We start from the raw sequence: 57,671 nt of genomic DNA, 5'->3' as shown, positions 1-57,671 counted from the left end.
TGACTTACAACTCGCTGGTGCTGGCGATGCATAAATATTTGCCGAAGCAGCAGCTGAAATATCTGTTTGCGTCACATCAGGATCCTGACATTATCGGTGCACTCGATAAATGGCTGTTCAGCACCGGGTGCAATTTATACGTTTCCAAATTATGGTCGCGCTTTGTGCCGCATTTCTGCAATCTGAACCGTGCTGATGGCCGGATTATCGGTATCCCCGATGAGGGAATGCCGGTGCATCTGCGAGACACCACGATCTATGCCGTGCCTGCCCATTTTTTACATGCGGAAGGTAATTTCCAGTTCTACGACAACAAATCTAAAATCCTGTTTTCAGGTGACGTCGGTGCATCCATGGTGGATCCGGATGATATTCAGCGTCCGATCCGGACGAAGGATGATTTTTACCAGGAGCTGCATACCATGAGTGGTTTTCATAAGCGCTACATGGTTTCCAATAAAGCCTGCCGGTTGTGGGCGAATATGGTCCGGAATATGGATGTCGGGATGATGGTTCCGCAACATGGGCGCTATTTTGTCGGTAAAGAAGCGATTCATGCTTTCCTGGACTGGATTGAAAATCTGCAATGCGGCATTGATCTGTTCACTCAGGAGCATTACCGCTTCCGGCTCTGATCGCTTGCACTTCACCAATGACGAAGCGGGACTATCAGTTTTTGCCGGACTTCAGAATGGCATAATCGAGCGGCAGTGCCGTGGTGCTTTTGATGACTTCCATGACAAAACTGGAACTGACGTCCTGCAGGTCGGCCACTTTCACCAGTTTCTTATAAACCAGATCAAAGCCAGCCATGTCCGGCACATGCACTTTGAGTAAGTAATCAATATCCCCGCTCATTCGCAGAATTTCTACAATTTCCGGAATATCTTTGACGCCGGTAATAAATTTTTGCATCCATTTTTCATTATGCTGTGCCGCTTTCAGCGTGACCATGACCGTCAGACCAAGATTGAGGCGGGCTGGATCGCACAGCACAACATGCTGGCGGATGACCCCCTCTTCCTGCAGTTTCTGCAAACGTCGCCAGCATGGTGTCGTAGATAAATGCACCGCCTGTGCCAGATCGCTGAGTGGAATAGACGCATCTTTTTGCAGAATTTTCAAAATTTCTAAATCTTTTTTATCCATTTTTAATTATTGGTAGAAAAATTTTCTAATTTATATATTTTACACTGAAAAAATTGGTAAAAAATTCTGATACAGGATTGTTAGGATAATACCTTCTTGGCCTGAGCCGGATTAAAGAATCCGGGGTCTGATATTGATGGAGTATTCATGCGCAAACATACCAGCGATCTGCAAACTGCCACCCGCCTGACCCATGCCGGGCGTAAGGGGAAATCACACCATGGGCCAGTCAATCCGCCGCTGGTGCGTGCTTCGACAATGCTGTTTCCCGATTGTGCCGCACTGAAAGAGGCCAACGGTACCCGTCGTTCTTATGGTCGTCACGCGACCGAGACTACGCTGGCATTGGAGGAAGCGCTATGCGCAGCCGAGGGTGCGGCAGCCTGCATGCTGACTTCTTCAGGATTATCTGCCATCACCACGACTTTGCTGGCCTTGCTGAACCCCGGAGATCATCTGCTGATGGTCGATACGGTATACGACCCGACGCGTCAGTTTTGTGATGGTCTGTTAAAGCAGCATGGAATTCGCACCACTTACTACGACCCGTTGATCGGTGCCGGTATTGCCGCGCTGATTGAACCGGAAACCCGTGTTGTATTTGTGGAATCTCCCGGTTCTCTGACATTTGAAGTTCAGGATATTCCCGCGATTGCTGCTGCTGCGCATGCAGCGGATGCTGTGGTCGTTTCTGACAGCACCTGGGCAACACCGATTGGCTGGGCTTCTTTTAAGCTGGGTGTGGATGTATCGATTCATGCGGCGACGAAATACATCGTCGGCCATTCCGATGCGCTGATGGGGGCAATTCTGACGAATGAGGCTTTGCATCAGCGTATTCGTGACACTTACCGGCAACTGGGAATGTCTGTTGGTGGTGATGATGCAGCGCTGGCCTTACGTGGTTTGCGGACGATGGCAGCACGGTTGGCTGTGCACCGTGACAGCGCGCAGCAGATTGCTCGCTGGCTGCAGCAACAACCGGAAGTGGCAGAAATTCTGTATCCGCCATTGGAGGGGACTGCAGGCCACGCATTATGGAAGCGTGATTTCCGACCTGAATATGCCTGCGGTCTGATGGGAGTGGTATTCCGGCAGGATATCGTGGAATCACAGGTTGCGGCATTGATTGACCGGACGCAGTTATTCGGTATCGGTTTCAGTTGGGGAGGATATGAAAGCCTGATACTGCCGACCCGGCCAGCGAATTACCGTACCGTTAAAGCAGAAAGCTGGCAGTCGCCGATGCTGCGCCTGCATGTCGGTCTGGAAGCAGTGCCGGATCTGATTGCCGATCTGCGGGCAGGTTTCAGTGCCATGCGCGAACTGCATTATGAGGAGCCGGTGTCAATCGCAGATTGAGTATACGCCGCGACGGTTAATGTTTACCTGAACTGTCTCGTTATTTTTGACGTCAGGGCAGGAAAATGCTGACGTCAATATATAGGCTGTTACGGTGTGACGCTGAGTCTGGATAACGTTGCACCGTCAATCGCCCTGTTTGAGACGGGGTTCGCTGATCACCGTGATTTTCAATGCAGACTTCACCGCTTTTCCATTGATTTCCCCCGGTATAAAGCGGGCATTCCGGAAATGTTGTGCGATCAATCTGGAAAAAGCCCATTCATCCTCGTTCTCACCAGATTCCAGAACGTTGACGACGGTGCCGTCGCTATCAATCAGCAGCGTCAGTTCTGTTTTTCCTGCCACAGCTACTTCATCGATAGCAGGGATATTCAAGTCGATATCGGTGACTGGTTCTGGCAAGCGGGTCAGACTGCCCGCCGGGAAATAATTTTCAGATAAAACGTTTTCAGTCTGCAGTTTTGCCTGCTCGTTTGAGTTTTTTATATTCACAGATGAATCGTGCGTCTCTGCCGGCACTTCCTCTTTGGAGGGCACAGGTATGGCTGGATTCTGGTTTTTGCTGCTTGCCACAATACGGATCGTCAACCCTGAAGGTGCCGTTACTTTACCGGGCAGAGTTTTGACGGTGCCATAGGGAGCGAAGTCTCCCCGCCAGAAAATCCACAAACATGTCAGATGTAAGGCCAGGGAGCACAATAAAAACTTCAGAAGACGCGCGTTCATGAGTCGGGCGGGAGGGTTCGGTTGAACGCTTATTTTTTCACAAAATGCTGTTCCGGTGCCTGCTCAAAACGGGTGTATAAAACGAATGCGAGGCTGCAACGCCCTGACAATGACGCCCTCAAAGCGATTGCTCATCACATGAGGGCGTTAGCCGGGGGAACCTTTTTCAAGGAGGATTAATCGATATTTCGCTGCCAGTATGTCCGGTAACGGCGACCGAGTGTTGGTGCCGGTGGTGTAATAACCTTGGTGCCGCTGATCACACCCTGATAGGTCTTACCGTTAATCTGCACAGAGATCGGAACCGGGGTCGGTGGGTATCCGCCGCCGGCACGGACGGAGTAGCGATCCGTAATGGTCAGCGTGTGGCTCTGATTGACATCAAAGGTCGACGCGCCGTTGAGGTAGTTCAGCATATAGATGCGTGCCTCACCGAGATTACCGGTACAGGTATTGGTTGCTGCTGTTGCAGGTAAATTGGTGGCGAAAACAACAGTTCCTGCCAGGGTCGTTGAGCCGCTCACCACTTTTTCACCAGGACTCAGGGCGACATACCATCCGCTTGCCGTGGTCAGTGCAGTATTGGTGGCGGCAACCTGGGCTGCAGTGCCCATTTGCACAGTATCGGCGGTCACATCATACAGTTGACCAGAGACGCCGGTTGTTGATCCGGCAGCACCTTCAATGATCGGGGTCGCTCTGACTGCATTGAGGCTGTGATCATCCTTGATCATGTAGTAGCGATTCTGGATGGTGGTATCAAAGGGGTGTTCACGATCCCCCGATCCGATCAGCAAAGAGTCGAAGTTGTTGCTGGTAGTGGCAGGGATAATATCGGGCGGATAGAGAAATTTCCGTGCATTGATGCCGGTGCCTCCCAGTGAGGCCAGTTTCGTCACTGTCCAGTTGGCAGGCATGGCGTCATCGACGTTGATGCGCCAGACGTTGGCACCAGTATCGGCGACATAAATCCGATCAATATTTCCATCACCATTGGAGTCATACAGGGCAACATTGGATGGAATGGCGTAGCTCATACCCGGTACGGTCAGGTTGTAAAGCGCTCCCGATACGGACGTGCCGGCCTGCCAGATCAGGGCGCCGGTTGTTGCATCGAGCACCATCACGCCACGCCCCATGGTTGCCGTGCCTTGTATGATAGGATCATTCGCTGTAGCGTCATACCCCATTCCGAAGATCAAAACCGGATTAGCCTGATAACGCAGTTTCGCGACTCTCATGTCCGACCAGGTTTGGCCGAGTTCGGTGAATCCCGTATCGGTATTGCTGTGTTTCCAAAGGAATTTTGGTGCTGCCGGATTGCTGACATCCAGCGCGTAGACAAAGCGACCACCCCGTCGCATGGTGACAAACAGGTAGGCCTTGTCACCGCGGGTGTAATCGATCTTGCCATCGCCAGCAGAAGAATAGGTATATACCGTTGCCGACCCATCCATAAAGTAAGGTTTGGGATTGGTTGTCGAAATCAGCGGAGCGTGGTCGCGCATCCGTTTGAATTGCGGAAAGTGCTCGGAAGCGATGAAGCCCCACAGTTCACTGCCGTCATTATTAGAGATATTCTGGCCCCCTTTTATAGCATGCAGGATGCCGTCATTGCCGCCGTAAAACAGCATGACGTCATCCGCAGTACGGTTGTAGTTTACAACTGCCGGGCGTGAATGTAATACGTCGCCGTGATTAAAGCCACGGATATAGGAAGTCGTTGCTACAGGCGATGGATTATCATCAAGTTGCGTATTGCCGCCACGAACCCAGTTGATGATGGAATCATGATCTGCAGTGCTTGTGGCACCCAGCATGGTATTGGTGATGGCGCTATTGCTGGTATCGAATGGTGTGGCGGATAATAATGATCCGCCGGTACAATTCCCTGTACAGGTATAGATGTTACGACTGGTCTGGCTGGTTGCGTAGGTCGTACGCACGTATTGTGCTGCGGCTCCTTTTTCAACCAGGTCACCATCCGGCGAGTCTGAATTACCGCCGACACCTTGCGAATTGACATAATAAGACGGATCCCAGAAGGTTGAAGACTGAGTCCAGAAGCTGACTGCGCTCGGATTGATAAAACCGGTGGTCTGGTTTTCTACCGGTGCGCCGAGACTATCTGCGAGGAACAGCGTTGGTGGCGTGGTTGCGGTATCGACGCCGAGCTGATACTGCTTCAGATTACCAACCCAGTTCGGAGCTGCCATCGGATCGGGACGGAAAACACCCAGATATACCTGATTCAGATAACTGCCGCGCACACTGACGGATACCGGCAGAGACGCAGATGCAAATACAGAGTTGACTGCCTGAATCTGGGCCAGAATATTTTGCAATGCGGCTGCCAGCGCCTGATCGCTGCCAGCCTGGAAGTATTGACCGCCACCATTTTTGGCCATGTTTTTCATCATGCTTGTAAATGCCACATTTTGCTGCGCATTGTAGGCATCAATTGTGTAAGTGGTGACGGAGCCGTTGGTGGCAGCGACACTGCCTGGCGTCAGATCCGGCCGCAGGTGCAGGAAACGCGCCCACGCAGACTGGACATCGGGTGTGGATGTGTAGTGATAGGCTGTAAGTGTTGTCGCTGCCGGATCGCTGGCACTGGGTGTGGGGGGGAGTTGTCCCTGCCGGTTGTTACCGATAAAAATAATGTAGGTTTTAGCGCAACCATTAGTATTGATTGGCGTGTTGTAGGCCGAACCGTTGGCGGAGCCTTTGTAGGCGAAGTTACTGCTCAACCCTTCTCCTGCCGGTGTGTGACTGACGGCGTTGCCCGAATAGTCAGCATTGGCTGCCATACCGGCCCAGCTATTGGCGCCAGTCAGGTAAAGCCAGGTTTCATATAGCGCATTGGCATAATCGCCAGAAGACTGATTGATCTTTTCGCTGGGTGAATTCACGTTTGCCGAGATATAAGAAACAATATCCTGCAATGCGGCATTGTTATTGCTGACGCTCATGCTGCGTACGCCATAACGTACATAACTGCCATCTTTGGTGCTGACGTCAAACATCATCAGGCCGACGTTGGCCGGCTGGGTTAAGCCGGCAACAAAATTTTTGATCGCAATCAGTTCCGCCTGGCCCTGGGTAGGCGAGCCGGACCATTTTTGAGATGCTTTCGACCAGTTTGCCGTATTGTCCAGAATGAAAATGATATTCGGCGCTGGTGGCGTTACTCCGGGCGGTTGGTTAAATATGTCTGTATCGGCAGCCTGGCTGGTAAAGGCACTCAACGCCAGTAGCGCAAGCAGTATCGTATGGAAAAATCTTGAAAATTTCATCGCAAACTCCTGATGATACGTTTCTGTAGCAGTTCAAAATACGGTTATCCGGCATTTGTTCCGACAGGCAGGTGAACCTGCCTGTCTGGCAGATCGTCCGTCAAATTTCTATGTGCAGGTTGCTGTTGCATCCATGCGTACTTTTGCACCCTGATGTAAGGTGACCGAGGCACCGGTCCGGTTATCGGTAACGACAGCTTTGATATCCCAGTAAGTGTCTTTCGGCGCCGACTGGGCAAACTCAACGCTGTAACCTTCGACCGGAACCATTTTCAGACATACCGCCGCAGAGGTATTAACCGTGTAATCAGGCACGCCATCGTTATTGATATCAACGCTGATTGTCTGGGCGACCGGCGTATAAAAATTATTCAGATTGCTCATGATGGTTTCAATTGCCTGTTGCGCTGCTGCTGCGGCTTCGTTTTTGGCCTGCATATTGCCAACAGTTTTCAGGTTGGCATTGCCCATCCGGATTGCTGAGACGACCAGTAGAGTCAGGACGATCAGCATCACCAGGCTGACCAGAAAAGTCGCTCCGCGCTGATGCTTCATTTTGTAGCGTGCTTGATACATCATTTATTCTCTCCGGCCACTGGGGTTGATGGCGCGTACTGCAGCGGTATAGATATGGCGCTTGTATGCGTCGGAGAATGGTCCTACCGTTCCGGCAAGTCCCATGTTATACGCTTTGCTGTCTACATAACCGGTCGTGGTTTCACTGTTTCGCGCCAGCAGATTAACCTGTATCTCCATCACGTTTGGCCAGTCAGCCACATTAGGTGCCGTGACAAACGGTAATGCCGGAACACCTGATCCTGTATTATCAATCCCATAATCAAGCTGCATATTCTGGATACCATCTACCAATGGAGTTACGACAAGCGTAGTCGTTCCCGATGTGACGGACATTTCCAGCCGTTTAAGCGTTGGTACCGGGTTGCCATCATCTGCTGTTCCTGTGCAGGTTGTGGCTCCGGGAGCATAGACATTGCATGGACTGATGAAATAAATATGTTCCACGTATTTACGCAATTCAGCCGGTGTTGTTCCATCTTTTTGCGTCAGGTTAAACACGCTGGTATCACTGCCGGAACCGGTCACTTTACCGTCCGGGGTCGCCTGCACGTAAATTTGACCGGGAACTGCGGTGGAAATTGTGGGAAGCGTATCATCTGCTTCCAGTCTGCGCACCACGAGAATATCTGTTCCACTGACGTGATTGGCATCTGGCAGGCAGGTGGACAGCGGGTCGGGAACTGTTGTTGGTGCATCGTAACCTTGCAGTGGCATGGCCAGAGACGCGTCAATGCTGGCGATATCGGTAGCGCAGGGGTTTGGTAATGCGGTCAGTGTGGTGAGCGCGCCAGAATATTGCCCGTAGTACCCGGCATGCTGGATATCATCCTGCAACAGTGTTAATGCGTAACGCCCATTCTCTATCTGTCGTCCTGATTTATCAATTTCTGTGCGGCTACTGCTTTGCTGAGTGATCAGCATGGCAATCCCCGTCAGCAGTAGCAGCCCGATAGTGATGGAAATCATTAATTCGACCAGAGACAGACCTGTCTGATAATCGCCGGTATAAGGTCGAGGGAGCGGAGAGACAGTCGTATTCATCATGATCAATTCAGGTTAGCGATCTGCAAAGGCATACTGACAACACGCCGCATGGTTTCATCGCCATACAGACCTTTACCGCAAGACAGTCCGGATCCGGGCGCGGCAGTTTTTCCATTTCCTTGCCAGGCGACGGTGACCAGATAAGTACCGCTTGCTGAGTCAAAACTGACGCAGCCGCGGGCGCCGATCATCGCTCCCAGATTCGTTGTGCCGCTTTGTTCTGCAGTACCGGTAAGTAAATTATTCCAGGCCGTCAAGTCATTATTGGCAAGGGTATAGGCTTCGACTGAGCCTGACGAACACGATGGTGTGACGCTGGAACTCACCCCGAGGTATGGGGTGCCATTGATGGCATCCGTTGTGATTGCATAGCATGGGGCTGCGGTACGATTTGCATTAATACGTCCAGCCATATCCTGCAGCAACACCAGCGCCTGAGCGCGTTGATAGGATTCCATTTCTGAGCGCTGGCTTAACAGCATCAGCCCTACCAGACCAAGCAGACCCAGCATCAGAATCACCAGCGTCACCAGCACTTCGATCATGCTGTAACCTGCTTGAATAGGGCGGATTTTCCGATGAAAGTTCATGAACAGGCCCCTTTCTTGGTGTTGGGTAACCCGCTCAGGTTAATCGTGATGCAGCGTGGTGACGAATTAGGGTTAGTTGTGCTGCTGATGGCGAATGTCTGATTAGCGGTTGCCTGAATGCGCCCGTTTGAGCTGTAAATAATGCTGGCACCCGGGCCGGTAATGGTCAGACCAGGAACAGATTCGTGCTGATTGATATTGATTGTGCCTGCATTGACTGCCCAGCCATTTTGCCAGCCACCGCTGGCTGCTGCGATGGTGACATTGCTATTGCGTTTGATCGCTTCGCTGCGTGCAAAAGTGAGTGTATAGGACAGATCATAGGTGGCCGTTTTAATTTTTTGGCCAGCGATAAAATCTCTGAACGCTGGGGCAGCGATGGCCGACAGAATGGCCATGATTGCTATGGCGGTCAACATTTCAACCAGTGTAAATCCAAAGCTGTCGTAGCGTTGAAGTGGTCTTGAAGGATCTGGATAACACATGATTGAACTTTTCAATAATTTTTACCAGCAACCGGACACAGTGCCTGTTCCGGAGATTCCCTTGTTTCCCACCTGATCGATCGTCAGGCTCCCGCACTGCGTATCCATGTTCAGCTGATTACCGATCGGCGTTGCCGTAATCGTATACGTCGGAGGTGTTGCCGAGTTATTGGCTGTTATCGTGACATTATAGTTTTTGGATACTTCAGTCGGGATGTTGGTTAAGCCAAGAAGTGCCATGGTGGTTGCATATTGCCGTGCATCGAGGTTGTATTGCTCCTGCTTATTGGCCGCACTCAGAATGAAACTTTGGGCAGCGGAGCGGTTCGTCTTGATGACGTGCTGAATATAAGACGGATAGGCAATGGCCGCGAGTATCCCCACAATTGCCATCACGGTTAAAAGTTCGATCAGGGTAAAGCCTCGTATTCTGCCTGCTGCAGAATGATCTCTGTTCATTGCCGTCATCTCCGGTTATTCCATCATCCGCGCTGTTGGCGCAGAATGTTCCTGTATCAATTATAGGTACAGATTGTAATGCTTTACAGCAATAATCTGACCAATGGCAGGTTTTGATGGATAAGTGGTTTGCTCAAGTAGACGTCTTTGTACAACAGCGGTATTCAGACATCCTGGCGACGATACCACTACTTGAAGCTGTGGCAATAGTGAAAATTTTGATTTAAAAAAAGCAGAATATTTTTTTGTAAAATTTTATACCGGCTAATACACGACAATACTCGGAAAGATATGCGCCGTTGATGCTGATCCGCAGTCAACTCTGGCGGTTTCTGAAAAATTCCAGGTTGCAGGAATCAGACGTTTGCGATGAAAGGACCGTCCGGTCCGTCATGCGGTAGAGTCAGGATCTGTGACGCATAGAAAAGTGGGATGTTCCAAACTGTCATTATCTTGTCATCGGGAATGTTTACAATTTCACCTATCCTACTGCTTCTCCTCCAAAGGTCAGGATGTTTGCCCGCAATGCGTATGTCATTGCGGGTATTTTTTTTGATGTTTCAGGGTGAAGTGACACTGGTTGTGTCTATGTCCAATGTTTTGATTCCTGCACCGTTCAGGAATTCGGTATACATCCAGTCACCTTCGGCGTTGCTGATGCCGTCAGGCACCGGACGCTGTATTTCCGGTTTACCGTTCAGGCTGACGCGCATACTGTCTATCCAGATTGGCAGCGCGAGCGTGGCACCGAATTCCCGGCTGCCCAGAGACTTCGGATCGTCGTAACCCATCCAGGCGACAGCAACAATATTCACCGCATAGCCGGCAAACCAGCCATCCACTGCTTCACTGGATGTACCGGTTTTACCTGCCAGATCATGGCGATTCAGACGCACGCTCGCTGCCGCGCCGGTACCGCTGCGGGTCACTTCGCGCAGCATGCTGTCGGTCACGAATGCATTGCGGGCATCAATGACTCGCGTTTCCTCGGTACCAGCGGAGGGAGTCGGGAACTCTTTCAGTACCTTACCCTTGGCATCTGTGATTTTACTGATCAGCCATGGTGTGACTTGATAACCACCGTTCGCAAATACCGCATAGGCAGACGCCAGTTGCAACGGTGTGACTGATCCGGTGCCCAGTGCCATGGTCAGATTATCCGGCTGTTTGTCTTTTGAGAATCCAAAGCGCGGTAACCACTGATATGCGGTATTAATGCCAATGCTCTTCAGAATGCGGACAGACACCACGTTTTTCGATTGCGCCAAGGCTGTGCGCATCGTGATCGGGCCATCGTATTTGCCATCATCATTTCTCGGATCCCAGCGCAAGGCTTCTTCGCTGGTCGCCGAGAGCTGGACATCGTTAATCAGCGTTGCCGGGGTGAAGCCTTTTTCCAGTGCCGCAGAATAAATGAACGGCTTGATGCTGGAGCCCGGTTGACGCCAGCCGCTGGTCACATGATTGAATTTCTTACGATTAAAATCAAAACCACCGACCAGCGCCCGGTATGCGCCAGTGCTCGCGTCCAGCGCCACATAAGCGCCTTCTACTTCCGGTAACTGAGTAACGCCCCAATGTTTTTTGCTATCCTGAATTATACGGATCACGGCTCCCGGAACAATTTTCAGATCTGACTTGGCATTGCTTTGCAAAGCCCCGGCTGCAAAGCGCAGGCCGTCGCCACTGATCTCGATGCTCTCACCGGAAGCCAGCTCAGCTTTGATCAGTTTTGGACTGGATTCCGTGACGACTGCCGCCAGTAATTTGTCATTCGCGGGATGTTGCCGCAATACTTCATCAATCGCGTCATCTCTTTCATCCTCGTTTTGAGGGAGGCGGATAAAAACTTCCGGTCCGCGGTAGCCATGACGCTGATCGTAAATCAGGATGTTTTTGCGCACGGCTTCATAAGCCGCATCCTGGTCTGCTTTCAACAGCGTGGTATAGACCTTGATGCCCGAGGTGTAGGCGGCGTCCTTATATTCCGCAACGATCTGCTGACGTACCATCTCCGCAACATAATCCGCATGTGAGTCAAATTGTTGTCTGCCAGTGATCGTCAGATGTTCTTTGCTGGCCTGATCGTATTGCGCCTCCGTGATGACGCCTTTTTTCAGCATACTTTTTAACACTAAAATCTGTCGTTCTTTGGCGCGTTGCGGATTGACTGCCGGATTGTGCCGGACCGGGTTTTGCGGAATCCCCGCCAGCATGGCTGCCTCGGCAATCGTCAGCTGATCCAGTGATTTACCAAAGTAAGTACGGGCAGCGCTGGAAAATCCATGAGTGCGCTGACCCAGATAAATCTGGTTCATATACAGTTCCAGAATCTGATCTTTGGTCAGTGCAGATTCAATACGGAAAGTCAGCAGGATTTCCTTTGCCTTGCGGTTCAGGGTTTTTTCCTGCGTCAGAAAAAAATTCCTGGCGACCTGCATCGTGATCGTGGAGGCGCCCTGATGGAAGCCTCCACCCAGATCCGCCAGCAGTGCACGTGTTGCACCGATAAAATCGACACCGTGATGCTCATAAAAACGGGCATCTTCAATCGACAGCAAGGCGTTTTTCATGACAGCAGGGATGTCTTTGATAGGCACAAAATCCCGGTGTTCTTCACCAAATTCTCCGATCAGGGCATTATCCGCGGTATAAATCCGCAGCGGAATTTTGGGTTGGTAATCGGTCACGGCATCGAGTGCCGGCAAGCCGGGAGCCAGCACCAGAAACACATAAGCCAGTATGCCCGCGATCAGTACACCTGCGGCAGCAGTCAGCGCCAGTATCCATTTCATTTTTTTTCCTTAATCTTCCAGCGTCTGCAATAAATACAGTTTCTGATAAATTCCCTGTTCCAGCTGCATCAGTTCCTGATGAGCGCCCTGTTCAGCAAGCTTGCCGTGATTCAGGACAATGATGTTGTCTGCTTCACGAATCGTGGACAAACGGTGCGCAATGGCAATGATCGTGACCTTGCCCCGCAATTCGTTTAATGCCAGTTGCACGATCTGTTCGGTTTCGCTGTCAATATGCGATGTGGCTTCGTCCAGAAACAGGATGCGCGGCTTCCCTGCCAGCGCCCTGGCAATGGCAATCAACTGCTTTTGCCCGGTAGAGAGGCGGGCGCCGCCTTCGCCCAGCGATGTGTCATAACCATTTTCAAGCTGTAAGATAAAATCATGAACATGTGCTGCTTTTGCCGCCGCCGTGATGTCTGCATCGGACAGAGGCCTGCCCATTGCGATATTGTCCCGCGCATTGGCTGCCAGCAGGAACGGCTCTTGCGGTACCAGTCCCACATGACTGCGAAAATAGGCATCCGAAAAATCGGACAGACGATGACCGTCAATACGAATCTGACCAGACTGGGCTGCATAAAAGCGCAGTAACAGACTCATCAGTGTGGATTTACCGCTGCCGGTATGGCCGACGACACCAAAGAAGCTGCCGGATGGAATCCGCAGGTGAATATCCTGCAACACCGGATGCGCCGGATCATAGCCAAAACTCAGATGTTCAATCTCCACTTCGCCGCTGTGCATAGCGGCGTTCTGGCTGGTATCCGGGGTGCGTGTTTCATGCAGCAGGGTATTGACCCGCGCGGCAGAAACAACGGCCTGCTGTATCTGTCCAAATTGCAAAGTAATCTGAATCAGCGGATCGACCACGCGGGCAATGTAGCTGACAAAAGCGTACAGGATGCCGATTTCAACACCAGAAAAATTCTGTTGGCCAAAACAGAAAATCACCACGACCAGCAATACGGAATTCAAAAAATCCAGCGCAGGCCGCAGCAGCCAGGCATTGGCCCGCAGTTCATCAAGCCGTGCCTGGTAATGTTGTTGGTTGGTGCTGGCAAAGCGCTCCCCGAAACGCTGCGTTGCATTGCTGGCCTGGAGCGTGCTCATGCCGCTGATGCTTTCTGCCACCTGGGCATTGATCTCGCTGCGCAGCTGACGTGCTTTGCTGACGGCTGGTGCGCTCCAGCGCTGATAAAACCAGACAATCATCACCACCGCCGGAATCAGCATGGTGACAATCAGCATCAGCCGCCATTCCAGCCATGCCATGGCGGCCAAGGCGCCAAGAACGACAATCGAACTGTCGAGCATGACGAACAACACCTGGACATACAGGTTTTTGACGGCTTCCGTATCATTGGTGACGCGGCTCACTAGCTGTCCGGTAATGGCTTTGTCAAAGAAGGACATAGGCAAGCGCAGGACATGACCATAAACCTGTTCCCGCAGCCGCCGGACGGAACGCATCGCCACGCCGGCCAGTCGCGTGAGCTGCAGATAACGCAGCCACGTGGCGCCCCAGCCGGTGAATACATAGGCTGCCAGCAGCAATATCACGATTGGCCAGTCGATCTGATGAGGCAGCAGATAGCGGTCAATAAATGCCTTGCCCAGCAAAGGGCCGACGGCTTCCAGTCCGGCAGCGGTCAGCAGGAAGAAAATGCCTGCCAGCACGTGACTTTTTTCCGGTTGTGCCGCTTGCAACAGTAATTGCACCGCGAGTTTTTTTTCAGACGGGCGGGTATTCAATTCATGCTGCATCTAAACTTGCCTCCAGTTGCTGATAGCGCCACTGCGTGGCGTACCAGTGGCCTGCTTCCACCAATTCCTGATGTTTTCCCTGCTCGGTGATTTTTCCATCACGTAACACAAGAATATGATCGGTCTCTGCGACGGCGCTGAGGCGATGGCTGACAATGATGGCGCAACGCCGGGTCTGCTGATGCTGCAAATGATGCAGATGCTGGAGTATGCGGGTTTCAGTATCGGTATCCACCGCTGACAACGCATCATCCAGCAATAGCAGCGGACTGTCTGTCAGCAGCGCGCGTGCAATGGCGACCCGTTGTCGCTGTCCGCCGGATAAGGTAACGCCGCGTTCACCGACCGGCGTGTCATAGCCCTGTGGAAAGCGCATGATGTCGTCATGTATCGCAGCAAGGGTCGCGGCATGCATGATCTGCTCCCGGCTGGCGGCCGGATTGGCCAGTGCGATATTTTCTGCGATCGAGGCTGAAAACAGAAATGGTTCCTGGGGAACCCAGTTGATGGCTGACCGCAGACTGTGTAGCGAATAATCTGCAAGAGGATGCTGGCCCCAGAGAATGTCGCCCTGTCTGGTTTCAATCTGGCGCAGCAAGAGGCGGATGATGGTGGATTTGCCTGAACCGGTCGGACCAACAATGCCCAGGGTTTTGCCCGGTTCCAGTCGCAGGTCAATTTCTGCCAGCGCGGTGTGCGCCTGGCCGGCATAAAGATAGCTCACCTTGCGGAACAGGATGTCGCCTGTCGGCGGATCTCGCAATACCCCATTGTCCTGCACGGAGACTTCCATGTTGAGCACCGGTTCCAGCCTGGCCCAGGCCGCTTTTCCTCTTTCCATTAGCGACAGCACCCAGCCTGCAGCAAACATCGGCCAGATCAGCTGTCCCAGATACATGGAAAAGCTGGTCAGTGCGCCAATCGTCATTTCATTGTGCCAGACCAGATAGCCCCCAACACCCAGTGTCAATGCACCGGCACTGGTCAGGGTAATGCCGACGGCGGGTTCGTAGGCTGCCTCCCAGCGCTGCGCCGACAGGCTGGCATCCGAAGCATTTTCTGCCAGTTCAGCGAATTGCGCGGCACTTTGTTGTTCCAGACCCAGGGCGCGCAAAGTCCTCACGCCGGCCAGCGTTTCCTGTACCTGATCGTTCAGCTTGCTGAAACGTTCCAGAGAAAGGCGGGAAGCCTCATGCACATGATGCGTAATTTTTTTGAAAGCCCATGCCATGAAAGGGAAGGGCAGCAGCGCTGCAATTGCCAGCCGCCAGTCCACACCCAGCAGCATCATGCCGATCACCAGTGCGAATGTCAGGGAGCCGTCGAATCCGGCCAGCGCGGCCTCACCGGCTGCCAGCTCAATCGCATCGGCATCGTTGGTGCCCAGCGCCATCAGATCGCCGGTACGCTGTTTCTGGAAAAAATCCTGCCCTTGCACACTCAACCGCTGATACAAACGGGTACGCAATTCGACGCCGAGCTGATACGAGGCGGTAAATAACTGCATACGCCAGCCGACCCGCAGAAAATAGATCGCCACTCCCATCAGCAGCAGAATCGCCAGTTCCTTCAGCATACCTTGCTGATCCAGCTGATGTCTCACCATGCCGTCGATCACACTGCCGACTCTGCGTGGTATCAGGACCGTCAGCACTGCAACCGAAAACAGCATGGCAGCAGCGGCAACATATTGTTGCCAGTGACGGGAAATAAATTGCTTGAGTAATTGAGCCAGTGTCATGCCGATTCTGAAAATAAAAATCCGTTATCCGGAGGGGATAACGGATGGTAAATGGCATTGTAAACGGGTTTTAAAATCGTCATCCGGCGGAATCGATAAAATCCGCCCCAGTCCGGCCATTCATTGAATGGTACTGCCAGACGCTACCGGATTGCCCGTTTAATGCACCGCATAGGCACTGTTCGCCGGTTGCAGCATATTCCACAGGAAGGCATAGGTAATCGCACTCATGTCAGCGCGTTGCTCATTGTTTGCTGCGCCACCGTGCCCTCCCTCTGTATTTTCGTAGTACCACACATTTTTATGACCCTGATCCAGCATTTTTGCCGCCATTTTTCTGGCATGACCCGGATGAACGCGGTCGTCACGGGTAGAGGTGATGAACAGGACATTCGGGTACTGAACCCCGGCTTTCACGTTCTGATAAGGCGAATAGCGCTGGATATAAGCCCACTCCGCCGGAATATCCGGATTGCCGTATTCGCCCATCCACGATGCACCTGCCAGCAGCTGGTTAAAACGCTGCATATCGAGCAGGGGAACCTGGCTCACGACTGCATTAAACAGGTCAGGACGCTGAGTCAGCGCAACACCTGCCAGCAGGCCGCCGTTGCTGCCGCCCATGGCGCCAAGATGCCGCGGCGAGGTGACTTTGGTGCTGATCAGGTCTTCTGCAACTGCGGCAAAATCATCGTAGGCGCGCTGACGGTTTTCTTTGAGTGCCGCCTGGTGCCAGCGTGGGCCGAATTCACCGCCACCGCGAATATTTGCCACCACATAGACGCCGCCTTTTTCCAGCCAGGTTTTTCCCAGACCGCCGGAATAGGACGGTGTCAGGGAAATCTGGAATCCGCCATAGCCGTACAGCAGAGTCGGATTCTGACCGTCGTAAGGCATGTCTTTACGTTTGACGATGAAATAAGGCACCTTGGTACCGTCTTTTGAGGTGGCAAACTGTTGTGCGATTTCGTAAGGGGTGGCATCAAAAAAAGTCGGGGCAGATTTTAATGGTTCGCGCAGATCATTGCCGGCATGAGCCATCAGCAAGACATCGGGAGTCAGATAATCAGAATAACGCAGCAGGTAATCGTCGCTGTTGTTATCATCAACTGGTCTTACTGTGACTGTCCCCATTGTTGGCAGGCTGACCTGACGGGAAGTCCATTTTCCATCGGCGAATTTCCATTCCACGAGATGACTCTTTACATTGTCCAGTGACTGTAGCAGCAGATAACTCTGCGTTGCGGCTGAACCTGTATAAGATGTGCCAGGCTCCGGTTCAAATAAAATGGTGAATTCACGATTGCCTTTTTGGAATGCCGTGAAATCAATGGCAAGAACACTTCCTGACTTGTAAATTTTCCCGCCGGTATTCCAGTTTTCACGCGGTGTCACCAGCATCTGGGTGTTAAAGAAACCGACATCGGCTTTGGATGGGATGTCGAGTTTGCTTAATTTGCCATCTTCCAGCAAATACGTTTCCGAAGTGTAGAACGTGATCTGGCGGTGCACCAGATGATGCTCAATCCCATGATGCAGACTGTTCTGGGCGCTGACACTCATGTCTGTTTTTTCCCCTTCCAGCAGCGTATCAGCATTGTCCAGCGGGGTGCCGCGTTTCCAGGTTTTGACGATGCGTGCATATCCTGAATCGGTCAGTGAGCCGGAACCAAAATCCGTGGCCACATACAGGCTGTCTTTGTCACGCCAGTCAACGGTCATTTTGGCTTCCGGCAGTATGAAGCCATCTTTCACGAAGCTTTTGCTGTTCAGATCAAATTCCCGTAAAACCACGGCATCGGCGCCTCCGTGTGATAGCTGGATCAGGCACCGGTCAAAGACGGGTTCACGGCAGTTGCTGCCTTTGTAGACCCAGTTTTCTTTCTCTGTTTTCGCCAGGGCATCCACATCCAGCACGGTTTCCCAGACAGGCTGTTTTTTCCGGTATTCCTCCAGGGATGTTTTACGCCATACGCCGCGCGGATGGTCGGCATCAGTCCAGAAGTTATAAACCGCGTTTCCCATTTTATGGATGCCGGGAATCCGGTCTTTGGAATTCAGCACGACCAGTAAATCCTGACGCAGTTGCCGGTAGCCGGCATCCTGTTTTAATTTGTCCCGGGTAATCTGATTCTGTTCTCTGACCCAGTGCAAAGCCTTGTCGCCGGAGACATCCTCCAGCCATTGATAAGGATCATTGCTCTGTGCGGCAGCGATACCTGCCAGACCGAGCAAATAAATTGTCGAAATAATTTTGAGAGATGGGCGCATTTTTCAGTTTTTGGATGAGATTTTTTATAATGTCCGGATCAGTGCTGATCGCGGATAGTGTCTCCTCAATGGGAATCTGTATCGACCATTTTGTGGCCGATAAGTTCAGTAGCGATAAGATTCAATCGTGGATGGCGCTATCGGACTGAGGCGCCGAGATGTGCGTGAATGCAATAAATTTCTTAGCGATCAACACCGGAAGAAGCGTTTTTGGCTGTCCTGAGCGGTGCTGCGACATGCAGCCGTATCCATTTCTGCATATCGAGCCAGATGCGTTGAATTTCTGCTTCCGGGGGCATTTGCGTAGCGTTGGGTAATTCGATGGTCACGACGGGAATGTCTTTGTGAATACCACTGTAATTACCGAGGGATCCTGGATAGACGCCGACCCGGTTATATACCAGCCTGCCAAAACGGCTGGGCGGTGTTGTCGGGCCGTCGAAATCGAGTACCCCGAATGGGGCATGTACAGAAATAATCACATCGGGTTTGTATTTTTCGATCAGGTCATAGACCCAGCGGCTTTCCGGTTCTGAAATCGGTGCTTTGCCTGGATAGCGACGTGGGTCTTTGCGGGTCACGCGAGCCCAGTAGCCGGGGGCTTCCTTTTGCCAGTCCGGTGTCGGGAAATTACGGTTCAGATCGATGCCGCGGGCATTCACACGCACTGGTTTCGGCGCCAGCAGGCCATCAGGATTGACGACGGGAGCGATTTTCCATTGAAATTCCGGCGCACCGGATTGAAGATTGCCGAGCCACTTGAATACGATGGCGGAAGATGTTTGCTCATCGCCATGAATACCGCCCAGCAAGAGCACTCTGATTGCCGGAGTGTGCCTGGCATCCGCCGGCAGATCGCGTATCAGCAAGGGGAAACCATTGAGCGAGGAAGCGCCGGCGGGTGACAGTTTGCTGCCGAGACACTCATGCAGGCTGATTTTAGGCAGTCTGGCAACCAGCGGTGTGCACCAGTCGGTGATTTTTGATGGGCGCGGCGTATAAGCTGCCGCACTGGTTTCAGCGATAAGAAAAAAGGACAGTAGAACTGCCCGCGGCATTCGAAAAGCACACGATGCAATGAAATAACGGTACCACTGACTCCATTGCATCGTGCGACTGACCTTTCAAGCGTTACAGACCGGCAGCCGCCCGCAGCACGGCCGCTTTGTCGGTGCGCTCCCAGCTGAATTCCGGTTCTTCACGGCCAAAATGACCATAAGCCGCTGTTTTGGAGTAAATCGGGCGCAACAGATCCAGCATCTGGATGATGCCTTTCGGGCGCAGGTCAAAGTGGGCATTCACCAGCGCGGCGATCTGCTCATCCGGAATCACGCCAGTGCCCTCGGTATACACCGTGACGTTCATCGGGCGTGCTACGCCGATGGCGTAAGCAACCTGAATCTGGCACTGGCGCGCCAGACCGGCAGCGACGATGTTTTTGGCGACGTAGCGTGCTGCGTAGGCGGCAGAACGGTCCACCTTCGTCGGGTCTTTGCCGGAAAATGCGCCGCCGCCGTGCGGGCAGGCACCGCCGTAGGTATCGACGATGATTTTTCGGCCAGTCAGACCGCAATCGCCTTGCGGGCCGCCGATGACGAAGCGACCGGTCGGATTAATTAGATATTTGGTGTCTTGCAGCCATTCTTTCGGCAGTACCGGCTTGATGATTTCCTCAATCACGGCCTCGATGAAGGATTGCTTCATCTTGCTCGATGTTTCACTTTGATCCGGGCTGTGTTGCGTCGACAGCACAACGGTATCAATGCTGTGCGGCTTGCCATCGACATAGCGCATGGTGACCTGGGATTTGGCGTCCGGGCGCAGGAAGGGCAGGCGGCCGTCCTTGCGCAATTGCGCCTGACGCTCGACCAGACGGTGCGCGTAGTAAATCGGTGCTGGCATCAGTTCCGGCGTTTCGTCGCAGGCATAGCCAAACATCAGCCCCTGGTCGCCAGCGCCGATGTTCAGATAATCGTCGCTGGCGCGATCGACACCCTGGGCGATATCGTTGGATTGCTTGTCATACGCGACCAGCACGGCGCAACCTTTGTAATCGATGCCGTATTCAGTATTGTCGTAGCCGATGCGCTTGATGGTGTCGCGTGCGACCTGAATGTAATCGACATTGGCCTGGGTGGTGATTTCACCGGCCAGCACGACCAGACCGGTATTGGTCAGGGTTTCCGCTGCTACACGGGAATAAGGGTCTTGTTCGAGAATTGCGTCCAGAATCGCATCGGAAATCTGGTCCGCAACTTTATCCGGATGTCCTTCCGACACGGATTCTGAGGTGAAGAGAAAATCATTTGCCATCGCAGGCTCCTGTAAAAAATGACCGAAAAAAATGTGCCGCAGTCGAATAGAGATCCTGCGACGCTTTAGCGAGTTTTATAAACCGCCTCGCAAGTTGTCTGTTAACTCGGCGGTGGCAGGTTGTCGTTTGCTCAATGAGCGGCCAACGGTTTGCCAATGTGTGCTATTTTACGCCTTCTGCTTTAACTATGTCGAATACCCCTCCACATTTCATGAATTCTTGAGCAGCGTCATGCTTGTCACTTTATTCCGTTTTTTATCGCTGCTTCCGCTTTCAGTGCTGCATTTCACTGGGAGTGTGCTGGGCTGGCTGGTCTATCTGTTATCTGGTTCATATCGTCGTCGTCTGCAGGAAAATCTGGGAAGAGCCGGTTTTTCCCAGCATTTACGGGTCGCAGTGCAGGAGGCGGGTAAAAATGTACTGGAACTTCCGTTTATCTGGTGCGCCAGACCTGAGCGGGTGTTGAAAACTGCCGAAATGGAGAACTGGGAGCTCGTGCAGCAGGCGCTGGATCAGAAAAAAGGCGTCATCTTCCTGACGCCGCATCTCGGCTGTTTTGAAATTGTGGCGCAGAAAATTGCAGCCCGGACCCGGCTGACAGTGTTGTACCGGCCACCCCGCAAGGAAGCACTTAAGCCTCTGATCGAGGGCGCGCGCGCCAGAGATAATCTGCTGCTGGCACCGACCAATTTGTCCGGCGTCCGGATTATGGCGAAAGCGCTTAAAAAAGGAGAGGCAATCGGTTTATTGCCGGATCAGGTACCGCAACAGGGTGAAGGTGTCTGGGCCAGGTTTTTTGGCAAACCGGCATACACCATGACATTGTCCGCCAAATTGCACAGTATGACTGGTTCTCCCATCATTCTGACCTATGCAGAACGTTTGCCGGGCGGACGCGGATATGTAGTTCGCTTCGTCGCATTTGATGAGGAACTGGGTGAGGATGCCGTGACCCAGGCAGAGGCGATTAACCGGGCCATGGAAAAACTGATTGCACGTTCTCCGGCGCAGTATTTCTGGAGTTATAACCGTTATAAAACACCGCAAGGCGTTGCCGGACCGGATGCTGTGCAACCGGAGCAGTCATGAGACTGGTGCTGGTGCTGATGTGGTTGTTGCACTGGCTGCCTTTGCCGGTGCTTGGACGCATGGGCGAGGGCTTAGGTAATCTCCTGTTTTTTGTTATCAGGAAGCGACGCCATATTACCCTGACGAACCTTCGCCTGTGCCTGCCGGAGCGCAGTGAAGAAGAACGGCGACAGATTGCCCGGCGTCATTTTCAACTGTATGCGCGCAGTGTTCTGGAGCGGGGCGTTCTGTGGTGGGCATCTGAAACGCGTCTGAAAAAACTGATTCAGGTTGAGCCTGCTGTGCCGCTGGCGTTGATTCAGTCCGGCCCGACCATTTTGCTTTGTCCGCATTTTGTGTGTCTCGATGTCGCCGGGGTTGCGGTGATGCTGGAGTCATCGCTGTGCTCCATCTATACCGAGCAGCGCAATAAGGTTTTTGATCAGGCATTGCGGCAGGGGCGGTCGCGGTTTCGTCCGGTGAAGCTGTTTTCCCGTGCCGAAGGCGTGAAGCCGATTATCCGGGCGATGCAGGAAAAACTACCTTACTTCATGTTACCGGATATGGATTTTGGCGCCAAAAATGCAGAATTCATTCCTTTTTTCGGCGTTCCCGCTGCCACGCTGACAGCCATGCCACGCCTGGCTGCCAGCACGCAGGCGAAAGTCGTACCGGTGATTGCCACGATGCTGCCGGATTATCGCGGCTGGAAAGTCTGTTTTCATGCTCCCTGGGAGCATTATCCGGGTGACGATATCACGGCGGCGACCCGTCAGATGAATGCGTTTATTGAACAGGAAGTGCTGAAAGCACCTGCAGAATATTTCTGGGCTCACAAGCGGTTTAAAACACGGCCACCCGGTGAACCCGGCGTGTATTGACTTTAAGCGGCATAGGACAGGGATTGACGCCGTACAGACGGTGAATCGCTGTCTTGTGGCGTTTTCAGCAACCGGACTGGTCTGGATGTGATGGATTGCTCCATCCGGTGCAGCTTGAAAATACTGACCAGACCCGATAATTCAATGGCTTGCTCGCGCAGGCTTTCTGCCGCTGCCGCAGATTCTTCAACCAGCGCCGCATTTTGCTGGGTTACCTCATCCATGCTGGTAATCGCCTGATTCACTTGCTGGATACCGCTGCTCTGTTCATGGCTGGCATTGGAAATATGATGAATGATATCGTTCACACGCTGCACACTCGCCACTAATTCCTGGATAGTGCTGCCGGCTTCCTGTACCAGTGCGCTGCCATGCGATACCTCTTCCGCAGAAGCCTGAATCAGCGTTTTGATTTCACGCGCAGCATTGGCGCTGCGTTGCGCCAGATTACGCACTTCCGCTGCGACGACGGCGAATCCGCGACCCTGCTCACCGGCACGTGCCGCTTCTACTGCGGCATTCAGCGCCAGAATATTGGTTTGAAATGCAATACCGTCAATTACGCCGATAATGTCCACAATTTTTCCTGAGGACGAATGAATCGTGTGCATGGAATGCACCACTTCCTGCACAATCTGTCCGCCTTTAATCGCAACCGAGGATGCGTTGGCAGCCAGTTGGCTGGCCTGGGAGGCATGTGCGGCATTTTGCCCAACCGTGGCAGTCAGTTCTTCCATGGATGACGCAGTTTCTTCCAGTGACCCTGCCTGTTGCTCTGTACGGTCAGAGAGATCCTGATTGCCTGATGCAATCTGTGTCGAGGCCGTAACGATGGTATCCGTACCGGAGCGCACGCCGCCGACGATATCTGCCAGTCTATCCCGCATCATCCTGATGGTGTAGAGCATGCTGCCCTGATCCGACGGATGTAATTCAATCGGTGTTGTCAGATCGCCGTGAGCGATCAGACTGGCAATTTCAGCGGCATACGCAGGTTCTCCACCCAATTGCTTTACCAGGCTGCGTGTGAGTGTGTAAGCGATTCCGGCGGCCAGAATCAGCGCGATGCTGCCGATACTGAGCGTCAACCAGCGGGCGTTGGCATAATCATCTTTTGCAGCCTGATTACGGGTATCGGTTACATCCTTTTGAAAGACAATCATCTCTGCGAGCGATTGTTTATAGCGGGCGAGAACAGGGCGCAGTTCGTTGTTCAGACTGGCGCGTGCCTGTTCCGGCGTGCCTTCATTGATCAGTTTCAGCAATTTTTCCTGGCCTGCCAGATATTGCGTACCTGCTTCCTGCATCCGGTGCAAGATCGGCAGCGCAGCAGGCAGGATAATGATACGTTCGAACAATGCATCATTTTCACGGATTACCTTTCGTGCCTGTAATATCCGGTCCATCTGTTTCTGGCGGTCAGCCGGGTCTTCGTTGAGCATCATATTACGTAATGCAATTGCGATACTGTCGATTTCGCTTTGTGTTTCGTAGGTCTTGAGAATTTTGGGAAGCCGGTCACTGGCGATATCGTTGGTGCTTTCATTGACCCGGCCCAGCATGACAATCGCGATGATCATGATGACCACCATCAGAATGCAGACAGTTGCAAAGCTCAGGGCCAGTCTCTGCCCAAGGGTAAGAGTAGGAATTTTCATCTGTTTTCCGTCAAAATAAACTGAACCTGATCAATGGATAATTGGCTGACTTTCAATTGTTACATGGCGTTTTCCTTTCCGGTCTGCCGGACCGGAAAGGAAGAGATCAATGCGCCAGCGTGGAGTTGATGTGAGGCGCACTGAGATCAGTGAGATTCTTGCAGGGATGGCGTAGGAACATTGTTGAATAACGTTGAATCTTGCGCTTCATCAAGCAGCGTTACCTCGTGTGCATCAGCATGCTCTTGCTTGTACAGGATATGATCTAAATCAATACGGGCTGCACCGGTAGGACTGCTCTATGAAGAGACAATCCAGAGTTGCTCAAGATTGGAAAAATCAGATTAATCATCAGCCGACCTGAACCGTGAAAATAAAATAAAAAGCACATGGATATGATGTCCATGTGCCTGATTTGTGATGCGGCAGACGCAGATCAAGGAGGGGATCAGGGCAGTAGTTCTGTTTCCTGAGGCAGCAGCGCGTTGGCAGGAAATGGTTCTGCGGATTTGAGCCTTTCATAATACGGCGCGAAGTCTGGCGCTGTGCCGTCAAACAGTTCCTGAAAATTCTGAATGACGAAATAGGTTTCCTGATAAGTATCGATTTTGTACAAGGTGTTCAGGCAGCGCTCTATTTGTAAATGGATATGGCGTGAAGTGGTACCGGGAGTCAGACAATATTCGACTTCGCCGCCGGAAGACAAAATACCTGCGCCGTAAATACGCATTCCCTGCGGCGTATTGATGAGCCCGAATTCCACCGTGTACCAATAAAGACGGGCCAACTGATCCAGTCCACCCAGTTTCATGGCCTTGAGTCCGCCCTGACCATAACGCTGCATATAATCGGCAAAGACCGGATTAAACAGCATCGGGACGTGACCGAAGAAATCGTGGAACACGTCGGGTTCCACAATGTAGTTGAATTCTTCAGGTTTGCGCAGCCAGACCGTGACCGGGAAGCGACGGTTGGCGAGATGTTCGAAAAATGTCAGCTCCGGAATGAGTCCTGGCACCGCGACGATTTTCCATCCGGTTGTGGCAAATAATTCTGCCGAAGTTTTTTCAAATTCCGGAATGCCTGCGGCGGCATCCATCTTATGCAAGGCATCGATGAATTCATCACAGGCACGCCCCGGGAGCAGTGCCATTTGCCGCTGGTACAATCTGCGCCAGAGATCATGTTCGGCTTCGCTGTATTCTGCCCAGTTCTGCTGGACGACATATTGCGCATCCGCATGTTCATAGTCGCCACGCAAGGCGGCGCCGTGCGATTTCTCAGCGACGGTCGCCAGGAAATCTTCATTGCTGACTGAGGTATCCATTTTTTTCTTTGCTGTGATAAGAAAAGGCCGACATAGTCAGTCAGCCTTTTGGTTTGTCTCCGTTACCTGTCTGCTTTCCGTATCAGGCTGGTGTTTTGTCGTCTTTCAGCACGCCACGGCGAATCTGATCGAGTTCGATCGATTCAAACAGGGCGCGGAAATTACCTTCGCCAAAGCCCTGATCGCCTTTACGCTGAATGATTTCAAAGAAAATCGGACCGATGACGGTCGTAGTGAAAATCTGCAACAGCAATTCGCGCGAAGTTTCTGTGCTCTTACCATCGATCAGGATGCGCAATTTGCGCAGTTCCTCGAGGTTTTCACCATGCCCCGGCAGACGGCGGTCGACCAGATCGTAATAAGTTTCTATCGTGTCCTGGAATACCACGCCGGCGGCTTTCATGTCGCTGATCGTTTTGTAGACATTGTCCGTGCCCATCGCGATATGCTGCACGCCTTCACCGTGATACAGGTCGAGATATTCGGCGATCTGGGATTTATCATCGGATGATTCGTTGATCGGAATGCGGATTTTGCCGCAAGGCGAAGTCATTGCTTTCGACTTCAATCCAGTGTGTTTTCCAGCGATATCGAAGTAACGGATTTCTCGGAAATTGAACAGGGTTTCATAGAAATCTGCCCATTCTTTCATGCGGCCCCGATGCACGTTATGCGTCAGGTGATCGATGTAGGTCAGACCGTTGCCGACCGGGTTGGATGCGACGCCGGGAATCGCCACGAAATCGGCATCGTAGATGCTGATATTGCCGATCGCGCCGGCTTCTGCGCCGTCTTTACCATGCCAGCGGTCAACGAAATAAATCAGCGAATCACCGATGCCTTTGATGGCAGGAATATTCAGTTCCATCGGACCGGTTTTGTTATCGAAGCCCCAGGCGCCGAGTTCGAGCGCGCGTTTGTAGGCAGCATTGGCATCCTTGACGCGGAACGCAAATGCGCAGACGCAAGGACCGTGTTTGCGGGCGAATTTCTGGGCAAAAGAATCCGGCTCGGCGTTGATGATGAAGTTCACGCCACCTTGGCGGTACAGTGTCACATCCTTGGTACGGTGTCTGGCAATCGCCGTAAAACCCATGCTGATGAATAATTCGCCCATCGCTTTCGGATCAGGTGCAGCGTATTCGATAAACTCAAAACCATCAGTACCCATCGGGTTTTCCCAAGTCTGGAAAGTCATGCCTGTCTCCTGTGTGAAATCATGAAAAATCTGTTCAAACCAGCTCAATGTTGCCCGCGCATTTTTATCTGTGGTTGATTTGATGCAGATCAAACTCACAGTATAGTCCGCACCTTGCGCGATTAAATTCCAAAATAAGCCAATGATGATTTAATTTGCGCAATAATATTGCGTTTAATTTAAAATTTTAGGTTAATTATGGCTTCTGTTGTGTTGGATAAAATCGACCGGAAGATACTCTCGATCTTGCAGGCAGATGGGCGGCTGACGAATCAGGAAATTGCGGAACGGATCAGCCTCTCTCCCTCGCCCTGTCTGCGTCGCATTAAACGGCTGGAAGAAACTGGCGTGATCCGCCAGTATGTCGCCCTGCTGGAGCCGGCAAAAATCGGACTGGGATTGCTGGCTTACGTCAATGTTCGGCTGGAAAAGCACAGCGATCAGCCGGTGAAAGGGGTGTCGCGCTCTCCGCGGGAAGATTTTTCGGCGTCTGTCGGACAATGGCCGGAAGTCATGGCCTGTTATGCGATGACCGGGGAAATGGATTACCTGCTGCGGGTGCATGTGGAAGATATGGATCATTTCTCCCGATTCATGATGGAAACGCTGTTGCGTCACCCGGCGGTGCTGGATGTCAAATCCAGCTTTGCTTTACAGCAGATCAAGGACACCACGGCATTACCCGTGCTGGGTATGGCTTAGCGCTGGCACGGTCTATTTGTTTTTGCCGATATCACTCACGCCGGGCAAATGCCGTAGCCATTTGGCTGCCGCTCGTGCATTGGCTTTGATGGTGTAGTCGATTGCCGCGACCTGTTCCTGGACAGCTTCTTTCAGGACGCTGACTGCATCGGCAGGAAGCAGCTTCAGGTAAGCATCCGCTTCGCCGTATTCACGGTGAATTTCCATGCCTGCTTTTTTTGCGATGTGAATCATGGTCTGGTTGGAGGACAGACAGTGCATGTACAGGGTATCGACATCGGCATTGCGGCAATGGATCGCGCCGCGTTCAAACAGTTTGGCGCCCACACCTTTGCCGCGGGCATCTTTGGAAACTGAAACACCGAATTCGGCCACCGTATCCTTGTCGGTGGCTTCATCTTTTTCGCTGCGAGGCGCAAAGGCCAGATGCCCGACGCCGACCAGGCGGAAATGATGACTCATGACGCCGAACACCTTATCACGGGAGAAGTCGAGGCCTTCCACGTATTTTTCTATCATGGCATCCGGCAAATAGGTGCCGAAGCGTAATAAACGGTCACTTTCTTCCAGCGCAAGAAAGTGTCTTAATATCCTGTGCCGGTCTTTTTCTGACAATTCTTTGACGTAAACCGTCGGCTTCGCATGCGAATGGGAGTTGAAACTGGTCGGAAAGATATCGGCAGGATTCATGATGTGTCCTTGCTGCAAGTAAATTGGTGCAGTGCACAATCCCATTGTAGGCGATGTTGGCCGATTATTCCAGAAAACATTTCCTCTGTAATCAGATCAGTCCGCTTTCATTTGTTGCGCCGCAAGAATCCTGGCTTCCCTGATGGCTTCCGGAATGCGCTGCGGATGGTCCTGATAATGGCGGGCGATTGCTCCGGCATCAATATGTTGCATTGCAGCCAGGATTTGTTTCAGATACGCTGCTTGCGGGAAGCGGATATGATCCAGTCCGGTACGCCCAAAACAATCGCATTCTGTTGCTGTCAGCATATCCAGAAAGCGCTGGGGTTTGCGGAATGCGTCATTCCGACTCAGCAGATCGACCAACGTTGATGCCCGCATCTCGGGTGCCCTGCCGATATTGCCGTGATCACGTGCGGTCATGTAAGCCAGATCGCGGCATTCTGACGGCGCTTTCAGGCGCAGGCAGACCTGATTCACCAGTCTGGCGCTGTGTTCTTCATGTCCATGATGCGCCGGCCACAGGGCGGGTGGCGTTACGCCTTTACCGAGATCATGCAGCAGGGCGGCAAACCGGATTGGCAGGGAGTAACCTTGCGCAGCCGCGTAGTCGATGGCGAGCATCACATGCACACCGGTATCGATTTCCGGATGATATTTTGCTGGTTGAGGTACCCCCCACAGGGCATCCAGCTCGGGCAGGATGCGTCGCAGAGCGCCACATTCACGCAAGACTTCAAACATGCGTGACGGTTTGATTTCCATCAGGCCACGCGACAGTTCCTGCCAGATCCGTTCCGGCACCAGTGCATCCACTTCGCCGGCTTCGACCATTTCCCGCATCAGGCACACGGTTTCCGGTGCGACCGAAAATGCATATGGTTCAACGGAGAAGCGGGCAGCAAAGCGTGCCACGCGCAGTATCCGCACCGGGTCTTCGGCAAAGGCTGGAGAAACATGGCGAAACAGGCGTTGCTGCAAGTCGGCCTGACCGCCGAACGGATCAGTCAGGACACCATCCTGATCCTGGGCGATGGCGTTGACCGTCAGATCGCGCCGTATCAGGTCCTGCTCAAGCGTGACCTGTGGATCAGTGTGGAAAACAAAGCCTTTATAGCCTGCAGCTGTTTTTCTTTCGGTGCGGGCAAGAGCGTATTCTTCATGTGTTTTGGGGTGCAGAAATACCGGAAAATCTTTGCCGACCGGCAGGAAACCCTGTGCCAGCATCTGTTCCGGTGAGCTGCCGACGACGACATAATCCTTGTCCTGTACCGGTAATCCCAGCAGAGAGTCCCTGACCGCGCCGCCGACGACATAGGTGCGACTCATCGCTCAGCCTTCAGATCTTGCATCATGCCACGGCACACTCTCGGTTTCCGCCGTGGCCTCCTGCATCCATTGCGCGACTGCTGGGTGAGCGCAGACGCGATCTGCATAAGCCTGCAGCGCCGGTGCCAGTGATACGCCGTAGGTGCGGAAACGCATGACAACCGGGGCAAAGTAGGCATCGGCAATCGAAAAGTCACCAAACAGAAAGCCATTCGGTCCAAAACGGGTCAGGCAGTCTTCCCAGATTTCACTGATGCGGCCTATGTCTGCCTGGGCGCCCAGTGTCTTACCTTTTCCATGCAATTCAGCGCGGATATTCATTGGCATATCAAAGCGTAACGAGGAGAAGCCGGAGTGCATTTCCGCACAGATGCTGCGTGCATGGGCGCGGGCTGCGATGTCTTCCGGCCACAGATTCAGGATTGAGAACTGGTCTGCCAGAAATTCGCAGATAGCCATGGAATCCCAGACCGTAATGTCGTCAGCAACCAGAATCGGTACTTTGCCGGCTGCAGAGTACGCGGTAATCCGGGATGTGGTATCTGGCTGTCCTAAGGGAATGCGGACTTCTTCAAACGGAATACCAAATGCCTTCATGACAACCCACGGACGCATGGACCAGGAAGAGTAATTTTTATTTCCGATCACCAGCAGCAGATGCGAGCGATGCTCGCGTAACAATGCGGCGAGTGCCGGATGGATTTCAGTATCTTGCATTGGCGCTCGATTCGTCAGGTATTTCGGCATCACTGGCGGACATGCCTTTTGGTACGACCGTACCCAGACGGGCTTTCAGTGACTGTGGTTTTTTCTCAAACAACGCAGCGTAATAAGTCGCGTTCGACAGGACGTTCTTTACATAATTACGTGTCTCATTGAATGGAATGGTTTCTGTAAAAATGGCGCCTTCCACGGGATGCGTCAGTTTGGCGCGCCAGGCACGTGGCCGTCCCGGCCCGGCATTGTAAGCAGCGGATGCCAGTGCCTGCGAACCACCCAGGTCGGTCAGGACCATGTTCAGATAATTGGTGCCGAGCGCGATATTGGTCTCGACGTCATTAACCTGTTCCGGAACAAAATTTCCCAACCCCATTTTTTTTGCCACGTAACGCGCAGTCGCAGGCATGATCTGCATCAGCCCCGATGCGCCGACATGCGATCGTGCGGTCATGATAAAGCGGGATTCCTGGCGGATGAGGCCATATACCCATGCCATATCGAGCCCTAATGCCTGCGTGGTCTTGTACATGCTGTCATTAAACGGTGTCGGAAAACGCTGGCTGAAATCCATTTCTTCCCGGGTGCGGTCGGAGGTATTCACCATACGGTCGAGCAGATTGTTCTTGCGTGCCAGCTCTGCAGCGACGATATGCTGACGTTCGTTCATTTTGCGCAATTCCCAATTCCATTCGCGGGTGCCTTCCAGCCGCAGATTCATCGCGTAAAAACGCAGGGCGCGCTGCAGATTCTGGTTTTTTTCAATGGCAGACAGTTCTTCCGCCGTGACTGGCCTGACCGATACCGGCACACCGATCTTCTGGCCATTTTCTTCCAGCGCCAGTTGTCCGTAGAAATGTATCTGATCGGTGATGCTGCTGAAAATCTGTCGGGCTTCTTCGGTTTTTCCTTCGGCTTTTAATGCACGGCCATACCAGTATAGCCATGCAGGCTCATTACGCAATCTGGGCGGGAGCTGTGCAATCGCATTTTTTACCAGTTTCCAGTCGCCTTCACGCAAGGCGGTTCTGACCCGCCATTGCAGAGCTTCACTGGAGAGCGTGGCATTACCGGTGCGGGCCCAGTAACCGAGCGCATCAGGCTCCAGTTTGAGGGCGGACTGGAGCGCAATCAGCGCCCATGCATTGGCGCGCTCACTGTCATTCAAGCGTGCGCCGAAGCGGGACAGTTTTTCCGCGGCATCTTCTGTGTCGGTTCTGGCCATACGTCCCAATGCCAGCACATATAATTCCCTGGCCGTGCGCGTATTGTCCGGCGCTTTTTTCAGCAGGTGTGCAGGTTTGTCGAATGTTTCGGTCAGACGTTTTTCATTCAGCTCCAGTAATTTTCCTAAACGCAATGTCAGCGGCAGAGAATTATTTTCTGCCGCCATGCGCATTTGCACCCATAAATCGTCCTGGCTCAATTGCTTGTTGGCATACAAATAGCTAACCAGCGCATAGCATCCTTCGCCATAATCACGCGGAGTATTCAGCAGATTTTTGGCGTCACTGGCGACATTTTGCTGACGGCTTGCTTTAGATAGCAGGGCGTAGCAGCGTAACTGATTGTCGTCGGCCACCACAAACAATGGATATTGCTGATCGAACAGATCCCACTCGCCGCGTTTCGCTAACAGCAACAGCCAGTCGTTCCGCATTCGGTCGGCAATCGCGCTGCCGTCATAGCGGTTGATAAAGTCGCGGATTTCGGCATTGGAAGCCCGGTACAGATGTGAGCGGATACGATAATAATCGACGTAGGAGGGAATATCGTAATTCGCCAGCGCCGCCGCGTGTTGTTCTGCGTTCGCGGGATCATCGTGCAAACCAGCATCGCGCAAGGCCATGAAGTGGTCATCGTCCGTGATGAATCCCTTTTTAGGTGTTGCAGCGGCCGCGCCTGACAGTATGCCAAAACCTGCTAAGATCACCAGGCTAAGATTGATTAAGTTTTTTTTCAGAAACATCTTTGCATCGTTATCAGAAACTATAGCTGACAGTATGACACAGCCATCTCCTACCGAACACCTGCCAGTGATGAAAGCCTCTGGTGAACGCAACGCATTGCGCCGCCTGCTGCTGCAACAGCGGTGTCAGACTGCACCTTCGTTGCGGCAACAATGGGATGCTGTGCTGATGCAAAAACTGTTGGACTGGTGCCGTCAGCAGCAACCATCCAGCCTGGCGGTTTATTGGCCGATTCAGGCTGAGCCGGATTTACGGACCTGTTATCCGCAACTGGTGTCGATGGGGATATCGCTGGCACTTCCCTGGGTGGTGCAGACGGATGCACCATTGCAGTTTCTGGCCTGGCAGCCCGGTGATGCGATGGAACTCGACAGGTACGGCATTCCATTACCGGCGCAGCGCACGGATTTACTGATGCCAGAGATAGTGCTGGTGCCTTGCGTCGGTTTTAATGCAGATGCTTACCGACTCGGATATGGCGGTGGATTTTATGACCGTACGCTGGCAGCGTTTCCTTCGATCCGGGCACTGGGTGTAGCTTATCACTGTGCGCAGGCCGATTTTTTGCCGGGAGAGCATGATATTCCGATGCAATGGATACTGACGGAATATCAGGAGGATACTGGTACTGGCCATCAGTCCTGATCTGTCGGACTGCCAATGCTGCCGGATGCCGGCGTATCAGAAATTTTGTTTACTGCCACCGGTATCCTGCTGGCGATATCGATCGTTCCGTCTGCCTTGACCGTCTAAAGAATCTCAGTAACCGATTGCCTTGCCATCCGGATTTCTCGGGTCGGAAAAACCGTCAAAGCCCTCGGCTGAAATTTGTATGGTCTGGGTTTTTCCCATGACCGGGCTGGCAACCAGATGCTGCCCTTTTTGCTCCAGTATGCGCAGGGTGTCGATGCTGATCCCCTTTTCGTAACGCAGTTGATCTGGCATCCATTGCTGATGGACGCGTGGCGTCAGTGCGGCTTCAGCGACATTCATGCCATGGTCCACGACGTTCAGGATGGTCTGCAGGGTGGTGGTGATAATCCGGCTGCCGCCCGGACTGCCGGTCACCAGAAAAGGTTTGCCTTGTTTCAGCACGATGGTGGGCGACATCGAACTTAAAGGTCGTTTTCCGGCACGGACGGAGTTGGCTTCCCCGCCGACCAGGCCAAAGGCATTCGGGACACCTGACTTGACCGAAAAATCATCCATTTCATTATTCAGCAAAATGCCGGTACCGCTGGCGACAATCCCGCTGCCGAAATTCAGATTCAGGGTGTAAGTCGTTGCCACGACGTTGCCTTTCTGGTCAGCTACACTGTAGTGCGTGGTCTGATCGCTTTCGTATGGCTGCGGTTTGCCGGGACGGATTGCCGCCGATGGCATGGCATGTTCGGGATTGATTGTTTGAATCAGCTGGTCGGCATAGACTTTGGAGGTCAGCCCTCTGACCGGTACCTGATAAAAAGCCGGGTCTCCCAGATATTCGGAACGGTCCGCATAAGCGAGTTTCATCACTTCGCTCATCTGGTGCAGGGTTTGCGCACTGTTGACGCCCTGTTCGCGCAGCGGATAGTGTTCCAGCATATTGAGCATCTGAATGATATGCACACCTCCGGAACTGGGGGGCGGCATGGAGATGATTTCGTAGCCGCGGTAGCTTCCGCGAACGGGCTGGCGCTCAATAGCTTTGTAGTCTTTCAGATCCTGTAAAGAGATCATGCCGTGATGCTGCTGCATTTCTGCCGCGATTTTCTGTGCAATCTCGCCCTCGTAGAAGGCTTTACTCCCCTGTGTCGCGATCAGCCGCAGGGAATGTGCCAGATCTTTTTGTATCAGCCTGTCACCGCTGCGCAATGGTTGCCCGTTTTTAAAGAAAATCGCTTTGCTCGATGGCCACTGTCCCAGATGTTTTTGCTCCGTCTGCAGCATCGCCGCCAGATGCGGGCTTACCTCGAACCCCTGCTCGGCATAACGGATTGCCGGTGCCATCACGTCTTTCAACGGCAGTGTGCCGTATTTGCGCAGCGCCAGCTCCAAGCCTGCGACCGTGCCGGGAATGCCAATTGCCAGATGACTGAAGGTCGAGCTGTCCGGAATGACATTACCACCTGCATCCAGGTACATATCCCGGTGTGCCAGGGCGGGTGCGCTTTCGCGGAAATCGAGTGCAACATCCTGCCCTGATCCTGCATCGTGAATCAGCATAAAACCACCACCCCCGATATTGCCGGCATTGGGTAAGACTACGGCAAGCGCAAAGCCGGTGGCAACGGCCGCATCCACCGCATTGCCACCCCGTTGCAGCATCGCTAGTCCTGCTTCGCTTGCCAGCGCATGTTCGCTGGAAACCATACCGTGCTGACTGTGAACCGGACTGATGATGGGATAACTGGTGTCGTACTGGATATTTGGTGCAATCTGCGCCTGTACTGATGAGGCGCCGAATATCAGGACGCACAACACGGTCATCAGCAAGGGATGTTTGTTTTTCAGCAGCATGGTTTCTCCGATGTGGCATCAATTCCGCATTGTAAACAATCTCATCATGCACGGTGTTCTTTGAAAAAACAAAAAGCCACCCCGGAGGATGGCTTTTGATGACTGACCCGGGGAGCCTGAACGTGAGGCTCAGGCGCTCAGGCAGTACCGATGCAATTATTTTGCTTCAGCTTGCGCTTCGGCAGCGGTTGCACCTGCTGGAACAACGGCGATTGCCACTGTTGCGTCATCACCATGCACAACAGCTGTAACACCTTTTGGCAATGGTAACTGAGATACGTGGATAGACTGACCAGCTTCCAGTTTGGACAGGTCAACTTCAACGAACTCAGGCAGGTCTGCTGGCAGGCAGGATACGTCCAGTTCAACAGCAACGTGGCTGATGACAGCGGATGCCAGTTTGACTGCAGGAGAAGCATCAGCGTTCACGAAGTGCAGAGGCACTTTAACGTGAATCTTCTTGTTTGGGTCAACGCGCTGGAAATCAGCATGCAGAACCAGTTGCTTGTACGCGTGAACCTGGAAGTCGCGCAGCAGGACTTTCTCAGATTTGCCATCAACTTCCAGATCAAGAATGGAAGAGTGGAATGCTTCTTTTTTCAATGCGTGGTACAGCGCATTGTGATCCAGGCTGATTGCTACCGGGGCTTCTGTGCCGCCGTAGATGATGCCAGGTGTCTGGCCAGCATTGCGCAGGCGGCGGCTCGCTCCGGTCCCCTGTTCTTTGCGTGCAAATGCGATAACTTTCATGGTGTTACTCCAAAAAATGCAAGAATGAACCTGCGGTTTTGCACCCCCGCGACCAGGGGCACATCAAAAGTCTCCCGGTGATTCACCGGAAGACGGAAAACTTGCCGCTCAATCAGTCAGTGAACAAAGACATCACGGATTCACCCTTGGTGATCCGGCGGAAGGTCTCAGCCAGCAGGCTGTCACAGGACAGTTGACGGATTTTGCTGCATGCGTTGGCGGCATCAGACAGCGGGATGGTATCGGTCACGACCAGTTCATCCAGCGGCGACTGGGAAATGCGCTGAATTGCAGGGCCGGACAAAACCGGGTGCGTGCAATAAGCCAGCACTTTTTTTGCGCCACGCTCTTTCAGCACTTCAGCGGCTTTCGTCAGCGTACCCGCAGTATCAACCATGTCATCCATGATCACGCAGTTACGGCCATCGACTTCACCGATGATGTTCATGACTTCGGATACGTTGGCTTTCGGGCGGCGCTTATCAATGATGGCCAGATCGCAGCCAAGACGTTTGGCCAGTGCACGTGCGCGCACCACACCGCCGACGTCAGGAGAGACAACCAGCAGATCCTCGTAATTTTTAGAAACCAGATCACCCAGCAAAATCGGGGATGCGTAAATATTATCAACCGGAATATCAAAAAAACCCTGAATCTGATCGGCGTGCAGATCCATGATCAGCACACGATCAACGCCTGCTTCTTCCAGCATATTCGCGACGACTTTGGCCGAAATCGCAACGCGTGCTGAACGCGGACGGCGATCCTGGCGGGCATAACCAAAGTAGGGGATGGCAGCGGTAATGCGGCCGGCAGAGGCACGTTTCAGCGCATCGACCATCAGCATGATTTCCATCAGATTGTCATTGGTCGGAGCACAGGTGGATTGCAGCACGAAAATATCTTTGCCGCGGACGTTTTCATTGATCTCGACAGCGACTTCGCCGTCAGAAAATTTCGAGACGTCCGCTTTGCCTAGTGGTATCCCCAATTGTTTGACCACCCCGGCTGCCAATGCAGGATTTGCATTGCCAGTGAAGACCATCATGTTGTCATTGACGCGCGCGTTTGCCATGGCAGAACCTATCGGCTGAATTTTTTGGAAGATCTGATTATTTTGCATAGACTTTTTGCAAAAAAATCAAAGACAAAAACTGAAAAGCCGCCGCACTGTCATGCGGCGGCTTTAAATTTAATGGCAGGGGAAGAAGGATTCGAACCTTCGCATGCCGGAATCAAAATCCGGTGCCTTAACCAGCTTGGCGATTCCCCTACACAACCGTTTATCTGCTGCTCAGAATAGACCGCTATTTTAGCGCTAAATTGTCAGCAAACCAAATTTTCCTTCTGCAGTAATTCTGTCATCGGATGACGAATTAAACTTTTTGCCTTCCATGCAGTCCAGCGATCAGGTATCTGCATGATTACCCGTGAAGCGCTGGCTTCATCCGGGAATGCGCAGAATACGCAGGATCCTGAACCGGTCATCTTCGCGTTTCCAAACTGAGACAGCCATCGTACGGCGTTTTCAACTTCTGGAAAGAGTGCGCAGGCAACTGTTTGCAGATCATTTTTCCAGTGCATTTCTGCGTTGCTGGAAAAGTCCGCTATTCTGACTGGCTTGGTGTCTCTTGTCAACTCTTTTGCGGAAAATATTGCCGGTGTCGGGATGTGCACACCGGGTTCAATCACGACAAACCAGCATTCCGGCGTTTGAATGGACTGCAGTTTTTCGCCCACGCCTTCGGCAAAAGCATTTTCACCGAAGATGAAAAAAGGGACGTCAGCACCCAGCTGCAGGCCGAGTTCCATCAGCTGCTGGCGGCTCAGGCCGGTGCGCCAAAGATGATTCAGTGCCATGAGGGTCGTGGCCGCATCCGAGGAACCGCCGCCCAGACCGCCGCCCATCGGTAATATTTTGTGCAAGGTCAGATTAACACCGGACGGGCACCCTGTCGCTTGCTGCAGTAACTGCGCTGCGCGGACGATCAGATCGCTTGCGGCGGGAACATCAGGAATATCGTTGGAACGCACGATCTTTCCATCGGTGCGGCTTTCAAAATCCAGCATGTCCGACCGGTCAATCAGTTGAAACGCAGTCTGAAGCAGGTGATAGCCATCTGCACGTCTTCCTGTGACGTGTAAAAACAGATTCAGCTTGGCTGGCGCCGGGCAGTGCATCAAAGTGGAGCTCATGGGTTCTGAAGCGGGTCAAAATATGGTTCAAGGTAAATGCTCAGGCTGACTTCACCGGCGGTCTGACTGTAGCGGCTCAGATCCATGCGTCTGGGCTGAACGGGGCTCTGGTGCCAGCTGGCGTAGCGAATTTTCCAGCCATCGGCTTCCATTGTCTGGTCTGTCGGCAGCAAGGCAAGCGGATGGCCATCCTTGGTCCGGACAAAGCCTTGCAGCCAGTCGCGCAGGCCGGATACCGGTAATGGCCAGTGCAATGTATCGCTGATCAGCTGGTCCAGGTCGCTGGCCTGGCGTGGTATTTTTCCATCCTGTTCCAGCAGTGCGCCCTGTTTGTTCTGGGTAATTCTGGCCAGTGTCTGGCCCAAGGGAGATGAGAGTAATATTTCTAAGTTTTCATCCTGCTGATGCCATTCAAAATTCCCGGTCAGATTTTGCGGTTTGCCATTTTGTTCGTAGCGAACCGATATTTTTCCGCTCAACTGAATTTGGTTCTGATACAACCGCGCTGGCGTTTCTGCGGCGTTGGCGCTGGAAGTGGCGCGCGCGGCCGATGTTTGCAAAGGGGCCTGGGTGGTGCAGCCGCTGCCAAGGAAGGCGCAGCAGTAAAGCGCAAGGGTGCCGGTAATCTTTGACAGAGAGTGGGATCTGGACATGGTGTGCCTGGATTTTTGATAAGCTGAAAAACGGTGAACATAGATCCCGGACGGATATTGCATCCGGGGCGCATCTGTTTACAGCTTGATATTCAGGCGTTCCAGGGTACTTTTCAGAGAACTGTTGCCGGGATCTTTGGTTCGCCCTTCACGCCAGATTTTACGTGCAGCGTCTTTGTGTCCCATGGTCCACAGCAGTTCGCCGTAATGTGCTGCAATGTCTGCGTCCGGGCGTAGTTCGTAGGCGTGACGCAGCGCTTTTTCGGCCTCCTCAAATTGCTTCATACGGAATTTGACCCAGCCCAGGCTGTCGAGAATAAACGGATCATCCGGTGCCAGTTGATCAGCCTTTGTGATTAAAGCCAGCGCTTCCTCCAGCTGTATATTCCGGTCTGCGAAGGAGTAACCCAAAGCATTGTAGGCATGCTGGCTGTTGGGCGCGAGCGTGATAATGCGCCGTAATGCGGTTTCCATCTCGGCGTACTGACTCTGAGACTCCAGCAGCATCGCGTAGTCATACAGCAGGTCGGTATTATCCGGATGCGCTTTATTGCCGTCCTGGAGAACCTGCAATGCCTGTTCCGGCTGCCCGTTATCGCGCAGGATTTGCGCTTCGGTCTGGATGATCTGCAACTGTTCGCTTTCATTGGTGGGTTTTAAATTTTTCAGAAACTGCAGACCTTCCACCAGTTTGCCCATTTTTGCGTACAGGTGGGCGCGCCGCATCTGCACATTGAACCAGGAGGGGTTACGTCCATCCTGAGATTCCACTTTGGCCAGCCAGTCTTGTGCTGTCGGATAATCCTTGCGCTCAAAGGCGATGCGGGACAGGTTCAGCAGAACAGGCGTGGTATCCGGTTCTTCGGATTTTTCCGTAGAAATTTTCAGATGGCGTGTGAAATAGTCTTCTGCCTCCTGCCATTTATTTCTTTCCATCGCCAGCACGCCAAGGGTGTACAGCGTGCTCAGGTCTTCTGGTTTTTCCTTGAGCAGGTGCTCAAATTCTGTGGTGGCTTTATCAAACTGCTTCTGATCGATCAGGATACTGGCATAGGCCAGCCGGACGTCGCGTGCTTTCGGATTTTTCGAGATGAATGCATTCAGCGCCTTCAGTGCTTCCGGTTGGGAGGAGGCCTGGGCAATGGTCAGAATTGCGAGTTGGGAATCGCTCTGGACGGTCAGAACTTGCTGTGCTTCTTTGACCGCACGCGGATTATCTCCTTTGCTGTAGGCGCCCTGCGCCAGCGCCAGATGGGCTTCTGGTAATGTTTTATACGGGGTCAGAATTTCTTCCAGCACATCAAAAGCAGCGTTTTTATCCCGGGCGCGCGACAGCAGGCGCTGCGCCTGCAACATGATCACGCCGTATTGTTTAGGTTCAGCCTCGGTGAGTTTTTCCGAAAAGACTTTCTGAATTTCCGCCAGATTATTGTTCATCACCATGAAACCGAGGTAATACTGGGTGGCCTCATTGGAATGCGGTGCCAGCTCGCGCCACAGGCGTATCGCAGACAAGGCTTCGCCCGGCTGTTTCACACTCAGTGCAATTTCTGCCGAACGCTTGGCAAGCCGCGGGTCGCCGGTTTTCTGGGCAGTGCTCATCAGGGTGACATAAGCTGCTTGCCAGCTGCCGCGCTGATAGGCAATTTCAGCCGTCAGGATTTTGTAAAATAATTCATCGGTCAGCGCTATCGACGGCAGCTTGTCGCGGCTGTCGATGATCGGCGACGATTGACCGTTCAGATCTTTTTCTGCCGACAAGGCCGCCTGAGCCGCATCTCTGGCATGATGTGCGTCTTCCGATTGCAAGGTATGCCCGCCACCCAGCCCGGCACAGGCTGACAGCAGAGCAGCGCCGCCAAGCAGAATGGCCGGGCGGAATGCAGATACGAGTGCAGATACAATAGACGAGGTAAAAACAGTGGCAGAAAAAGTTTTCAAGACAGATCCGTATGAACAAGGGATGATTGATTTTACGCTGAACTGAGTGACACGTGGGATACCGGCGCACTGTCCCGTGTGTCAAATTGTATGGTGTCAAAGCACAGAGAGTCTGGTTCCGGTGTTTTTCCGGATATTTCATCAACCTTGGCTATGACTGGGTTTCTGCTGTTTTTATCCCTGAACCGAATGATTTATTTTTCTGTTTGAGCTGACCATGCCTGAATTACCAGAAGTCGAAGTGACGCGGCGCGGCGTTGAACCTTACCTGACGGGACAGCGTGTGACCGACGTGATCATGCGCCGGGAAGGATTGCGCTGGCCTTTTCCGCCGGATCTGCCGCTGCTGCTGCGGGGGCAGTTTGTGCAGTCAGCCGGGCGACGGGGAAAATATCTGTTGCTGCATTTTACACATGGCACCGTGCTGATTCACCTGGGGATGTCGGGTCATCTGCGCGTGTTGCCGGCTGCAACCCCGGTGCGCAAACATGAACATATCGACATCGTGATGGGGGAGACGGCGCTGCGCATGACGGATCCGCGCCGTTTTGGCGCCTTGCTCTGGCATGATGCCAGTTCGGGCGACATTGACGGGCATCCGTTGTTGCGTCAGCTGGGGGTGGAACCGCTGGAGCCGGGATTTGATGCCGGTTTGCTGCACCGTCAGACGCGCAAACGGAGCGCCAGTATCAAGCAGGTATTGCTCGCGGGGGATATTGTGGTGGGCGTCGGGAATATCTATGCGTCGGAGAGCCTGTTTAAAGCCAGAATCCATCCTGAAACACCGGCCAATAAAATCAGCCTCGCACGTTACCGCTTGCTGGTGCCGGCAATCCAGGACACGTTGACAGAGGCGATCCGGCAGGGTGGTAGTACGCTGAAAGATTTTACCGGGGTGGATGGGCAAAGCGGCTACTTCCAGCAAACTTACTTCGTTTATGACCGGGCTGAAGCGCCTTGCCGCCTGTGTGGGCATCCGGTCAGGCAGATCCGGCAGGGACAGCGCAGCACTTTTTATTGCCCGCATTGTCAGAAATAGACTGCATTCTCTTTTAAATCCGTACTGGTTTTGTTGGTCAAAACACATTTTATGCGTATTTTCCTGTTCATCCATATATACTTGAATGAATAAGAAAGATTAACTGAGGGAAATATGAGCAATCTGGTTCAAAAATTCCAAGAGTACAGCGAATGGCGCAAGGGAGTCGCCCGGGCGCTGACGCAATACCGTGCCTGGATAAGCGGATCAGACATGGCTGACCCCACCACTGATCAGCGTCTGGCGCGCCTGCTGGAACTGCTGGTGGATGACAAATTATCGATTGCCTTTGTCGCTGAATTTTCACGCGGTAAATCAGAACTCATCAATGCTATTTTCTTCGCAGATTATGGCCAGCGCATCCTGCCATCGTCTGCGGGGCGCACCACGATGTGTCCGACCGAATTATTGTATGACGACACGATTCCGCCATGCATCCGTCTGCTGCCGATCGAAACCCGTTCTGAAGCGCAGTCAACCAGCGAATACAAAGGCCAGAGCCATGTATGGCAGGTATTGCCGCTCAATATCAGTTCCGGCGATGGTATGCTGGAAGCCTTCAAGCAGGTGAGTCTGACCAAGAAGGTGACCGTGGAAGTGGCCAAGCAATATGGCTTGTTTGACGAAGAAGATCCTGATGCTGCGTTGGAAATCGATGACGATGGCCTGGTCGAAATTTCACAGTGGCGTCATGCGATTGTGAATTTCCCGCATCCCTTGCTGAAAGAAGGTCTCATCATCGTTGATACCCCGGGACTGAATGCGATCGGAACCGAGCCGGAGCTGACGCTGAACCTGATTCCGAATGCACATGCCGTGCTGTTTATCCTTGCCGCAGATACCGGCGTGACCAAGAGCGATATTGATGTCTGGCGCAACCACATCGGCAGCGGACCGGGCCGCATGGTGGTGCTGAATAAAATTGACAGCATGTGGGATGAGTTGCGCACCTCCGAAGAAATCGAGCAGCAGCTCGAACGTCAGGTTGCCACTGTGGCACACACACTTTCGATCGATGCAAAACAGATTTTCCCGGTTTCTGCGCAAAAAGGCCTGGTTGCGAAAATTAATAAGGATGCGCCATTGCTGGCACGCAGCCGTCTGCCGCCGTTGGAGTATTCCCTGTCGCGGGAATTGATCCCGGCTAAACAAGATATCATTCGCGCACAGCTTGAATCTGAGATTCAGGAAATCACGACCGCCCAGCATGCCGTGATGTCGGCGCGCAGCCGGAATGTGGTTGAGCAGTTGCTGGAGCTCAAAAGCCTGCGTGGAAAAAATATGAATGTGATCGAGCACATGATGAAACGTGTCGACGCAGAGAAAAAAGAATTCGATGCCAGCCTGATCCGTATGCAGGGCACGCGGGCTGTATTTACCCGACTATCGATGGAAGTCTATACCAGTCTCGGTATGGATATTTTGCGCGAAGAAATCCGCAAAACACGCGAGTCGATGGAAAAGAGTTACCTGTCTCTGGGGTTGCTCGATTCGATCAAACATTTCTTTGCCCAAGTCAGGCTGAACTTGCTGACATCGAATAAAAAAACCGACGAGATTTCCGAAATGATGGTGGTGATGTACCGGAAATTCTCCACTGAACATGGACTGGCGTTGTCGGCACCGATGCCCTTCTCTCTGGAAAAATATATCAAGGAGCTCGATGCAATCGAGGTCGTCTATCATAAGCAGTTCAATGCTGCGACGATGATGACGAATACCCGGGTTGCCCTCATGCGCAAATTTTTTGATTCCGTTGCAGCGCGGGTCAAGCAGAACTTCTTACAGGCAAACAAAGATGTTGAAGCCTGGCAGAAAGTGGTGATGACGCCTTTGGAAGCGCAGATACGCGAGCATAAAAATCAGCTGAAAAACCGGATGCAGTCGATACAACGGATTCACGTGGCAACCGACAGTCTGGAAGATAAGATTGCTTCCTTCGAGTCTATGCAGACAGACGTCGAAGCGCAGAAACAGACCTTGCAGCAACTGGAACAGCAGCTTCACGGCGCGCTGCATGCGGATTTGTCTGCTTTGAAAGCCGCTGCCTGAACCGATGGCGGCGCGCTGGCTGTAACTCACTGCAACGATATTTCATGATACTCCGTACCCCGGTGGCTGCGGCCGCCCATGCATCGCATTCTTCATTGCGTGACCCTGCTTTTTCAGCTTCGGTCATCGACTGGCAGCGACAACACGGACGGCACAAGCTGCCGTGGCAGCAAAGCCGCGACGCTTACCGTATCTGGCTCTCAGAAATCATGCTGCAACAGACGCAGGTGAGCGCGGTGATTCCGTATTACCAGAAATTTTTGCAGCGTTTTCCAACTGTTTTTGATCTGGCCAGCGCGCCGGTCGAACTGGTCATGGAACACTGGAGCGGACTGGGTTATTACACCCGGGCCCGCAATCTGCACCGTTGCGCAAAACAGGTGGTGGAACAGTATCAGGGGCAGTTTCCCGCTGATCCGGCGCATCTTGCAGAATTGCCGGGTATTGGCCGCTCAACTGCCGCAGCGATTACGGCATTTGCCTACGGTACGGTGGCTGCTATTCTCGATGGCAATGTGAAGCGGGTGTTTGCCCGTGTTTTTGGCATAAACGGTTATCCGGGCAGCAAACCAGTTGAGGATGTCATGTGGCAGCGCGCCGTTGCCCTGCTGCCTGCGCAGGGTATTGAAGCATATACCCAGGGGCTGATGGATCTGGGAGCCACTGTCTGCACCCGTAGCAAGCCGGACTGCGCGTATTGTCCGCTGCAACAGCGCTGCGTGGCGTTTGCGCAGAACCGCGTGGCGGAGCTGCCGGTGCGCAAACCAAAAAAACAGCAAAGGCAGAAACAGGCTGTGATGCTGATCCTGTTGCATGAAGGCAGTGTCTTACTGGAACGGCGACCGGATAGCGGTATCTGGGGCGGATTGCTGTCGCTACCCGAACTGGATGGCATGCAGCCGCTGACGCCTGAGCAGGATACGTCGCAGCGAACCGCAACGCCAGAGCGCGACTTACTGACGCCAGAGCTGCATGCGTGGATAGCCAGGTTTGGTGCGGCCCGCAGCGTACAGCTGCTGCCGCCCCTACAGCATGTTTTCACCCATTTCCGCCTGCATATCCAGCCGGTGCTGGCGCAACTTGAGCAGCGCGTTGCGGGTGTCGGGCAAGATGCAGAAATCTGGCTGCCGCTCGACCGCGCTGACCAGGCAGCCTTACCTGCACCAGTCAAAACCCTGCTGCAATCGCTGACGCAACCCTTGCTATTCTGAATGCCGCCGGAGCAAACCCGTGCTGCTTTTGCTGGCCGGGAATTGGGCTGGCTGCTCTTCATGAAGATGCACTCCGTCGCGAAATTCCTGTCTTTATCGCATCTGTTGCCGTTTCATCGGAGACATGACACTTTTATCATTGTTGGCTTTACACTACGTTTCTCGAAAATCATTCAGGAGACTATTTTGCGAACCGATGTTTTGCGCGGACTCATAGGGGGGCTGATCGGGATCACGTCGCTGTATGCCAGCGCTGAAACCAGTCCCTGTCGTGTGCCGGACTTTCCTCAGGAACTGCGTTGCGGCGTCGTGCAGCGACCTCTGAATCCGGCTGACCCGGCCGGGAAGAAAATTGATGTCCATTATATGGTGTTGCCGTCGCAGGATAAAAACAAACTGCATGACGCCGTTTTTTTACTGGCAGGCGGGCCTGGACAAAGTGCAGTCAGTCTTGCCGGTTTTGGACAGACGATTCTGGGGCGCCTGAACAAGCGGCGCGACCTGGTGTTTGTTGATCAGCGCGGCACGGGCCGCAGCGCTTCATTGTCTTGTCCGGAACTTGAACGCAGCGAAGATGTGGATGAGGACGAGCAATTACTCAAAAAATCAGCCATCTGTCTGAACCGGCTGCAAACCCTGCCACATGGAGACCTGCGTTTTTACAGCACCAGTATTGCTGTGCAGGATCTGGAGGCGGTGCGCCAGACGCAAGGATACGGACGTATCAATCTGGTTGGCGCATCGTACGGTACCCGGGTTGGACTGGAATATCTGCGCCAGTTTCCGGATTCCGTCAAACGGCTGGTGCTCGACGGCGTGGTGCCGCCGGAGATGAATTTGCCTGCCGAAGATGCACAGGCGGCATTGGATGGTCTGTTTCAGGATTGCCAGAAAGAACCTGGCTGCCACGCTGCTTATCCTGATCTGGCAGCCCGCTGGCAGCAATTGCTGGCGATGGCGCCCAGACAGGTCAGCGTGACGCATCCACGCCTGGGAACACCATTCAGCTTCCGTATGTCACACGATATTTTGCTGGGAATGGTGCACAAAACGTTATATTCCCCGGTCAGCGTTTCAGCTTTGCCATATGCGTTGACGCAGGCGAGTCAGGGAAATTACCAGCCGCTGGTAACGCTCAGCGGTGCGACCAATGCGCCCGGTCCGGCAGGCATTAACTACGGCATGCATTTTTCTGTATGGTGTTCTGAAATGTTTGCCCGGCCTTTACCTGCACCGCGTGACGAATTTGAAAAACTGATGAACAGCCAGTATCAGAGCGTGTGTAAAAACTGGCCGCGTGCCGCTATTCCGCCGGATTTTTTCACGATACCGCCGGCCCGCGTACCAGTGCTGTTACTGAGCGGCGGCATTGATCCGGTGACGCCGATACGTCACGGCAAGGCCGTAGCGCAAGCGTTGGGACCACAGGCATTGCATGTGACCGTGGATCATGCCGGACACGGTTTGCTGGCACAAGGGTGTGTCCGCGAGGTGGTCAACCGTTTCCTGAGCGCCAGGGAAGATGCCGAGGCGCTCAAAACTGATATCAGCTGCGTACGGCAGATTCCGCGGCCGCTGGCATGGCAGCCTTTGCAGCCAGCCCTCAAACCGGAGGCAGGTTCCCAGGTAACGACTCAGGAGCGCAACGGTATCCCAGCGTCATCCATCAATCAGGCAGGAGGACGGTCATGATTATCGTGAATGATCTCCACAAGCAGTTTGTCCGTACCGGAAAACCAGCCGCAAAAGACTGGCGCGATATCGCCAGAATGCTCGGTGTGCTGAAGAAAAAAACGGAAGTGGTGTCTGCGGTCAATGGCGTCAGTTTCCGCGCTGAAGATGGCGCCATTACCGGGCTACTCGGTGCGAATGGCGCCGGTAAGACCACCACATTGCGCATGATCGCTGCGCTGTTGCAGCCGGATCAGGGAGGGATCATCGTTGATGGTGTGCCTGTCGTCGCCGGAACTTCCTCCACCCAGTCGCAGATGGGTGTGCTGTCCGATGCGCGTGGCCTGTATCCGCGGCTGACGGCCCGGGAAAATATTGCTTATTACGGATTACTGCATGGCATGTCTGCCGCGCAGGTCGCGCAGAGAACGGATCAGCTGGCGCACTGGCTCGGCATGTCGGCCTTGCTGGATCGCCGTACTGATGGTTTCAGCCAGGGAGAAAGAATGAAAACGGCTCTGGCCAGAGCCTTGGTGCATGATCCGAAAAATATCATTCTGGATGAGCCTACCAATGGACTGGATGTGGTGGCTACCAGAGCGTTGCGGGAATTCCTGCGCTGGCTGCGCTCACCGGACGGTGGCGGCAAATGCATCGTGGTCTCAACACACATCATGCAGGAAGTGGAGCGGTTGTGTGACGAGGTTGTGATTGTCGCTCAGGGAAAAAATGTGGCGCGTGGTTCAGTGGATGAATTGCTGCAGCAGGCGCAGCAAACTAATTTTGAAGATGCTTTTGTCAAGCTGGCGTTTTTACAGACAGATCCGACCATGAGAGAGGTGAACTGATGCATGCGATACTCAGTATTTTCCGGAAAGAGATCAAGGATGCGCTGCGCGACCGGCGCACCCTGATGACGGCACTGATCAGCTCTTTGCTGGGTGTGCCATTGATGTTACTGATTTTCTCAATCGTGCTGTCCCAGGTTGAATCCCAGGAAGAAAAACGGACAGTACTCGCCGTTGGCATGGAGTATGCGCCGCGGCTGGAAAATTTCATCTTGCGGCAGGGTTATCAGGTTAAGGCAGCTCCGGCTGACTATGAGGCCAAATCCCGCAGCAAGGAACTGGATCAACCGGTACTGCTGGTGCCGACTGATTTCGAGCGCAAACTGCAGCACGGTGAAAAAGTCACGCTCGAAGTCGCCTACGACACCAATAACCGGCCGGCAGAGTTTGGTCTGCGCCCGCTGAAGCGGCTGCTGGAAGCCTACACGCAGGAAACGGCAGTGATGGAGCTGACAATGCGGGGCGTGTCGGCCGAGCTGCTACAGCTGATTGATATCAAAGAGCGGCATTTGCAAAAGCCCGATCAGCGCAAGGCATCCATTACTGAAATGCTGCCGATGATGGTGCTGATGGCAATTGTGATCGGTGGCATGTATGCAGCGATTGATACTACCGCCGGCGAGCGGGAACGCGGCTCGCTTGAGCCGCTGATGATGAATCCGGTCAGCGGCTGGCAGCTGACGATCGGCAAATGGAGTGCGGTCGCGCTGGTCGGCATGGGTGTGGTGATGCTGACGATTTTCAGTTTTTTTCCTTCGCAGTGGCTGATTAAAAACGATACCTTGCGGGCCGAATTTCAGTTTGGCATCCGTGATGCCATGGCATTCCTGCTGATTTTACTGCCGCTGGCTGCCAGCATGGCGGCGCTGCAGGTCGCGGTGGCGCTGGATTGCAAGAGCTATAAAGAGGCTCAGGTCAGAAATCAGATCGTGACCATGTTCATCCCGTTTGTGTCCCTGATCCCGATTGCGTTCCCCGGGCGCGAACCTGCGTGGTTCCGCTGGGTGCCGGTACTGGCGCAGAATCAGATGATGAATCAGGTGCTGAAAGGCGAATTGCTCAGTCCGGCATCGCTCGGCATCGCCTCTGTGATTTGTCTGGCCATCACGCTGATTTGCCTGACCTATATCGCGCAGAAAATGCGTCAGGTGGTGATGTCCTGAAGGTGACGTTACCCGGTCTTGGCTGACCGGTGCTGTCGGTACAAATTTTTACCACAGGTCAAGTGCCATTCTTTCAGATACCTGATCACGGTACTGATGGAATATGGCGCTTGCATCTGTGAGGCGATCGCACATGAAAGCACACTACCGTAACCACCGGTTGCAAAACACGGCCGTTTAAGGCACTCGTTGAGATGAGTCGTTACTTTTTAGGATCTGGAAGCACAGGTTTTGAAGAATCCAAAAAAGTTAAATATGAAATCCATATTTCATGAGTACGTTCATCGTAAAGCCGCATTTGACATTCTTCAGAATCACGGATTCTGGCAGTACCCTGTTCCCGGCTATACAGATAATCACAGTGTTTTCTGAGATATTTTTCCCATATTTCTTGTGATTCAATCAGTTCGTCTGATGTGCGTCCGTACAAAACTTCCTGCTTCTGTGCCGCTAAATAATAGCTTTTAAATTTGGCGATTTTTAAATCAATTTGTGTACTGAGGCAGTCGGCTTCCTCTTTATAGTCGTTCATATTTGCACACACGGGTTCGTGTTGGGCGGACCATACGGCATGATTCGCTAAAACAAAAACGGATACGCAAAGATATTTGTAAGGATTGTTTTTTTCATACACAGTTGGATTAAATATTAAAAATTTCTTTACAGTATGGACGTTTGACGTTTGACGAACCCCATGATGGTGATTTCCAGGCTGGAGTTTGGCAGAACGTGGCCAGGCTGACATCACAGCGGAATCAGTTGTAATGCCACTGAAATTTTATACTCCCCCTTTTTTTACTAAAATTACTTTGTCTTCATGATGAATAAAGGGTGCTTAAATATACTGAGGGGGAGTATATTTCTTGTGACGAAGGAGTCAGCCCAGACGGCGGTGACGTACCAGCACTTGCTCGGCAGAACGGAAGTGCTGTGTCAGTTTTTCCACCATATAGACTGAGCGGTGCTGACCGCCGGTGCAGCCGATGGCAATGGTCAGATAGCTGCGGTTGTCTTCTTTAAATGACGGTATCCATTTGCTTAAAAACTGCAGGATGTCGGCATACATTTCCTGTACAACCGGCTGTGCTTCCAGATACCGGATGACCGGTTCGTCACGTCCCGTCAATGGCCGTAAATCAAGGTCATAATGCGGATTCGGCAACATGCGCACATCAAATACGAAATCCGCATCCAGCGGTACCCCGCGTTTAAAGGCAAACGATTCAAACATCAGCGTCAGTGGTGCATGCTGAATTTCGATGACTTCTTTGACCCAGTTCCGCAGCTGATTCGCACGCAGGTCGGTGGTGTCGATGATATGCGCCAGTGCCTGGATTTCCGCCAGGATTTCGCGTTCCTCTTCAATGCATTCGGTCAGTGTCATGTGCGTATCGACCGTCTGTTTCAGTGTCAGCCAGTGTGACAGCGGGTGACTGCGCCGTGTTTCCGAAAAACGGGCGACCAGCGATTCGGTGCTGGCAGTCAGAAACAGTACCTTGACAGCATGACCCGCCTGACGCAACGCCTGCACCGTTTCCGGCATTCCGGTCAATAGGTGTGCGCTACGAGAGTCGATCGCGACGGCAACCTGAGGATAGTGCTGCGCAGACAGGGTGGTGATCAGTTCCGGCAGCAGGCTGGGTGGAAGATTATCGACGCAGTAGTAGCCGGCATCTTCTACCACATTCAGTACAACTGATTTTCCAGAGCCGGAAATGCCGGAGATCACCAGAATCTGCATTTCAGTCTCCGGCTTCCATGGCGCGGCGCTGTCTTTCCATGAAATCTTCGAGCGTGTTGATACCGCGTAATTGCAGGATAGTGTTGCGCACGGCAGCTTCCAGCAAAACCGCGATATTGCGCCCGGCAGCCACCGGGATCACGACTTTGCGGATCGGCAGGCCGAGTACTTCTTCTGTCTGCGAATCCATCGGCAGACGCTCGTAATTTTCTTCCAGCGTGCTGCGCCGGACCAGATGCACAATCAGTTTCAGCCGCATTTTCCGGCGTACCGCAGTTTCACCGAAAATGGTTTTGATATCCAGCAGACCCAGCCCGCGCACTTCGAGCAGATTTTGCAGTAAATCGGGGCAGCGGCCTTCGATCATATTCGGTGCGATGCGGGAAAACTCAACCGCATCATCGGCCACCAGACCGTGACTGCGGGAAATCAGTTCCAGCCCCAGTTCGCTTTTACCAAGCCCGGATTCGCCGGTAATCAGCACGCCGACGCCGAGCACATCCATGAATACGCCATGCATAGTGATGCGTTGCGCCAGTTTTTTCGACAGATAAACCCGCAGATAATCGATGACCTGGGCGGAAGGATAGGGAGTGGAAAACAGCGGAATATTATTGTCGTCGCAGGTAGTCAGAAATGCTGGCGGCGAATCCAGCCCCTGCGCCACAATCAGCGCTGGCGGTCCGCCTGCTACCAGTTCGCGGATCAGATTGGCGCGCGAGGCGTTCGACAGACGGTTGTAGTAAGCCAGCTCCTGATGCCCCAGTACCTGTATCCGGCCGGGGTGGATCAGATTCAGATGACCTACCTGATCTGCGGAGGAAGCGGCATCACCGGTAATCTGTTTGTCTGCTCCGGCAAAGCCTGCAAACCAGCCCAGCTGCATGATGTCACGGTTGTCATCATAGATTTTCTGTATCGTTAATTCTGTCAGTAAGGGCATGGTCAGGAAAAGAAAGTCAGACGATAACCAAACGATACCATGTCAGGACACTGCCGTCATATCCGGGCGCCAGGTCAGGATTTTCTCATAGACAACCTGGGCTTCGGTTTCTGCCAGAAGTTCCTGGCGGAAGGTTTCATTCGACAGCATCTCCGCGATCTCGGACAGAATTTCCAGATGTTGCTGCGTCACGTTGTCGGGCATCAGCAGAAAAATCAGCAGACTGACCGGTTCGCCGTCCGGAGATTCAAATGGAATGCCGTCTTTCAGCCGGACCAGAGCGGCGATCGGCGCCTTCAGACCCTTGATGCGGCCATGTGGAACCGCCACACCATGACCCAGTCCGGTGGAGCCCAGCCGTTCGCGTGCAAACAGATTATCGGAAACGGTAGAGCGGGCAATACTGCAATTATTTTCAAACAACAGGCCAGCCTGTTCAAAGGCCCGCTTTTTACTGGAAATTTCGAGGCCCAGCAGGACATTGGCGAGCGGCAGAATTTTGGCGATATTCGTCATGATGCAAGATCGGGATACAGCAAGATAGATGGAAATACAGGGATAACGCGGTGCAAATTATAGGCTTCTTTTACCGGACGGGTGAAAATTCGCACGCGTTCAGGATTTCCTGTTGTTCGCCAGTAATTTTTCAAATCCGGTGGCGGGCAAGGGCTTGCTGAAATAAAATCCCTGCATTTCCTGGCACCCGGAATCAGTCAGGAACAGCATTTGTTCAGCATTTTCCACGCCTTCAGCCGTGATGCTCATTCCCAATGCGTTGGCCATCGCAATGATGGCGTGCGTCAGTACGACGGAATCCTGATTTTCAGGAATTTTATGGATAAAGGATCGGTCGATTTTCAGATTATCAATCGGGAAGCGTTGCAGATACGACAGGGAGGAAAAGCCGGTACCAAAATCATCGAGTGAAATCGTAATCCCCAGATTTCTGAGTGATTCGAAAACGGGCAGCAATAATTCAATCTCGCCCATCAGCAAACCTTCGGTAATTTCGAGTTGCAAGGCACAGGGCGGCAGATTACTTTCCGCCAGTGTTTGTTCGATAAACCGGCACAGGCCGGGGTCCTGAAACTGCTTGGGTGAGATGTTGACGCTCACTACCAGATCCGGCGTGAAATGCTCGCGCCAGTAACTGGTTTGCCGGCAGACCTGTTGCAATACCCATCGTCCGATGGGCAGAATCAGACCGATTTCTTCTGAGATCGGGATGAACTCGTCAGGTGGAATCAGTCCTATGCCGGGCATTTGCCAGCGGATCAGCGCTTCCGCACCGACGATGCGGGAAGTCTGCAGGCTGATTTTAGGCTGGTAATACACCAAAAATTCCTGTTCGATCAGCGCGCGGCGCAGATTGGTTTCCAGTGCATACCGGTGCTGGGCGCGGACATTGAGTTCGGTGGTAAAAAACTGGTAGTTATTGCGCCCGGATTCCTTGGCGTGATACATCGCCGAATCGGCGCAGCGCATGAGCGTGGAAGCATCTTCCCCGTCATGCGGGAACACACTGATGCCAATCGATGTGCCCAAATGGTATTCATTGCCTTGAATAAGGAACGGTGCCCGCATCTTTTCGAGTATCCGTTCTCCCAGATTTCGCAGATAAAAGGCATCTTCAAAATGATCGACCACCACCACAAATTCATCACCGCCCAGCCGCGCCAGCAGGTCGCTGCTGCGCACGCACTGATTGAGCCGTTCGGATACATCGCGCAACAGGGTATCGCCGGCAGAATGACCCGCTGTGTCGTTGACGTATTTGAAACGATCGAGATCGAGGAACAGCAATGCAATATTCTGCTGGTTCTGACGCGCGTCAGCCAACGCCCTGGTCAGACGCAGATTCAGCTGGTGCCGGTTCGGTAATCCGGTCAGCGCATCGTAAGAAGCCATGAAACGCAGCTGGCGCTGGGTTTCACGTACTTCGGTGGTGTCGGTGAATGAGACCAGGACGGAAGAAACGGCAGTATGCCTTTTTTTCCGGATCGGCAGGCAGTTAACCAGCAGCCAGACGACCGAGCCATCACGCAGTTCAACGCCGGTCGATAAATTCAGTACCGGTGTTCCCGTTCTGAATACGGACGAGGCCGGGTCGTCGCCGATCCGCACAGATTGTCCCTCTTCGCTAAAAATACGCCGGAAGTAGCGGTGGCGCCGACCCACCAGACTTATGTCATCGATTTTCAGGATGCGCATCGCGCTCGGATTACTGGTGACGATCTGCCCGCCGGGAGCGATCACCATGATGCCTTCTGACAGGTTGGTGACCACCGAACGATAACGTTCTTCACTTTCCTCCAGACTCTGCTCCATGTTCTTTTTATCGATTGCCAGCCCGATCAGATCGCAGGCATCGATAATCATGGCTTGTTCGTCCTGATCCGGACTGTGCACATGGCGATGATAGACATCGACCGTTCCCAGTACATGGTGAAAAGCCGTCGTGATCGGATGCGACCAGCAGGAACGCAGATCGTGCTTCAACGCACTGTCTCTGAATTGCTCCCACAATGGACTGACCGCAATATCCTGAACAATCGTGAGGCGATTGAAATGGATCGCCGCCGCCGCGCTGCAACTGTCCGTTCCTGTAGGAATATTGACGAATTGCGATGAGAAATCCTCCGGCAGGGAAGGTGCTGCGCCCATTGTTAATTGCTGGGTTACCGGATCAAACAGAGTAATGGCGCAGAGTGCCTGATTGTCGAGCAGTCGTTCCATGCGGTCGCAGACATCCTCGAGAATATGCGACAGCGGTTTGTCCATCGCAATCATTTCGAGAATTTCTTTTTCGTGATGCAGCGCCTCATGAATCCGGCTGGTTTGCGGCCTGACGAGTGCGACTGGCACGGTTTGTGTCGCAGTGACTTGACGCGCATTCAGCAGCACAGCGCTGTGCCCCTGATAATGCAATGTGGAACTCGTGATTTCAATATCCACCTGCGTGCCGTCAAGACGAAGGCACTGCAGTTGTCGCGCCGGGGGTTTTGGGGTATCGGAGGATTTTTGCAGCAGTTCGCGCAGGATGTCATGCTGCTGCGTCAGCAAAAATACTTCAGGATGCAAGCCCAGTAGCTGATGCAGGTAATCTGCTCCCATCAATCCCAGTCCGGACTGATTGGCATACGCCAGCCGGTCGCCAACCAGGACATAGACCGCATCCGGCAGATGTTCCAGTAATGCGGTATGCCAGCCGTCGTCGAAAGTCACGCTGACAGCATGTGTATTCGGAAAGGGAATGGGCGATATCACGACAACGGTCTGGAAAGCGAATTGATATATCCGGTTAATGGGAATGCTTAGCAATCATGGGCTAGCACGCAAAATATCATTCATCATGGCAACAGCATCGCACTTCGTCAATTAACATCCTCAATTAATTCAGGTCGAAGCGGACGAACAGCAACAGTACGTCGCCGTTTCCTTTATTTTTTGAAAATCGTGGTACATAAGCCGCCATCAGTTTGCTGCTGCGGGTTCCAATAGAGGCGACCGGCAGAACCGCTGGAAAGGGAACCCCGGAAAAATAATCGGTACGGCTGATCAGTAAGCCCGTCACGCCCGCGCCGACTTCGATTTTTTCGGTCACCGGTTTCATCCACTGATAGGCATAACCTGCCATCGGTTGCGGCTTGAAATGGGAATCCGAAATCAGCATGGCGTACACGGACTCTTCATTATCTTTGTCATTGCGGATTGCCTTGCTAAAGCCCATGCCCCAGGCGCGCTCATTGAGTTCGGCGATCCGTTCAGCCGTGTATGTGTTGCGGCCATGATGCGCATAACCGGACAGCATGATGGAAAGGGAGCCTTCATCGAGAATTTTTTCCACCCGGGCTTTGCTGCTGTCCCACCAGTCGGAAGACGCTTCGTTTTGCTGTGCCTGTGCTGACAGGCAGCACAACAGTGCGCACAGGCATAAGAAAATACGTACAGGTAAATAATTCTGGATCAACATAGCGGGCTTTGATATTAAATCAAGTAATAAGTTAAATTGAAAAAATCAGCGCGGACTACTGACGGGCATTCCGCGCATTGGATGGTTGCCGGGCGGTGGAGAAATTACTGCGCCACGGATTGATATCCAGACCGCCGCGGCGCGTATAGCGCGCATAAACGGACAACTTCTGCGGCTTGCACTGACGCATGATGTCGACAAAAATCCGTTCGACGCATTGCTCGTGAAATTCATTATGATTCCGGAAGCCGATCAGGTAGCGCAGCAATCCTTCCTGGTCGATCTGAGCGCCGACATAGTGAATCTGCACGCTGCCCCAGTCTGGCTGCCCTGTGACCAGACAATTCGATTTCAGCAGATGCGATACCAGCGTTTCCTCTATCGGCGCCGCAGTATGGTCTGCATGCAGTAATCCCGGATCAGGCGCGTAGGAGTCTACCTCAATGTCCAACCGGTCAAGCAGTGTGCCAGACAGTTCTTGCATCTGCAGCTGGCCGAACTGATCCGGCACCGTCAGGCTCACCTGAACAGGGGCTCCGGCAGCAGCAGACAGGTCTTGCTGCAGCAGGCGGAGTAAAGCCCCGGTGTCGTCTAACCGGGTCTGATTGAAAGAGTTCAGATACAGTTTGAACGACTTGGACTCGATGATGTTCAGTGAATCCGCCGGAACCAGTATGCTGGCAATCGCCACCTGTGGTTTGCCGCGCAGGTTCAGCCACGATATTTCGTAAGCATTCCAGATATCCATGCCAAAAAAGGGCAGAGCGGACACAATGCCGATCTCCGTACGCTTGCCCTGACGGGAAATCGGAAACAGCAGAGAAGGATCGTATTCTGCTTTATAAGCAGCGTTTTTTCCGAGCAGGGATTGCTCAGGCGTATTGCTGGAAACGGGATCGGTCATTGCTCAAAAAGCTGATCAGCCTAAAAATAATTGATAAACAGGGTTTTTACTTTCGTCCCAGTAGCGGTAACCAAGAGTGGATAAAAACTCGCGGAATGCTTTCATTTCTTTCTTTGGAACCTGTAAACCGACTAAAGTTCTGCCGTAATCAGCGCCGTGATTACGATAGTGGAACAGACTGATATTCCAGTTCGGCGCCATGCTGTTTAAGAAGCGCATCAGCGCGCCCGGACGTTCCGGAAACTCAAAGCGATACAGCAATTCATTTTCTGCCAATGCACTTTTGCCGCCAACCAGATGACGGATATGTAGTTTGGCCAGCTCGTCATGCGTCAGATCCAGGGTCGGAAAACCATGCTTCTCAAAATTTTTGGCAATTTTTCCGGATTCAGTCCGGTCATGTACCTGAATACCGACAAAAATATGGGCTGACTTTTCATCACTGATGCGATAGTTAAATTCCGTCACATTACGCGCACCCACCAGTTCGCAGAAACGGCGGAAGCTGCCGCGTTCTTCGGGAATAGTGACGGCAAACACGGCTTCGCGAGCCTCACCGACTTCGGCACGTTCTGCCACAAAGCGCAGGCGGTCAAAATTCATGTTGGCACCGCAGGCGATGGTCATCAGGGTTTCGTTTTTCAACGGTTTTTTATCTGCTTTGGCCCGTTCGATATAGGCTTTACAACCGGCTACCGCGAGTGCGCCTGCCGGCTCCAGGATGCTGCGGGTATCCTGGAACACATCCTTGATCGCTGCGCATACGGCATCGGTATCGACGGTGATGATTTCATCGACATACATTTTGGTCAGGCGGAAGGTTTCTTCGCCGACCAGCTTGACCGCAGTCCCGTCGGAAAACAAGCCGACATCGGCAAGCGCTACACGTTTCCCCGCTTTCAGGCTGCGCGCCATCGCATCGGAATCCGTGGTCTGGACGCCGATGATCCTGATTTCCGGGCGGATCGCTTTGACATAAGCCGCAACGCCGGAAATCAGGCCGCCGCCGCCAATCGCGACAAAAATAGCGTGGATCGGAGCGGAATGCTGGCGCAGGATTTCCATGCCGACCGTGCCTTGTCCGGCAATGACGTCAGGATCGTCAAACGGATGCACGAAAGTCAGTTTGCGTTTTTTCTCCAGCTCGCTCGCATATCCTGCGGCGTCGGAATAGGATTCGCCGTGCAGCACGATTTCCACGTGCTCGCCGCCATGCGCTCTGACGGCATCAATTTTGACCGGTGGCGTGGTGGTTGGCATCACGATCACGGCTTTGCAGCCGACCCGGCGCGCACTGAGGGCCACGCCCTGCGCATGGTTGCCAGCCGAAGCGCAGATCACGCCGCGTTTGAGCTGTGCCGGCGACAGATGGGCGATCTTGTTATAAGCACCCCGAATCTTGAAACTGAAGACACTCTGCATGTCTTCGCGTTTGAACATAATTCGATTATCCATCCGTGCCGACAGGCTGGAGGCATGTTCCAGCGGTGTTTCAAATGCGACATCATAGACGCGCGCGGTCAGGATTTTTTTCAGATAATCGGTGCTCATAAGCTTCGGAAGTTGGTTAAAAAATAGGATAACGCCGTGACGCAAAAGCCACCCTATTATAATGGATGCCCTTTCTTTCGACCCTGAACACCCATGATAGAAGCCGGAGTGCATTGGCTGCTGAGCGTACTGGCAGTGCCGGAAATTGGCCTGACGTCCGTTTTCCTGATCAGTTTTATCTCTGCCACGCTGATACCGATGGGCTCTGAGCCTGCCGTATTTGCTGTCATCAAAGCAAACCCTCATCTGTTCTGGCCGGTGCTGGTGGTGGCGACCATTGGCAACACGTTGGGTGGCGTGGTTGATTATCTGATGGGTTACGCGGCACAGCGCGCATTTCAGCGCGAACGCCGCACTTTCTGGTTTCACTGGCTGGAGCGCTTCGGCGCCAAAACCATGCTGCTGTCGTGGCTGC

The 57,671-nt window shown here is 53.0% G+C and carries 48 protein-coding genes and 1 tRNA gene (2 of these 49 only partly in view); 13 read left to right on the top strand and 36 right to left on the bottom strand.

From position 1 onward, the window contains the following. Positions 1 to 635, top strand: partial view of an oxygen-binding di-iron domain-containing protein gene (locus HV832_RS12790; protein WP_223827267.1) — the 3' portion only. Its footprint begins 148 nt before the window's first position; the window shows 635 of its 783 coding nt (coding positions 149-783); its start codon lies beyond the left edge, outside the window; its stop codon occupies positions 633 to 635. 34 nt (positions 636 to 669) lie between these two features. On the opposite strand, the gene HV832_RS12785 is transcribed toward HV832_RS12790, so the two are convergent. Continuing rightward, positions 670 to 1,149 (bottom strand): Lrp/AsnC family transcriptional regulator, encoded by a 480-nt coding sequence (locus HV832_RS12785; RefSeq protein ID WP_176804225.1) that lies wholly within the window; start codon positions 1,147 to 1,149, stop codon positions 670 to 672. Positions 1,150 to 1,296: 147 nt separating this feature from the next. Here HV832_RS12785 and metC point away from each other — a divergent pair, with 147 nt between their 5' ends. Beyond that, entirely contained in the window at positions 1,297 to 2,511 is a 1,215-nt protein-coding gene (metC, locus tag HV832_RS12780; RefSeq protein ID WP_176804224.1) for a cystathionine beta-lyase, read from the top strand. 126 nt (positions 2,512 to 2,637) lie between these two features. Here metC and HV832_RS12775 read toward each other — a convergent pair whose 3' ends face one another. From HV832_RS12775 to metK, 13 genes are all read right to left on the bottom strand, one after another. Beyond that, complete coding sequence (locus tag HV832_RS12775) at positions 2,638 to 3,240, bottom strand: energy transducer TonB (RefSeq protein ID WP_176804223.1); 603 nt, start codon at positions 3,238 to 3,240, stop codon at positions 2,638 to 2,640. A 176-nt stretch (positions 3,241 to 3,416) separates the two neighbouring features. Beyond that, positions 3,417 to 6,536: a pilus assembly protein gene (locus tag HV832_RS12770; protein WP_176804222.1), complete on the bottom strand. Its 3,120-nt coding sequence runs from the start codon at positions 6,534 to 6,536 to the stop codon at positions 3,417 to 3,419. A gap of 108 nt (positions 6,537 to 6,644) precedes the next feature. Then, on the bottom strand, positions 6,645 to 7,115 hold the full coding sequence (locus HV832_RS12765) for a pilus assembly PilX family protein (protein WP_176804221.1): 471 nt from the start codon (positions 7,113 to 7,115) through the stop codon (positions 6,645 to 6,647). After that, positions 7,116 to 8,159: a PilW family protein gene (locus HV832_RS12760; protein WP_223827268.1), complete on the bottom strand. Its 1,044-nt coding sequence runs from the start codon at positions 8,157 to 8,159 to the stop codon at positions 7,116 to 7,118. A 2-nt stretch (positions 8,160 to 8,161) separates the two neighbouring features. After that, positions 8,162 to 8,749, bottom strand: a complete 588-nt coding sequence (gene pilV / locus HV832_RS12755; RefSeq protein WP_176804220.1) for a type IV pilus modification protein PilV — start codon at positions 8,747 to 8,749, stop codon at positions 8,162 to 8,164. After that, the gene (locus HV832_RS12750; RefSeq protein WP_176804219.1) at positions 8,746 to 9,234 is read right to left on the bottom strand and encodes a GspH/FimT family pseudopilin; all 489 of its coding nucleotides are present in this window, start codon (positions 9,232 to 9,234) and stop codon (positions 8,746 to 8,748) included. Before HV832_RS12750 ends, pilV begins: the two co-directional genes overlap by 4 nt. A gap of 21 nt (positions 9,235 to 9,255) precedes the next feature. Further along, positions 9,256 to 9,693 (bottom strand): type IV pilin protein, encoded by a 438-nt coding sequence (locus tag HV832_RS12745; RefSeq protein ID WP_176804218.1) that lies wholly within the window; start codon positions 9,691 to 9,693, stop codon positions 9,256 to 9,258. Positions 9,694 to 10,253: 560 nt separating this feature from the next. Beyond that, a complete protein-coding gene (locus HV832_RS12740; RefSeq protein WP_176804217.1) occupies positions 10,254 to 12,488 on the bottom strand; it encodes a penicillin-binding protein 1A in 2,235 nt (744 codons plus the stop codon). 9 nt (positions 12,489 to 12,497) lie between these two features. Next, positions 12,498 to 14,255 (bottom strand): ABC transporter ATP-binding protein, encoded by a 1,758-nt coding sequence (locus HV832_RS12735; RefSeq protein WP_176804216.1) that lies wholly within the window; start codon positions 14,253 to 14,255, stop codon positions 12,498 to 12,500. Continuing rightward, the gene (locus HV832_RS12730) at positions 14,245 to 15,996 is read right to left on the bottom strand and encodes an ABC transporter ATP-binding protein (RefSeq protein ID WP_176804215.1); all 1,752 of its coding nucleotides are present in this window, start codon (positions 15,994 to 15,996) and stop codon (positions 14,245 to 14,247) included. The genes HV832_RS12735 and HV832_RS12730 overlap by 11 nt, the downstream gene beginning before the upstream one ends. Positions 15,997 to 16,155: 159 nt before the next feature. Beyond that, positions 16,156 to 18,267, bottom strand: coding sequence for a prolyl oligopeptidase family serine peptidase (locus HV832_RS12725; RefSeq protein ID WP_176804214.1), 2,112 nt, complete (start codon positions 18,265 to 18,267; stop codon positions 16,156 to 16,158). Between the two features lie 182 nt (positions 18,268 to 18,449). Continuing rightward, positions 18,450 to 19,325, bottom strand: a complete 876-nt coding sequence (locus tag HV832_RS12720; protein WP_176804213.1) for a M14 family zinc carboxypeptidase — start codon at positions 19,323 to 19,325, stop codon at positions 18,450 to 18,452. Between the two features lie 73 nt (positions 19,326 to 19,398). Next, positions 19,399 to 20,580 (bottom strand): methionine adenosyltransferase, encoded by a 1,182-nt coding sequence (gene metK / locus HV832_RS12715; RefSeq protein WP_176804212.1) that lies wholly within the window; start codon positions 20,578 to 20,580, stop codon positions 19,399 to 19,401. 232 nt (positions 20,581 to 20,812) lie between these two features. Between metK and HV832_RS12710 the strand changes: the two genes are divergently transcribed. Both HV832_RS12710 and HV832_RS12705 read left to right on the top strand, forming a co-directional pair. Next, positions 20,813 to 21,670: a lysophospholipid acyltransferase family protein gene (locus HV832_RS12710; protein ID WP_176804211.1), complete on the top strand. Its 858-nt coding sequence runs from the start codon at positions 20,813 to 20,815 to the stop codon at positions 21,668 to 21,670. Beyond that, the gene (locus HV832_RS12705; RefSeq protein ID WP_176804210.1) at positions 21,667 to 22,530 is read left to right on the top strand and encodes an LpxL/LpxP family acyltransferase; all 864 of its coding nucleotides are present in this window, start codon (positions 21,667 to 21,669) and stop codon (positions 22,528 to 22,530) included. The genes HV832_RS12710 and HV832_RS12705 overlap by 4 nt, the downstream gene beginning before the upstream one ends. 2 nt (positions 22,531 to 22,532) lie before the next feature. On the opposite strand, the gene HV832_RS17510 is transcribed toward HV832_RS12705, so the two are convergent. The 3 genes from HV832_RS17510 to hppD form a co-directional block, all read right to left on the bottom strand. Next, entirely contained in the window at positions 22,533 to 24,188 is a 1,656-nt protein-coding gene (locus HV832_RS17510) for a methyl-accepting chemotaxis protein (RefSeq protein ID WP_176804209.1), read from the bottom strand. 448 nt (positions 24,189 to 24,636) lie between these two features. Beyond that, the gene (phhA, locus tag HV832_RS12695) at positions 24,637 to 25,515 is read right to left on the bottom strand and encodes a phenylalanine 4-monooxygenase (RefSeq protein WP_176804208.1); all 879 of its coding nucleotides are present in this window, start codon (positions 25,513 to 25,515) and stop codon (positions 24,637 to 24,639) included. A gap of 82 nt (positions 25,516 to 25,597) precedes the next feature. Continuing rightward, positions 25,598 to 26,713, bottom strand: coding sequence for a 4-hydroxyphenylpyruvate dioxygenase (hppD, locus tag HV832_RS12690; RefSeq protein WP_176804207.1), 1,116 nt, complete (start codon positions 26,711 to 26,713; stop codon positions 25,598 to 25,600). Positions 26,714 to 26,911: 198 nt separating this feature from the next. Here hppD and HV832_RS12685 point away from each other — a divergent pair, with 198 nt between their 5' ends. Further along, positions 26,912 to 27,415, top strand: a complete 504-nt coding sequence (locus HV832_RS12685; protein ID WP_176804206.1) for an Lrp/AsnC family transcriptional regulator — start codon at positions 26,912 to 26,914, stop codon at positions 27,413 to 27,415. 12 nt (positions 27,416 to 27,427) lie between these two features. Here the strand turns inward: HV832_RS12685 and HV832_RS12680 are convergent, their stop codons facing one another. The 4 genes from HV832_RS12680 to HV832_RS12665 all read right to left on the bottom strand — a co-directional run bounded on the left by HV832_RS12680 (position 27,428) and on the right by HV832_RS12665 (position 32,120). Beyond that, positions 27,428 to 28,105: a GNAT family N-acetyltransferase gene (locus tag HV832_RS12680; RefSeq protein ID WP_176804205.1), complete on the bottom strand. Its 678-nt coding sequence runs from the start codon at positions 28,103 to 28,105 to the stop codon at positions 27,428 to 27,430. Positions 28,106 to 28,201: 96 nt separating this feature from the next. Next, complete coding sequence (locus HV832_RS12675; protein ID WP_176804204.1) at positions 28,202 to 29,434, bottom strand: multifunctional CCA addition/repair protein; 1,233 nt, start codon at positions 29,432 to 29,434, stop codon at positions 28,202 to 28,204. A gap of 3 nt (positions 29,435 to 29,437) precedes the next feature. Further along, positions 29,438 to 30,151: a glutathione S-transferase family protein gene (locus tag HV832_RS12670; RefSeq protein ID WP_176804203.1), complete on the bottom strand. Its 714-nt coding sequence runs from the start codon at positions 30,149 to 30,151 to the stop codon at positions 29,438 to 29,440. After that, positions 30,138 to 32,120: a lytic transglycosylase domain-containing protein gene (locus HV832_RS12665; protein WP_176804202.1), complete on the bottom strand. Its 1,983-nt coding sequence runs from the start codon at positions 32,118 to 32,120 to the stop codon at positions 30,138 to 30,140. The genes HV832_RS12670 and HV832_RS12665 overlap by 14 nt, the downstream gene beginning before the upstream one ends. Positions 32,121 to 32,154: 34 nt before the next feature. Here HV832_RS12665 and HV832_RS12660 point away from each other — a divergent pair, with 34 nt between their 5' ends. Continuing rightward, positions 32,155 to 32,766, top strand: a complete 612-nt coding sequence (locus HV832_RS12660; RefSeq protein ID WP_223827269.1) for a 5-formyltetrahydrofolate cyclo-ligase — start codon at positions 32,155 to 32,157, stop codon at positions 32,764 to 32,766. Positions 32,767 to 32,880: 114 nt separating this feature from the next. Here the strand turns inward: HV832_RS12660 and ggt are convergent, their stop codons facing one another. From ggt to HV832_RS12625, 7 genes are all read right to left on the bottom strand, one after another. After that, complete coding sequence (ggt, locus tag HV832_RS12655) at positions 32,881 to 34,620, bottom strand: gamma-glutamyltransferase (RefSeq protein WP_176804201.1); 1,740 nt, start codon at positions 34,618 to 34,620, stop codon at positions 32,881 to 32,883. 156 nt (positions 34,621 to 34,776) lie between these two features. Continuing rightward, the gene (locus tag HV832_RS12650) at positions 34,777 to 35,370 is read right to left on the bottom strand and encodes a 50S ribosomal protein L25/general stress protein Ctc (RefSeq protein WP_176804200.1); all 594 of its coding nucleotides are present in this window, start codon (positions 35,368 to 35,370) and stop codon (positions 34,777 to 34,779) included. A 112-nt stretch (positions 35,371 to 35,482) separates the two neighbouring features. Continuing rightward, on the bottom strand, positions 35,483 to 36,445 hold the full coding sequence (locus HV832_RS12645) for a ribose-phosphate pyrophosphokinase (protein WP_176804199.1): 963 nt from the start codon (positions 36,443 to 36,445) through the stop codon (positions 35,483 to 35,485). A 121-nt stretch (positions 36,446 to 36,566) separates the two neighbouring features. After that, positions 36,567 to 36,643 (bottom strand) — tRNA-Gln (locus tag HV832_RS12640). Positions 36,644 to 36,696: 53 nt separating this feature from the next. Continuing rightward, positions 36,697 to 37,566: a 4-(cytidine 5'-diphospho)-2-C-methyl-D-erythritol kinase gene (gene ispE, locus HV832_RS12635; RefSeq protein WP_176804198.1), complete on the bottom strand. Its 870-nt coding sequence runs from the start codon at positions 37,564 to 37,566 to the stop codon at positions 36,697 to 36,699. Further along, positions 37,563 to 38,219, bottom strand: coding sequence for a lipoprotein insertase outer membrane protein LolB (gene lolB / locus HV832_RS12630; protein ID WP_176804197.1), 657 nt, complete (start codon positions 38,217 to 38,219; stop codon positions 37,563 to 37,565). The genes ispE and lolB overlap by 4 nt, the downstream gene beginning before the upstream one ends. 78 nt (positions 38,220 to 38,297) lie before the next feature. Beyond that, positions 38,298 to 40,160, bottom strand: a complete 1,863-nt coding sequence (locus HV832_RS12625) for a tetratricopeptide repeat protein (protein ID WP_176804196.1) — start codon at positions 40,158 to 40,160, stop codon at positions 38,298 to 38,300. 217 nt (positions 40,161 to 40,377) lie between these two features. Here HV832_RS12625 and mutM point away from each other — a divergent pair, with 217 nt between their 5' ends. From mutM to HV832_RS12595, 6 genes are all read left to right on the top strand, one after another. After that, positions 40,378 to 41,199: a bifunctional DNA-formamidopyrimidine glycosylase/DNA-(apurinic or apyrimidinic site) lyase gene (gene mutM, locus HV832_RS12620; RefSeq protein WP_176804195.1), complete on the top strand. Its 822-nt coding sequence runs from the start codon at positions 40,378 to 40,380 to the stop codon at positions 41,197 to 41,199. Between the two features lie 114 nt (positions 41,200 to 41,313). Then, positions 41,314 to 43,251 (top strand): dynamin family protein, encoded by a 1,938-nt coding sequence (locus HV832_RS12615; protein ID WP_176804194.1) that lies wholly within the window; start codon positions 41,314 to 41,316, stop codon positions 43,249 to 43,251. A gap of 44 nt (positions 43,252 to 43,295) precedes the next feature. Next, a complete protein-coding gene (gene mutY, locus HV832_RS12610; RefSeq protein ID WP_176804193.1) occupies positions 43,296 to 44,462 on the top strand; it encodes an A/G-specific adenine glycosylase in 1,167 nt (388 codons plus the stop codon). A 186-nt stretch (positions 44,463 to 44,648) separates the two neighbouring features. Next, the gene (locus tag HV832_RS12605) at positions 44,649 to 46,154 is read left to right on the top strand and encodes an alpha/beta hydrolase (RefSeq protein ID WP_176804192.1); all 1,506 of its coding nucleotides are present in this window, start codon (positions 44,649 to 44,651) and stop codon (positions 46,152 to 46,154) included. Further along, positions 46,151 to 46,981 carry an ABC transporter ATP-binding protein gene (locus HV832_RS12600; RefSeq protein WP_176804191.1) on the top strand — a complete coding sequence of 277 codons (831 nt, stop codon included), beginning with the start codon at positions 46,151 to 46,153 and terminating at the stop codon, positions 46,979 to 46,981. Before HV832_RS12605 ends, HV832_RS12600 begins: the two co-directional genes overlap by 4 nt. Further along, positions 46,981 to 48,144, top strand: coding sequence for an ABC transporter permease (locus HV832_RS12595; protein ID WP_176804190.1), 1,164 nt, complete (start codon positions 46,981 to 46,983; stop codon positions 48,142 to 48,144). Before HV832_RS12600 ends, HV832_RS12595 begins: the two co-directional genes overlap by 1 nt. Before the next feature lie 202 nt (positions 48,145 to 48,346). Here HV832_RS12595 and HV832_RS12590 read toward each other — a convergent pair whose 3' ends face one another. The 8 genes from HV832_RS12590 to ilvA all read right to left on the bottom strand — a co-directional run bounded on the left by HV832_RS12590 (position 48,347) and on the right by ilvA (position 57,256). Next, positions 48,347 to 48,889 carry a lysozyme inhibitor LprI family protein gene (locus HV832_RS12590; protein WP_176804189.1) on the bottom strand — a complete coding sequence of 181 codons (543 nt, stop codon included), beginning with the start codon at positions 48,887 to 48,889 and terminating at the stop codon, positions 48,347 to 48,349. Positions 48,890 to 49,021: 132 nt separating this feature from the next. Beyond that, positions 49,022 to 49,885 carry an RNase adapter RapZ gene (gene rapZ, locus HV832_RS12585; protein ID WP_176804188.1) on the bottom strand — a complete coding sequence of 288 codons (864 nt, stop codon included), beginning with the start codon at positions 49,883 to 49,885 and terminating at the stop codon, positions 49,022 to 49,024. A gap of 1 nt (position 49,886) precedes the next feature. Then, positions 49,887 to 50,828 (bottom strand): HPr(Ser) kinase/phosphatase, encoded by a 942-nt coding sequence (gene hprK, locus HV832_RS12580; protein WP_176804187.1) that lies wholly within the window; start codon positions 50,826 to 50,828, stop codon positions 49,887 to 49,889. Positions 50,829 to 50,870: 42 nt separating this feature from the next. Next, on the bottom strand, positions 50,871 to 51,344 hold the full coding sequence (locus HV832_RS12575) for a PTS sugar transporter subunit IIA (RefSeq protein ID WP_176804186.1): 474 nt from the start codon (positions 51,342 to 51,344) through the stop codon (positions 50,871 to 50,873). Positions 51,345 to 51,443: 99 nt separating this feature from the next. Further along, on the bottom strand, positions 51,444 to 54,053 hold the full coding sequence (locus HV832_RS12570) for a sensor domain-containing protein (protein WP_176804185.1): 2,610 nt from the start codon (positions 54,051 to 54,053) through the stop codon (positions 51,444 to 51,446). Between the two features lie 166 nt (positions 54,054 to 54,219). Further along, on the bottom strand, positions 54,220 to 54,801 hold the full coding sequence (locus HV832_RS12565) for a hypothetical protein (RefSeq protein WP_176804184.1): 582 nt from the start codon (positions 54,799 to 54,801) through the stop codon (positions 54,220 to 54,222). Positions 54,802 to 54,856: 55 nt separating this feature from the next. Then, a complete protein-coding gene (gene queF / locus HV832_RS12560; RefSeq protein ID WP_176804183.1) occupies positions 54,857 to 55,705 on the bottom strand; it encodes an NADPH-dependent 7-cyano-7-deazaguanine reductase QueF in 849 nt (282 codons plus the stop codon). Positions 55,706 to 55,720: 15 nt separating this feature from the next. Next, complete coding sequence (ilvA, locus tag HV832_RS12555) at positions 55,721 to 57,256, bottom strand: threonine ammonia-lyase, biosynthetic (protein ID WP_176804182.1); 1,536 nt, start codon at positions 57,254 to 57,256, stop codon at positions 55,721 to 55,723. Between the two features lie 93 nt (positions 57,257 to 57,349). Between ilvA and HV832_RS12550 the strand changes: the two genes are divergently transcribed. After that, positions 57,350 to 57,671 carry the 5' portion of a YqaA family protein gene (locus HV832_RS12550; protein WP_176804181.1) on the top strand. 170 nt of this gene lie beyond the right edge of the window, so only the first 322 of its 492 coding nucleotides appear in the window; it begins with the start codon at positions 57,350 to 57,352; its stop codon lies beyond the right edge, outside the window.

Source organism: Cognatundibacterium oligocarboniphilum (genome assembly GCF_013377855.1).
GTDB classification, from domain to species: Bacteria; Pseudomonadota; Gammaproteobacteria; order Burkholderiales; family Burkholderiaceae_D; genus Undibacterium; species Undibacterium oligocarboniphilum.
The sequence above is the reverse complement of the archived record's forward strand: the minus strand, read 5'-3'. Positions and strand labels throughout refer to the sequence as shown.

Excerpts from the sequence above, each read along its gene's own strand:
- ispE (WP_176804198.1), bottom strand. The coding sequence starts at position 37,566 with ATGAGCTCCACTTTGATGCACTGCCCGGCGCCAGCCAAGCTGAATCTG.
- HV832_RS12670 (WP_176804203.1), bottom strand. The coding sequence starts at position 30,151 with ATGCAAGATACTGAAATCCATCCGGCACTCGCCGCATTGTTACGCGAG.
- HV832_RS12730 (WP_176804215.1), bottom strand. The coding sequence starts at position 15,996 with ATGACACTGGCTCAATTACTCAAGCAATTTATTTCCCGTCACTGGCAA.
- HV832_RS12565 (WP_176804184.1), bottom strand. The coding sequence starts at position 54,801 with ATGTTGATCCAGAATTATTTACCTGTACGTATTTTCTTATGCCTGTGC.
- HV832_RS12660 (WP_223827269.1), top strand. The coding sequence starts at position 32,155 with ATGACACAGCCATCTCCTACCGAACACCTGCCAGTGATGAAAGCCTCT.
- HV832_RS12745 (WP_176804218.1), bottom strand. The coding sequence starts at position 9,693 with ATGAACAGAGATCATTCTGCAGCAGGCAGAATACGAGGCTTTACCCTG.
- metC (WP_176804224.1), top strand. The coding sequence starts at position 1,297 with ATGCGCAAACATACCAGCGATCTGCAAACTGCCACCCGCCTGACCCAT.
- HV832_RS12590 (WP_176804189.1), bottom strand. The coding sequence starts at position 48,889 with ATGTCAGCCTGGCCACGTTCTGCCAAACTCCAGCCTGGAAATCACCAT.
- HV832_RS12615 (WP_176804194.1), top strand. The coding sequence starts at position 41,314 with ATGAGCAATCTGGTTCAAAAATTCCAAGAGTACAGCGAATGGCGCAAG.
- HV832_RS12680 (WP_176804205.1), bottom strand. The coding sequence starts at position 28,105 with ATGAATCCTGCCGATATCTTTCCGACCAGTTTCAACTCCCATTCGCAT.
- HV832_RS12785 (WP_176804225.1), bottom strand. The coding sequence starts at position 1,149 with ATGGATAAAAAAGATTTAGAAATTTTGAAAATTCTGCAAAAAGATGCG.
- metK (WP_176804212.1), bottom strand. The coding sequence starts at position 20,580 with ATGGCAAATGATTTTCTCTTCACCTCAGAATCCGTGTCGGAAGGACAT.
- hppD (WP_176804207.1), bottom strand. The coding sequence starts at position 26,713 with ATGACTTTCCAGACTTGGGAAAACCCGATGGGTACTGATGGTTTTGAG.
- phhA (WP_176804208.1), bottom strand. The coding sequence starts at position 25,515 with ATGGATACCTCAGTCAGCAATGAAGATTTCCTGGCGACCGTCGCTGAG.
- HV832_RS12735 (WP_176804216.1), bottom strand. The coding sequence starts at position 14,255 with ATGCAGCATGAATTGAATACCCGCCCGTCTGAAAAAAAACTCGCGGTG.
- ggt (WP_176804201.1), bottom strand. The coding sequence starts at position 34,620 with ATGCTGCTGAAAAACAAACATCCCTTGCTGATGACCGTGTTGTGCGTC.
- HV832_RS12650 (WP_176804200.1), bottom strand. The coding sequence starts at position 35,370 with ATGAAAGTTATCGCATTTGCACGCAAAGAACAGGGGACCGGAGCGAGC.
- rapZ (WP_176804188.1), bottom strand. The coding sequence starts at position 49,885 with ATGCAGATTCTGGTGATCTCCGGCATTTCCGGCTCTGGAAAATCAGTT.
- mutM (WP_176804195.1), top strand. The coding sequence starts at position 40,378 with ATGCCTGAATTACCAGAAGTCGAAGTGACGCGGCGCGGCGTTGAACCT.
- HV832_RS12575 (WP_176804186.1), bottom strand. The coding sequence starts at position 51,344 with ATGACGAATATCGCCAAAATTCTGCCGCTCGCCAATGTCCTGCTGGGC.
- HV832_RS12600 (WP_176804191.1), top strand. The coding sequence starts at position 46,151 with ATGATTATCGTGAATGATCTCCACAAGCAGTTTGTCCGTACCGGAAAA.
- HV832_RS12750 (WP_176804219.1), bottom strand. The coding sequence starts at position 9,234 with ATGTGTTATCCAGATCCTTCAAGACCACTTCAACGCTACGACAGCTTT.
- HV832_RS12705 (WP_176804210.1), top strand. The coding sequence starts at position 21,667 with ATGAGACTGGTGCTGGTGCTGATGTGGTTGTTGCACTGGCTGCCTTTG.
- HV832_RS12770 (WP_176804222.1), bottom strand. The coding sequence starts at position 6,536 with ATGAAATTTTCAAGATTTTTCCATACGATACTGCTTGCGCTACTGGCG.
- HV832_RS12740 (WP_176804217.1), bottom strand. The coding sequence starts at position 12,488 with ATGAAATGGATACTGGCGCTGACTGCTGCCGCAGGTGTACTGATCGCG.
- HV832_RS12720 (WP_176804213.1), bottom strand. The coding sequence starts at position 19,325 with ATGCCGCGGGCAGTTCTACTGTCCTTTTTTCTTATCGCTGAAACCAGT.
- pilV (WP_176804220.1), bottom strand. The coding sequence starts at position 8,749 with ATGAACTTTCATCGGAAAATCCGCCCTATTCAAGCAGGTTACAGCATG.
- HV832_RS12685 (WP_176804206.1), top strand. The coding sequence starts at position 26,912 with ATGGCTTCTGTTGTGTTGGATAAAATCGACCGGAAGATACTCTCGATC.
- HV832_RS12665 (WP_176804202.1), bottom strand. The coding sequence starts at position 32,120 with ATGTTTCTGAAAAAAAACTTAATCAATCTTAGCCTGGTGATCTTAGCA.
- HV832_RS12675 (WP_176804204.1), bottom strand. The coding sequence starts at position 29,434 with ATGAGTCGCACCTATGTCGTCGGCGGCGCGGTCAGGGACTCTCTGCTG.
- HV832_RS12760 (WP_223827268.1), bottom strand. The coding sequence starts at position 8,159 with ATGATGAATACGACTGTCTCTCCGCTCCCTCGACCTTATACCGGCGAT.
- HV832_RS12765 (WP_176804221.1), bottom strand. The coding sequence starts at position 7,115 with ATGATGTATCAAGCACGCTACAAAATGAAGCATCAGCGCGGAGCGACT.
- HV832_RS12595 (WP_176804190.1), top strand. The coding sequence starts at position 46,981 with ATGCATGCGATACTCAGTATTTTCCGGAAAGAGATCAAGGATGCGCTG.
- ilvA (WP_176804182.1), bottom strand. The coding sequence starts at position 57,256 with ATGAGCACCGATTATCTGAAAAAAATCCTGACCGCGCGCGTCTATGAT.
- queF (WP_176804183.1), bottom strand. The coding sequence starts at position 55,705 with ATGACCGATCCCGTTTCCAGCAATACGCCTGAGCAATCCCTGCTCGGA.
- HV832_RS17510 (WP_176804209.1), bottom strand. The coding sequence starts at position 24,188 with ATGAAAATTCCTACTCTTACCCTTGGGCAGAGACTGGCCCTGAGCTTT.
- HV832_RS12645 (WP_176804199.1), bottom strand. The coding sequence starts at position 36,445 with ATGGCAAACGCGCGCGTCAATGACAACATGATGGTCTTCACTGGCAAT.
- lolB (WP_176804197.1), bottom strand. The coding sequence starts at position 38,219 with ATGTCCAGATCCCACTCTCTGTCAAAGATTACCGGCACCCTTGCGCTT.
- hprK (WP_176804187.1), bottom strand. The coding sequence starts at position 50,828 with ATGCCCTTACTGACAGAATTAACGATACAGAAAATCTATGATGACAAC.
- HV832_RS12725 (WP_176804214.1), bottom strand. The coding sequence starts at position 18,267 with ATGCGCCCATCTCTCAAAATTATTTCGACAATTTATTTGCTCGGTCTG.
- mutY (WP_176804193.1), top strand. The coding sequence starts at position 43,296 with ATGATACTCCGTACCCCGGTGGCTGCGGCCGCCCATGCATCGCATTCT.
- HV832_RS12775 (WP_176804223.1), bottom strand. The coding sequence starts at position 3,240 with ATGAACGCGCGTCTTCTGAAGTTTTTATTGTGCTCCCTGGCCTTACAT.
- HV832_RS12710 (WP_176804211.1), top strand. The coding sequence starts at position 20,813 with ATGCTTGTCACTTTATTCCGTTTTTTATCGCTGCTTCCGCTTTCAGTG.